This window comes from Geodermatophilus sp. CPCC 205506, assembly GCF_051383635.1.
Lineage (GTDB): Bacteria > Actinomycetota > Actinomycetes > Mycobacteriales > Geodermatophilaceae > Geodermatophilus.
Genome location: NZ_JALPKP010000018.1, coordinates 1 through 55299, shown reverse-complemented (window position 1 = coordinate 55299; position 55299 = coordinate 1). Strand labels below are relative to the sequence as shown.

Genomic DNA, 55299 nt, shown 5'->3' with positions numbered 1-55299 from the left:
CGGCCACGACGCCGATGCGGGCCTCTGGTGGTTAGCGTCTCGACCCCGGCCGGAGCGTCCGGTCTACATTGCGGAGAAGTTGTTTGACGCTTGATCGGTTTGCACTAGTCGCTCGGCAGCCTCGGAGCCTCGCCAAGTACCTTGGGTACGACAAAGTACCTCGATGCCAAGACTGGCAAGCAACTCCTCGAATGCGGCACCGACAGGTGTGTCGAAGAGCGCGAGCAGTCGAGGGTCGTCGCGCCTGGCTGAGCGATAGTAGAAGTGCCGATACGAGAACAGCTGGCCGATCGCGGCGCGCACTGCCTCCTCGGCATTTACGGCAACAGTCTTCGCCTCCACCAGCCAATGTGCGCCGTTCGCCTCGATGGTCAGGTCGCGCGGGTGCACGTTGTTGGCCGGGACGTGCCCCGAGGCGGTCAGATCATCAGCGAAAGCGTCGAGAAGCGACTCATGCTTCCGGGTGCGCCGCTGTGTCGACGCTTTGACAGTCGCGATGTACTCCGACGAGTTCTTAGGTCGAAACTCAGGCTTCAGTGGGTGATTCTCGACGCGTCGTCGAGCCGACCGCGCGCTGGTCTGTACCTGTCGATTCGCCGCAAGTTGATCTTTCACTTCGATACAAGCCGAATACAAAGCAAGGAAGTGGCTCAACTCGTCCGCCAGTGTTGGCGCTGGCGGCAAGGAGGACAGTGAGTACCGCACGCCGGCGATGTTTCCTGCCTCGTACCCCAGAGGCAGGAACGCCTTCGACCTCAGGTCGATCTGCGCCTCGCTGTCGGTCGGCAGCAAGTCGGTGACTAAGGACCTGAGAAGCCTAGTTTCCTCTCTGATCTTCTCGATAGCGGCCCGCTCGGCTGCCCGTCCACTGTGTCCGGCATCCGTCGCAACGCGGAGGTGCTGAGTGGCTCCCTGGTTCATCGACAGGTACACACCGTCGAGGTCTTCGGTGAAGAGGTAGCAGAGGTACAGCCCGTCTTGAGCGGTCTCCGTGACGTCCTTATCCAACAGGGCAATCCACGGCACTCGCGGAAGGCTCTGGCCGCTGCCGCTGACTAGAACCTTGAGTCCGAGAGGGAACTCGGGCGGCGGATTGCGCCGTACCTCCGCAAGGTGCTGCTGTGCCGCCTGATCACGGCCGGCTAGATGTGAGTACGAAGCGACACCAACCAACGCCTGACGAATGTCCACGCGCGAGACGCTACGGGCGCGGTCCGACGACCCGGTTGCGCCGCGCCCTGTTGCTGTGCGTGCCGTCGACAGTCGCAACGACTACCGTGCGTCACGGGCTGGCCGTGTGATCGCTGGCGAAGTACGTTACGGCCAGCGACCAACGAAGGGGGCCAGTTGCGACTCGACGAGCATGTTCTGCTGGCCTTGGAAGCAGGGCTGCTGTCCGTCCCCGAGGCCGTTGAGGCCTTGTCCACTCTGCTGGCGGGCTACGACGAGCAGTCGCGAGAGGAAATCGCGCTCCGGCTTTCACCCTGGCGTGACGCCGCTTACGCGAGTCAGGCGGAGCCTCGACACGACGTCATTCGCGACGCCACTGGCAAACCGGAGCCACAGGTGGCCACAAGGGAACGCCTGCTACGAAGCCTTTCAACCCGAGGCACATCGCTTCTCGACGTAGAAGATCGACGAATCTCCGACTCTATTTCGAGTTTGTCTTACCTGCGGTCCCGCAACGCCGTTATTGTGCTGGTGCAGCCGGGCAGAGTAGCTGTTCCAGAGTTCCAATTTCAGCTGCTAGACGACGTCGCCGTTCCCCGCCTAACCGTGCGGCGTTGCAATGCAAACCTGCTTGCGGGTGAAGATCCGTGGGGTGCCTTGTCCTGGTGGGTGTCCTCAAGCGGCTACCTCTCGGGCCGTGCTCCTGTGGACCTATTGGAGTCTCCCGAGGAGAACCTGCTGGTCGAGCTGGCGGCGTCCATGACGGAAATCGCAGGCTAGTGCCTTACCGCGAGCCGCCGAGTGATCTCCCTGGAAACCCGACTTACGTAACTATTCCGGCTGGCGAGTCGCTGTTCCGGATTCACCTAAACGCTTTCGCGCCCACCCAATTTAACCCCAATCCGGTGTCGAACCCCTTCAGGGCAGGCAGGTTCGACAGTACAGCCGGGGACTTCTCGTACCTTTATGCTGCGCAGACGATCGCCGGGGCGGTGGCGGAGGTCTTGTTGCGTGACATTCCGGAGTCGGAGATAGGTCAACCGCGCCTAGTGCCCTTGGCGCAAGTTAGGGGCAGGCGACTGTCCGAGATACGCGTGCAACGGCCACTCCGGCTCGTCGATTTGACCGGGCCTGGTGCGCACGCATTCTCACAGGACTCCTGGCTCACCAAGTGTGATGGCGTCTATTACCCTTACACGCAGCACTGGGCCAAGAGGATTCGCGAATGGTGCCCTGACGCAGTGGGCCTGCTCTGGCGGTCTCGTATCGACGACAATGAGACCGTTCTGGTCCTGTTTGGCGACCGTGTGACGGCGGATGCGCTGATCAAGTGGGGTGGCGCAACTAATTTGGCGCTGGGGAGGGGGCGGAAACTGCTCGACCCTGTCCTGGCGAAGTACAACGCTGAACTGTCCGCTTAGGCGTTCTGTGCACCGCTCTGGACGCCGCGAAGATCAAGAAGGCTCCCGACTGGTCACGTAGCCGTCGGCGCTCGTTGACGGCTACGTTCGAATCGGCAACCTCTCTTGCATTGCTGCATGTCGCTGCGCCGACGAATCGACCGCCTGCTTCGCGCTAACGAGGCTCACGCCAGTCGCGATCACACCACTCAGGTCATTGACGCGCACGAAGAAGACATGTGGTTCCGGCGCGTCTACTTGCTGCGGGTGCCGCTGCCCGACGTGGTGTCGATGCAGACGCGGCAGCCCAACCTCGAGGGCGCCGGGGAGATCCCGCTGCGCCGGCTGGTCAAGGAGGCGCTGCGGATGCGGCCCTCGCGGATCGTGGTCGGCGAGGTGCGGCAGGAGGAGTGCCTGGACCTGCTCATCGCGCTGAACAGCGGGCTCCCCGGCATGTGCACCCTGCACGCGAACTCCGCCCGCGAGGCGGTCGTGAAGATGTGCACGCTGCCTCTGCTGGCCGGCGAGAACATCGGCCACGCCTTCGTCGTCCCCACGGTGGCGGCCAGCGTCGACCTCGTCGTGCACGTCGGCAGCGAGCCCGACGGACGTCGTCGGGTGCGCGAGATCGTCGCCCTCCCCGGCCGCGCGGAGGACGGCGTCATCGAGCTCGCCGACGTCTTCACCACGCGCGAGGGACGGCTGGTCCGGGCCTCGGGCTACCCGCCGCACCCGGAGCGGTTCGCCGCCCACGGCCTGGACCTGGCGGCGCTGCTCGACGACGGCCGGTGGACGCCGTGAGTCTGTCCGGGGCGCTGCTGGGCCTGCTGCTCGGCGTCGGGCTGCTGCTGGTGTGGCGCAGCGGTCCGCGGGCGCCGCAGCGACGGATCGGTGCGCGCGGGCCGTCGCGGCGGCGCGAGCAGCTCGCCGCGGCCGGCCTGACGGGCATCAACCCCGCGCAGCTGACGGCGCTGCAGGTGGGCTTGGCACTGTTGACGACGGTCGTCGTCCTCCTGACCACGGGGACCGTGACGGTCAGCCTGCTGTTCGGCGTCTTCGGGTTCGCGCTGCCCGCCGTCCAGGTGCGGCGGCTGACCGGAAACCGGCGCGCGGACCTGCGCGAGGTGTGGCCGGAGGTGGTCGACAACCTGGCGTCGGCCGTCCGGGCCGGGCTGTCGCTGCCGGAGGCGCTGTCGGCGCTGGCGACCCGCGGGCCGGAGCCGCTGCGCGCGCCGTTCGCCCGGTTCGCCACGGAGTACCGCTCCAGCGGCCGGTTCGGTCCCTGCCTCGACCGGCTCAAGGACGACCTGGCCGACCCGGTCGGCGACCGCATCGTCGAGACGCTGCGGGTGGCTCGGGAGGTCGGTGGCAGCGACCTGGGCCGGGTGCTGCGGACGCTGGCCACCTTCCTGCGGGAGGACGCCCGCGCCCGCGCCGAGCTGGAGACCCGCCAGGGCCGGGTGGTCCAGGCGGCGCGGCTGGCGGTGGCCGCGCCGTGGGTGGTGCTGCTCCTCCTCGCGACCCAGTCGACGACGCTGGACGCCTACGACTCACCGATCGGGACCGCGTTGCTGCTCGGCGGGGCCGCGGTGTGCCTGGTCGCCTACCGGCTGATGCTGCGGATCGGCCGGCTGCCGCAGGACGTGCGGGTGCTCCAGTGAGTGAGCATCGCAGCGAGCGCCAGCGAGCGAGGAGCGGAGCGAACGGGCCGCGGAGCGGCCTGGTGACGCAGTGAGTGGGGCGCTGGCGGGGATGCTGCTCGGGCTGGCCGCGGCGGCGGGCGTGCTGCTGGTGGTCACGTTCGCGCCGCCGTTCCGCTCGGTCCGGCTGGTCGACCGGCTGGCACCGTACGTGCACGACACGCCGCCGCCGTCCCGGCTGCTGGGCACCGTCACCGAGCCGGGGCTGCTGACCGCGGTCCGGCGGGTATTCGGGCCGGTGGTGGCCGACGGCGCCCGGCTGGTGGACCGGGTCCTCGGTGGCCGGACCGCGGTGCGCCGGCGTCTGGACGCACTCGGCACGGACAGCACCGTCGAGGACTTCCGCATCGAGCAGGTGGTGTGGGGCGGCCTCGGGCTGCTCGGGTCGGCGCTGCTCGCCGCGGTCGGCTCGCTGCTGGCCGGCGACCTCAACGTGCTGTCGGCCGGGCTGCTCTGTGTGGCCGGGCTGGTGGGCGGTGTGCTGGGGCGCGACTGGTGGCTGACGCAGCAGGTGCGCCGCCGGGAGGAGCTGCTGCTCGCGGAGTTCCCGGTGGTGGCCGAGCTGCTGGCGCTGGCGGTGACGGCGGGGGAGAGCCCGACGGCGGCGATCGCGCGGGTGACGCGGTTGTCCGGCGGAGCACTGGCCGCCGAGCTGGGGTCCGCGCTCGGCCGGGCCCGCGCCGGGGTGCCGCTGGTCGAGGCGCTGCAGCAGGTCGCCGACCGCACGTCGCTGGACCCGCTGGCCCGCTTCATCGACGGCCTGCTCGTCGCCATCGAGCGCGGCACCCCGCTGGCCGAGGTGCTGCGCGCCCAGGCGGCCGACGTGCGGGAGGCCGGCAAGCGCCGGCTGCTGGAGGCCGGCGGCCGGAAGGAGATCGCGATGATGGTCCCGGTCGTCTTCCTGGTGCTGCCGGTGACCGTTCTCTTCGCCCTGTTCCCGGGGTTGATCAGCATCGTCTCGCTGGCGCGATGAGCGCGGCGGACCGACAGGAAGGACGCCGCATGCGCGGGTTCACGGTTGTTCTCGCGGCACTGGCCGCTCTGGCGGATCGGGTGCGAGGTGAGGATCCCGAGCGGGGCGACGTCCCGGGCTGGGTGATGATCACGGTGATGACGGCGGCGCTGGTACTGGCCATCCTCATCCCGTTCCGCGAGGCGATCGTCGCGGCGGTCCAGAACGCGCTGTCCTCCGTCACGAGCGGTGGCTGAGCCCTTTCCTGGCCTCTCGGCGCGGGAAGTCCGTTTCCGGCCTGGACTCTCCGCGCGGAGAGTCCGGGGCGGGGAGCGCGGCGGGGCGGTCGTGGAGTTCGTCTTCGTCTCGGTGCTGGTCGTGGTGCTGCTGCTGGCCGTGCTGCAGGTGGCGGTCTACGTGCACGTGCGGAACGTGGTGACCGCCAGCGCGCAGGAGGGGGCGCGCTACGCGGCCAACGCCGACGTGCCGTCGTCCGCCGGTGCCGATCACACGGTGGCGGTGGTGGCACGGGCGACGTCGCCGGGCACCGCCGACGGGCTGCGCTGCACCGCGGGCGAGGAGACCGACCCCAGCGGCCTGGCGCTGGTGGTGGTGCGCTGCTCGGGCTCGGTGCCGACGCTGCTCGCCGGGCTGGGCGACCTGCTGCCGCTGACGGTGACCGGCCGAGCGGTGAAGGAGGCCGCGGGGTGAGCTGGGTGCGGGCCCGGCTGGGTCAGGCGGCGGGCGAGCGCGGTTCGGCGCTGGTGGAGTTCGTGTTCATCGCGATCGTGGTGTTCGTGCCGCTGGTCTACATCGTGGCCGGGTTCTCGGCAGTGCAGCGTGGCGTGTTCGCCTCGACCGCGGCGGCGCGGGAGGACGGGCGAGCGATGGGGACGGCGCCGGATCCGGCGACCGGCGCGGCCCGGGCGGCGGTGGCGGCGCGGTTGGCCGTGGAGGACCAGTCGGTGGACGCGACCGACGTGCGACTGGCCTACGCGCCCGCCGGCGCCGGCTGCGACGCGGCGGGGAGCTACGCGCCGACGCTGACGCCGGGGGAGGAGTTCTCCGTCTGCGTCACCGTCACGGTTCGGATCCCGCTGCTGCCGGAGTTCATCGACGCCAACACCGCCACCGGCCAGTTCCTCGTCGAACGCGATCGCTACGTCGACGGCTGAGGCTCGACCACGACGCTGCCACTGCCGACCACGGGGATGCCGAGGCCCGCCGTCGTCCAGCCAGTCCTACCGTCCTCCGGTGTTGTGCGGGATCACGCCTGTGGCAGCGGGAGGCGCATGGGATCGACCTTCCAGGCGGCACGATCATCAGACGGCGCGCGGCACCCGATGGGTGACGCTCTGCCTGCCGGATTCGACGCTCTGTAGCCGCTACGCTCCGGGAGCAAGGCATCTCAGTTCGCTGACACGGCAGGGGGAGCCGACATCGTGGACGCGCCAGAACTGATTCTCGTGATAGCGGGCGTCGTGGTCGGAGCCGGCGCGTTGTTTCCGACGGCTTTCCGGATGTGGTTCGGAGTAGCGGGTCTCACCCTGCTCCTCGTCGGCGTCGTTGTCTGGACGTTGTCTCCCGTCCCTGCGGAATCCACCTCGTCGTCCGGCGCCTCGGCGTCAGCATCCTCTGCGCCTTCCACGACTTCCTCCAGTCCCGCCGGGGAGGCCGGGGTGCGGAACGTGAGCCTCGAACTGGATGGAGCGCAGCAGCAGCGCTTCCTGGGAGTCGATCTGGACACCGGCGAGATGTCCACGGAAGAGAGGGACTCCCTGGACATCGCCGTGGACGTCAACGGTCGTCTGACGGCGCTCCAGGGCAACTTCGGCCGTCCAGAGCCGAGCGAATACGACGGAGTGGATGCCGCGGCGGACCTCTCCGCCTGCACCGGCGGAGGCCTGACGTCGAACCTGACCGGGGCCATTGACGTCAACGACCTGCAACCGGGCCAGGTCTTGTGCGTCTCCACCGATCAGAGGAGCGCGGTGGCCCTGCTGGTCCGCCAACGTACGCATTCCGTCTACGATGCAGCGCTGATCTTGGATGCTGCGGTTTCCAGGCGATAGATGACGACAGTCATCTCCTCCTGCTCGCGCGAGTCTTCGACGTCGCGTCGAGCCCCACGGCATGCGCAGCGGGGACGTCACCGGCGCAACAGCGCGCCGGTCGCGACGGCCGTGGGGGTCGATGCGAGCGCCGGGGTCAGCCCATCGTCTTCTGACCGTCGATCGATTCCCGCAGGATGTCGGCGTGGCCGGCGTGCTGAGCGGTCTCGGCGATGATGTGGAGGAACACCCGCCGGGCCGACCAGCGGGCGCCCGGCTCGAACCACGGTGCCTCCGGCAGCGCATGCTCGGCGTCCAGGTCGGGCAGGGTGGCGACGAGGTCGTCGGTGTGCCGCGCGACCGCCTCGTAGTCGGCCAGCACGCCGGCCAGCGTCTCCCCGGGCGCGAGATGCCAGTGCCGGGTCGAGGCATCGGGACCCCAGTTGCGGTGCATCGCCTCGGCCCCGCCCTCGGCGAACTGCACCCATCCCGCCTCCGTGGCCGACACGTGCTTGATCAGCCCGGCCAGGTTGAGCGCGCTGACGGTCGGCCGCCGCATCGCCTGCTCGTCCGTCAGGTCGCGGACGGTGTAACGCAGGAAGGCCCGGTGTCGCCGCAGGGACTCGATCAGGTCCGCCCGCTCGCGGGTGAGGGTGGTCGAAGCGGTCATGGGATCGCCTTCCGTCGTCCTCCGGTGGGGTCGGTGCCGACGCTAGGGGCAGGGCGCGCCGGATGGGACCGATAGCGGTGTGAGCAGTCGAACCTCGGACCTGCGACGTCGTCACCGGGCCAGTGGGTCAGGGCGCGTCGGGAGGTCGGAAGGCGAAGAGGACCGAGGCCGTGAGGATCCACAGAGCTCCGAGAGCGCCCATGAGCCCAGCTGGTCCGAGCGGAGTGAAGGCGATGACGACCGGCACGCTCAGAGAGAGGCTGAACCAGCGGAACCAGCGAGGGAACAGGTCGTACCTGAAGCCGGCCACCACGGCGGTGGCGACCATGATGAGCGACGGAACCGCGAGGAGTCTCGCCACCTCATAGTCGGCAGTCATCAGGCTCCGCGCCGCAACGCCGTCACGGAGGTCCGCCGCGCTCGCCAAGCCGACACCTTCGGCGGCGAACTGGAGAGTCTGTGTGGCCCACAGGACCCCGCCGGCGACCCCGATGACGGCGAGCCCTTCCGACGCTCGCTTGAGCTGGTTCCACAGGGGCCCGAGGAAGACGACGGCGAGAACCGCGCCCAGTGCCGTGAACGACGCGCCTGTGCTGATCGCGGCCCCGTGCTCGCGAAGTCCGTCGACCAGCGCCTCGGGCGCCATCGTGGGGTCGAGGCCCTTGCCGCCCACGTCTCCGATGGAGCCGATGGTCAGCGTGATGACGACCGACGCCGCCCCCGACAGAGCTGCGATCCGGTCAGCAGCGCCGACGCGCCCCGTTCGCGGATGCCCTGTCCCACTGGTCATGGCGGATCCATCTCTGCAGGAGGGGCCGGCAAGCGGCCGGGCCACCGAACTCGGGGCGACGGACGCCCACGAACAAGGGTCCGAAGACGCCCGCTTCCTCAGCCAGCCGGCTCGGTGAGGAGTGCCGGGGCCGCAGGTCCGGGCCGGCGGCGCCCGGCGCGGGTGGGCCGGACCCGACGGGACGGCGGGGGTTGACCCCACGTCCGGAAGGGGGGGCTCTGCGGGCGGAATGCGGGGGTTTCCTCGATGGTTCGGCGACCGGCCGGCCGCCATTCTTTTCCCAGGCAAGAACACGGGAAACGAAGTTCCCGGGCCTGGAGCGAAGGAGAATCCCATGTTCGACCGCCACGGAAACCGCTGGGACAACGACCACGGCCACCACGGGCACGGCCACCACGACCACGGTCACCGCCACGACAACCACTGGGGCCACGACCGGCACGACAACCACTGGGGCCACGACCGGCACGACGGGCACCGCGAGTGCCACGACGACTACAACGACTACTCGGGTCACGACCACTACTGACCCCTGACCAGGCGTGGCCCGGGCCTCACGGCCCGGGCCACGCCCATGTCCGGCTCGACCTCGAGCGCCCGCGGCGGCTCCCCGCCGCGGGCGCTCAGTGCTGTCCGGGGCAGGCACCGGAACCGGTGGGGGGGCGGGCCCCACCCACGTCCGGGGAGTCCCCTCCGGGTGATCCGGGGGCTGGCTCGATGTCCCGACGGCTGCGGGAAAGCCATTCTCTTCTCAGGGCACGGAAACACCGGGAAATCCATTCCGGAGCCTGATCGGACCGGCGGAGACGGATCTCGGGTTCCGCACCCATCGACGACATCGTGGAGCGATCATGACCATGACCCTGCCCATGACCCTGCCCATGACCCCCTCCGGTCTGCGCGACGAGCTCGAGGTCGACTTCGCCCAGGCGGCCTGCGAGCTGGCCGAGGCCCGCGCCCTGCAGGCGGAGAAGGACACGCCGGACCACCGGGCGGCCGTCGCCGAGTGCAGCGCCCGGCTGGACGCCGTCCTGGACATGTACCTCGACGCCGGCTTCCCCCGCTGACCTCCCGACCGGGGGGTGCGGTCAGCCGCCGACGTTGAGCACGGCCAGCCGGCCCTCGTTGAGCAGGCTGACGTAGGCCCGGCTCCCGTCGGGCAGCACCGCGACCGACGTCGGCCCGTCCCCGAGGGGCAGCCGCGCGGTCACCTCGAAGGTCTCGCCGTCGATCACCGACACGCTGTCGTCCTCGACGCTGGCGACGTAGGCGAACCGGCCGTCGGCCGACCAGGTGATGTCCTGGGGGTTCCGCCCGACGTCCACGCGGTCGATGACCTCGTTGGTGTTGGTGTCGATCATCGTGACCGAGGCGGAGTCGTAGTTGACGTTGGCCACCAGCGGCCGGGTCGGGTGCACCGCCACGCTGTGCGGACTCGTCTCCACCGGCACCTGATCGATGACCTGGAGGCTGTTCGGGTCCAGGACCGTGACCAGGTTGGACTCGTGGTTGGCCACGTACGCCCGCGATCCGTCGGGGGTGAACTCGATCCAGTGCGGGTTCGGGGGGACGGTGACGTCCTCGAGCACCGTGTTGTTCACCGTGTCGATCACCGAGATGCTCCCCGAGTCGTGGTTCGGCACGAACAGCCGTGACCCGTCGAGGGTCACCGCCCCCAGGTAGGGCCGGGTGCGCACCGGGATGGTGGTGATCTCCTTGTTGTTCGAGGTGTCGATGACGGTCACCGCGGCGATCGTGCGGGCGTCGTTGAAGACGCTGACGTAGAGCCGGCTCCCGTCCCGGTTGAAGATGAGGAACTGCGGGGGGCCCGCCGGGATCGGGATGTTCGAGGTGACGGTGTTGAGCGCGGTGTCGACCACGGTGACGAAGCCGGCGGCCCGCCGGGCGACGTAGAGCTGCTGCCCGTTGGGCGCGACGGCGACGAAGCCCGAGAGCTCCCCGACCTCGATGGGCGTCCCGACGGGCGGGATGGGCACGGCGGCCCGCGGGGGAGCGCTCGGCGTCGGAGCGGGGGCGGCGGATGCGGACGCGGACGGCGACGCCGCGGGCGGACCGCCGTCCGCGCTGGGAGCGTCGTCGTCCCGCAGGAGGACGATCGCGAGCCACACCCCCAGCGCCACCACCAGCAACGCCGCGGCGCCGACGAGCAGGGGACGGCGCCGGTTCGGCTGCGTCGGCATGGGCGGCGGCGGTGGGGATCCCGGCGGCCGGCCGTGGCCGGCGTCCTCCGACCACGCCTCCCGCGTCCCCCCGTCCGCCCCGGGGGGCGGGCCCGTCCGCCGGGGATCCGCCCCGTTGCGGCCGGACCACCCGCCTCCCGTCGACCGGTCGCCGCCGTTACCGGCCCCCTGCTGGACGGGGATGGCGCCGACGCCGGCCGGTCGCTCCGGAGCGGTCGCGACGGCCGCCTCCGTCCGGGGTTCGGCCACCGACGTGCCCGCCCGAGCGGCGGGCTGGGCGACGGTGGCCGCGGCGGCCGCGGCAGCGGCGGCGCCACCGGCGGCAGTGCGCCGGTCGGCCGACGACGTGCTCGGGCTCTGCGCCCGGCCGAGCCGGCTGTGGGCCTGGGCCAGGGTGGCGGCGCCGAGGGCGACGGCGTGTTTGGGGTGGGTGTCGACGACGGTGGGCCGGCCGAGCTCGTCGGCGATCATCCGGCCGATGAGCGGGATCCGGGAGGAACCGCCCACGAGCAGGACGGCCGACAGCCGGTCCGGGGGCACCTCCGCCGTCCGCAGCGCCCGGCTCAGGGTGCCGATCGTCGACTCGACCGGCGCGCGGATCATGTCCTCGAACTCGGCCCGGGTGAGCGGGACGTCCAGGTGCCGGGTGGGCAGGAAGACCGGGATGGTCACCTCGGTGTCGAGGGAGAGCGCCTCCTTGGCCAGGACGCAGTCCTGCCGCAGCCGGGAGAGCGCGACGACGGTCTTCGGGTCGCCGAGGTCGAGCTCGTTGAGCGCCCCGCCCGACTTGTGGTTGACGAAGGACAGGATGGCCTCGTCGAAGTCGGTCCCGCCCAGCCGTTCGATGCCGTCCGGCGAGCCGAGGATCTCGATGCCGTCGGCGACGCGCTGGAGGACCGTCGCGTCGAAGGTGCCGCCGCCGAGGTCGTACACGGCGATGACCTCGCCCTCCTCGAGCTGGCGGGTCGCCGCGTAGTAGGCGGCCGCCGCCTCGGGCTCGGTGACGGTCAGCGCCGACGACAGCCCGGCGAACCGCGGCACCTCCTCGAACAGCTCCCGCCGGAAGGGGCCCCAGTTCGCCGGGTGGGTCAGCACCACGATCCCGGGCTCGCCGCGTTCCGCGCCGACCCGGGTGAGCACGTCCTGCAGGAGCGCGCCGAGCAGGTCGGTGACGGCGTACGACGAGCCGCCCAGCAGGACCGGCGTCGGGTCGCCCAGCCGGCGTTTGATCTCCGTCGCGACGCGGTCGGGGTTGCTCACGACCCGGCGGGCGGCGGCGTCGCCGGTGACGAGCGCGCCGTCGTCCCGGGCGAAGACCGCGGCGGGGATCACCGTCGAGCGGTCCCCGAGGGCGAACATCTCCGTGTTGCTGTCATGGCTGACCGCGGCCGCCACGAACGTGGTGCCGAGATCGACTCCGAGGTAGTACTCCACAGCGTCTCCCGGGCGAGCGGCATACGGAATGAGCCCGTGTCGCCGACACCAAACACTGCCCGCAGCGGCCTGGCAACGACCTGTGTCCCGGCCCCGTGCGGCGAACACCGGGCGGGGTGACAACCCCACCAGTGGGTAGGGAGAGCACCCCTACCGCCCGGGGGCGGGGGCCACGACGATCCAGGGATGACGTCGACGCCTGCCGCCTCCGCGGGCGACGCTCCGGGCGCGGCCGGGCAGCCGGACGCCGATCCCTCCCATCCGGTGCCGGGCTCCCTGCTGCCGCTGCCGTCCCGCGCCGAGCGGGAGCGGTGGCAGCGCCGGCTGCGCCTGCAGCGGCAGCTGCACGACGGCGCCTCGCTGCGGATCTCCGCTCTCGTCCCGCAGCTCGGCGTGGTCCGGAACAAGGTGCCCGAGGCGTTGCCCGACCTGCACGCCTCCATCGAGGGCCTGCAGGACCAGTTGCACACGGCGCTGCAGGAGCTGCGGGAGATCGCGCGGGCCATCTACCCGCCGCTGCTCGACGAGGCGGGGCTCGGGCCGGCGCTGCGCGAGTTCGCCGACCGCGCCGAGGTGCCCGTGCGCATCGACGTGAGCCCGGCGCGCTGCGGCCCCGCTGCCGAGGGGGCGGCCTACTTCGCGGTCACCGACTGCCTCGCCGCCGTCCGCGCGGGAGGGGCACCGATCGAGGTGGCCGGCGGGCGCGAGGGCGACGTCCTCGTCCTGGTGCTGTCCGGGGTGCCGCTGCGGCTGGCCGTGGGGGTCCTCGACCACGTGTGCGGGCTCGACGGGCAGGTCACGCCGTCCGGCCCGGAGGAGAAGGGGAGGATCGAGGTGAGGATCCCGTGCGCGTAGCCCTGGCCGAGGACGGCGCCCTGTTCCGCGAGGGCCTGCTCATGCTGTTGGAGGCCGCCGGCCACGAGGTCGTCGGCTGCACCGCCGACGGTGACGCGCTGGTCGACCTGCTGGCCGAGCAGGAGGCGGACGTGGCGATACTGGACATCCGCATGCCGCCGGAACCGGACGGCGGTCTGGTCACCGCGGAACGGCTGCGGGCCGCGCACCCCGGCATGGGGCTGCTGTTCCTGTCCCACTACGCCGAGACCCACTACCTGATGCGCATCCTCGAGATCGGCACCGAGGCGGTCGGCTACCGGCTGAAGGAGAAGGTGGGCAGCGTCGACGTCCTCACCGACACCCTCGACCGGATCGCCGACGGCGAGATCGTGATCGAGCCGGTGCTGGCCAAGCGGCTGGTCGAGCGCCCGCGCGGGGACCGCAAGGAGGTCGTCGACGCCCTGTCACCCCGGGAGCTCGACGTGCTGCGGCTGATGGCCGAGGGCCGGTCCAACAACGGCATCGCCGCGCAGTTGTTCGTCACCCCCAAGGCCGTCGAGAAGCACATCGCCAACATCTTCAGCAAGTTCGGCCTGCAGGACGACGGCAGCGAGCACCACCGCCGGGTCCTGGCCGTCCTCACCTACCTGCGCTCCCAGCGCGGCGAGCGGTAACGCGCGGGTTGGCCGGGGCGGGCGGTCCCCCTAGCGTGGCGGCACGGGACCTGCCGGTTCCGCATGCCGAGGGGTCGGTGGTGGGGATGGCCCGGGCGACCGTGGCCGGTGCCGTGCGTGGACTGCTGGTCGCAGTCGGGGTGGCCGCGGTGCTGGTCGCCGTCGTCCAGGGCCTCGGCCGGGTGGTCGGGTCCGCGGTGCCGGCCGTGCTGCTGCCGGTCGCCGGCGCCGCGCTCGCGGCCCTCGGCCTGCACCTGTTCCTGCCCCGTGGCCGCGGGTCGCGGGCCGGTTCCGAGGCGTCGGACCGGTTCCCCGCCCTGGCCGAGGCGGCCCGGCGGATGCAGTCGGGCTCCCTGGAGCGGGCGCTGCCGGGCCTGGCCCAGGTGGTGGCCGACGGCACCGGGGCCGCGCAGGCGACGGTGTGGCTGGCGATCGGGGAGCGCCTGGTGGAGGTCGCGCGGCACCCGCCGGAGCCGGACGCCGGGGAGGTGACCGTGCCCGATCTCGCCACGCTGCTCGCCCGCCCGGACACCGACCACGTCGTCCCGGTCCTCGACGGGACGGCGTTGCGCGCGGTGGTGGCGATCCACAAACCGGGTGCGGTCACCGCCGAGGACCGCCAGCTCATGCAGGACGTGGCCAACGGGGCGGGGTTGCTGCTGCGGGTGGTCGCGCTCAACGCCGAGCTCGCCGAGCGGGTGCGGCGGGCGGCCGACCTGGCCGAGGAGCTGCAGGCGTCGCGGCGCCGGCTCGCCTCCGCCCGTGACTCCGAGCGGCGGCGGCTGGTCGCCGAGCTCGCCTACGCGACGGGCGACCGGCTGGACGCGCTGCGGGCCGAGGTCGGTCTCGCCGCCGCCGGACTCGCCGACCCCGAACCCGACCCCGCGCCGGTGACGGAGGCCCTGGCCCGGGCGCGGGTCCAGCTCGACGACCTGCTCGAACGGTTCCGGGCCGTCGCCCGGGGCGTCTACCCGGCCGTCCTGCGCGACCACGGACCCACCGCGGCGCTCGACGAGGTGATCTCCGACCTGCCCCGGCCGGTCCGGCTCAGCGGCGGCCTGGGGGAGCGGCTGCCGTGGGAGCTGGAGTCGGGCATCTACTACGTCGCCGCCTCGGCGGTCCGGGCACTGGCCGGCCGGCCCGGCGACGGCGCGGTGCTGGTGCGGCTGGAGCACGCCGACGGCCGGATCGTCGTGCACGTCGAGGACCCTGCCCCGCCCGTGCCCCCCGAGCGGCTGGGCGCCCTGCTGGCCGACGACGCCGACCGGCTCGCGGCGCTGGGCGGGGGGATGGACGTCGGGACCGGTCCTCCGCCCGGTGGCGACCCGGACGCCGCGGTGCCCCTGGTCGTCCGCGCCTGGCTGCCCGACCGGGTGGAGCCGGTCGTGGTGGCCACCGCCGGGACGGAGGTCGCGGTCCGGTGAACCGGGGTCGCCCGGAGACGCCTGCGCTCCTGGCCGGTCTGCTCTCCTGGGCGCTGGTCACGGTCGCGATCGGCGGCGCCTACCTGCTGGTGGAGCTCGTGGCGGGCCGTGTCGCCGGGCCCGCGGGAACGGCGGCGACGGCCACCGCGGTGGCCGCGGTGATCGCCCTGCCCGCGTACGAGGGGGCCCGGCGGGTGACCGGCAGCCGGACCGACGACGACCGCCCGGCCGGCTACCAGGTGCTCGCCCAGCTGGCCGCGCTGCCCCGGCCGACCCGCGACGTCCCCGACCTGGCCCGCGTCGTCGAGGCGGTGGGGCTGGGGCTGGGCGCGGATGTGTGCTCGCTGACGGTCCGGCGGCCCGGGCTTCGCGACCGGGTGCACACCTGGACCCGCCCCGGTGTCGAACCCGGCGAGACGCGGTGGGAGGTCCTCGTCCGGCACGGCACGGAGGACGTCGGCACCCTCGCCGTCGACCGCGTGACCGTCGCCGGGACCAACGCCGAGCGCCGGCAGCTGCTCGAGGCGGTCGCGAGCAGCCTCGGGGTGGCGCTGCAGGCCACGCGGGCCGGCATCGAGCTGGAACGGCAGCTGCGGGCGGCCCTGGCGCACGCCACCGACATCGCGGCCGCCCGCCGCCGCGCCGTCGCCGAGTCCGACGGTGAGCGCCGCCGGATCGAGCGCGACCTGCACGACGGCGCCCAGCACCACCTGGTGTCCCTGAGCCTCGGGCTGGGGTTGGTGGAGCACGAGCTCGCCACCGGCCGGCTCGAGCAGGCGCGCACCGGTCTGGACCAGATCACCGCACGGATCGCGACGGTCGAGGAGCTGCTGACCCGGACCAGCACCGGCGTCACGTCACCGGTCCTCGCCGAGGCCGGTCTGGTCGCCGCCCTCGAGGAGGACCTCGGCCACGACGACCCACCCGTCGCCCTCGACGCCCCGCGGGGCCTGCGGTTCCCCCCGGAGGTCGACGCCGCCGTCTACTTCTGCTGCCTGGAGGCGGTGAACAACGCCCGCAAGCACGCCCCGGGTGCCGCCGTGTCGGTGCGGCTGTGGGTCGAGGGGGACCGGCTGCACTTCGCGGTGCGGGACGACGGCCCGGGCTGGGACCCCTCCGCCGGCGCGCCGTCCCAGGGGCGCGGCATGCGGAACCTGGCGGCCCGCGTCGCCGCCGTCGGCGGGCAGGTCGACGTCCGGTCCGCGCCCGGCGCCGGCACCACCGTCGAGGGCTCCGTGTCGCTGCCCGAACCCCCTGCGGGCCCCCCGCCGAGGGAGGAACCGGCGGTCCCCAGGCTGCTCGGCGACGTGCGGACCGCCGTGCGGACCGCCCGGGAGATCCACTCCGGCACCGGCGTGGCCAGGCAGCTGGAGTTCCTCGAACGAGCTTTGAGCGAACCGCTCCGGATCGTCGTGACCGGCCCGACCGGTGCGCCGGCGGCGGCGCTGGCCGAGGCGCTCGCCGCCACCGCGCCACCCGGTGTCCGGTACTCGCCCGCGGGGGTTCCCGGCGGTCCGCCCGACACCGCGGCCGACGCCCACGTCCTCGTCCTCGGCGACGCCGGGCCGGAGGACGACGACCGCCCGGCCTGGCTGCCCGCGACCGCCCGCCCCGCACAGACCATCGGCGTGCACCTCGGGGACGGACCTCCTCCGGCCGCGGCCCGCTCCTGCCAGACGGTGGTTACGGTCGGGCCCGGCGGGCCGGCCGGGGTCCTCCTGGACGACGACGCGCTGTCGCGGGTGCGGGAGGTGGTCGACAGCCGGCTCGTCGCCCGCGCCGCGGTGCTGAAGGCGCGGACCGTGCTGTCGGCTCTGGAGACCGTCCTGCACGGTGCGCCGTCCGGGCCGCTGGTCTACCAGCTGGAGGCGATCCGCTCCGGCGCGCACGAGCTGGTCGAGCTCGACCTCCTGGACGCCCTGTGCTCGGGGGAGATCCGCGTCCCCGACGACCAGCGCCGCGCCGCGGAACGACTGCTCGGGGTGGACGGCGTGCCCGCGTGGGCCCGCCTGGGCCGCGGCCCGGACGCGCTCCCGGCCGAGCTCGCCGACGCCGCGGCGGCGGACCTGGCCCGCTGGCAGCGCGCCGCCGCCCACCCGACGTCGACGGCGGCGTCCCGCCGCCTGGCCGAGTTCCTGGTGCGCACCTGCGAGCGGCTGCTGTCCGCGTCGGCGGCCTCGGGAGACCAGGGGACCGGGGGTTGTCCCCACCCGGGCGCGGGGGACGGTCCCGACCGGTCGTAGGGGCTCCCCGGTCGCCACGGACGGGCGCTCCGGACGACGCTTCGTGATGACGCCGCAACGGTGCTCACCGGAGACGACGAGGACGAGGCGCGAGATGACCCCCACGCGGCCGGACCGCACGGAGAACGGGATGCCCGAGGTCGACGTCCGGGAGCTCCTGGACCTGTGCACCAAGGGCGCCACCGTGCACGGCCGCCGGGACCTGGTCCAGCGGCTGACCGTCGCGCGACGGTCCCTGGGGACGGCGGGGCCGGGGCGGTTCTCCTTCGGCGCCGTCCGGGACGCCGCAGCCGTCGCCCTGCACGCGTGCGACGCGCTCGAGCACGACCTCCGCGCGCGGCGCGCGGAGCTGCTGGACCCGGCACTGCCCGCCCGGGCGCGCGCGGAGTACGGCGATGCCCGCGCGCGCTGGGAGGCCTTCGAGACGCCGGCCCAGGTGTGGCCCGCGGTCCTGGGGGAGGGCTTCGCCGCGCTGAGCTCCGACCTGGAGTTCGAGGCCCGCAGCGCGACCCGCGCCGTGCAGGCGGACGCCGACTCGAGCATCGAGGCGGGGGACCCCGGCCGGCACCGCGAGCAGCTCGAGGGCTGGCTGCGCGAGCGCCTGACCTTCGAGGCCGAGCGCATCCACCACCGGCTGCACGCGGGTGCCCGCACGATCGCGGCCCGGGTCGCCGGGGAGCTCGGGCTGGCCCCGCACCCGACGCCGGCCCTCCCGGTGCTCCCGGCCGCGGAACTCGTCGCCGGCCTGGACCCGCACACGCCACCCGTCGGGGGTGCCCAGCCGATGTCCACCCGGCTGCTCATGGTCGTGATGCCCGGATACGCCGGGATCATGATGGCCTTCGTGCTCTCCCGGTTCCTGGGGCTGCACCTGCCGATGTGGGTCATCGCCCTGTGCGCCGTCCTCGGTGCCCTGGCCACCGGGGGTGCCGCGCTCACCGGGGACCGCCGGCGCCAGCTGGAGCGGCGCCGCAGCGACGCCCGGGCCATGGTGCGCGCGTTCGTCGACGACTACCAGCTGGCCCTCGGCAAGCAGGTCCGCGACGGCATCCGGGTCCTGCAGAACGACCTGCGCACCAGCACGTCGGTCGCCGTCAACCAGCGGAGCCGCGAGCTGACCGACCGACTGGACGCGGCCGGCTCGGCCGCCAAGGCGGCCTCGCACAGCGCGGAGGAACTCGCCGACGTCGACGCGGACCTGGGCTCGGTGGCCGAGCTGCGCGACCGGGCCCGCCGTCTCCTGCACCCGCCGGCCGAGACGCCGCCGGGGCGCCGGCTCACCCCGGTCGCCTGAGGCCGCCCCCCTCCGCCCGAGGCCACCCCGGGGCGGCTGAGGCCGACCCCTGAGCCGTCCGCCCGCACGGCGGCTCCCGCTGCACACCTCGCCCGGCCCGTCGGACTCCCGCGTCCGACGGGCCGGGCCCGTGCCGTCGACAGCCGGGGACGTGGGGCGCTCCCGGCGTCGGCGGGGGTGTGGACCCCACCTCGGAAACGGGGGCTCCGGACGGCATTCCGGGGGGTCCGCTCGATGTTCCCGAGACCGCCCGGACGCCATTCTTCTCTCAGGAAGAAAACACGGGAATTGATTTCCCGGACCTCTTGAAGAGGAGAGAGAAATGTCCGCTCCCATTCCGTGCCTGCGTCACTCCGAGCGCAAGTGGCTGGCCTACTGCGACGACTGCAAGGCCTGGCACCTCGCCCGCCAGATCGCCGCCCGCGACGCCGCCGCCCGGAACACCGCCGCCCGCGACCTCGCCCCCCGCGTGACCGTGGCCCCCCGCCTGACCGTCGTCCCGGCCGTCGCCCGCGGTTCCGTTCCCGCCCTGACCGCCGTCGCCTGAGCGGCGAGGACGGCTCCCGCGCGCCGGCCACCGCCGCGCAGCGCAGGCCGCCGGTCAGCCCCGGCCCCACCCCGATTCCCGCCACCAGCCCGTCGACCACCGAGGAGGACCCCGTGCGCATCGTTCTCCCGCTGCCGACGCGAGCCCTGGACGTCGCACAGACGGTCCACGAGACGGCGGTCACCGGCCTGCTGACCCTGGTCAACTCCCGCCCCACCCGGAACGGCGCCGCAGCCCGGCAGCCGACCCCCGCCCCGCACGCTCCCGCCGCCGGTTCCCGGACGCCCGTCGTGCTCGTGCACGGCTTCGGCGGCAACGCCTCGACGTGGTCCCTGCTCGAGCGCTGGTTGAGCGCCGCAGGCTTCCCGGTCTCGCACGCCACGACCTACAGCCCCTTCGCCCGGTGCGTGACCGACGTCGCGCGGGCCCTCGTCGGCGACTGCCACGGCGCCATGGAGCGCGCCGGCACCGACCAGGTGCACCTCATCGGGTACAGCCTGGGCGGGGTCGTCGTCCGCTACGCCGTCCAGGAACTGGGCCTGGAGCCGCACGTCCGGACCGCCGTCACCGTCGCCGCGCCGCACCGCGGGACGCTCGCCGCCCGGCTCGGCCGGGGCACCGTGGCCGCCGCGCTGACGCCCGGGTCCGGGATCCTCGAGGACCTGCGCCGGGGCGCGCGGGCCAGCAGCGTCCGGTGGGTCTCCTACTACTCCGACCGCGACCTGGTCGTGCGGCCGCGCTCCTCGCGGCTCGACGAGCGCGCCCTGCGCGCGACCAACGTCCTGGTCCCGGGCGTCGGCCACCTCGGGATCATCCGGTCGCCGCTGTTCCTCACCTCGGTCGTCCACCTGCTGCGCCACGACGGCCACCCCGAGCGGACCCGTCCCGAGGTCGCCGCGTGAGGCCGGCACCCGCGGCCCGGCCCGGCCGCGCGCCATCCCGCGGTCCGCCCGCGCCGGCCACCCGTGCCCCGACCCCGGCGGGCAGAACCGCCGGCCCCGAACGCCGGGCTCCTCCGCCCGGACCCCACCCCACCCCCTGGAACACGAGGTCCCGCCATGCCCGCATACACGTCCAAGGCCCAGGCCGTCACCGTCTTCTCGCAGTTGTTCGAGATCATGCTGGAGGACGACGACTTCGCCCGGCTGGTGCGCGACCAGGCCCTGTCGGTGCGGTTCGTCCACACCAAGCCGGAGTTCGAGCTGCTGGTCGACGCCGACGGCGTGCGGGTCGACGCACCGCCCGCGCCGACGTCGTTGATGATCAAGATGTCCTGCGACACCGCCGACGCGCTCTGGGCCGGCCGCCTGCTCATGCCCATCGCGGTCGCCACCGGGAAGATCCGGATCAAGGGCAGCGTGTCCAAGGTCATCGAGTTCGTGCCGCTGCTGCGTCCGGCGTTCGACCGCTACCCGGCCCTCGCCGCGGCCGCCGGCGTCTCCTCCGCCGCCTGAGCGGCTCCCCGGACCGGCTCCCGCGCGCCGCCCGACGACTCCCTCCCGTTCGCCCTGCCCGAAGGAGCACTCCCGCCATGCTCGACCTGTCCCTCCCCGAGACCACCGGCCCGACCTTCACGTCCCTGCCCCCCGCCGTGGAGGCGTTGCGCGACCGCGTGCGGGAGTTCGCCCAGGAGCGGCTCCGCCCCGAGGTGGGGCGCCTCGACCAGTCCGACGCCGCCGACTTCGACTGGCAGCTGGTGACCGAGGGGCACCAGCTCGGCCTCACCCGGCTGGTCATCTCCCGGCAGCACGGCGGCCTCGGCTACGGGGAGCTCGGCGTCGCCGTCGCGCTCGAGGAGCTGGCCGCCGTCGACGCCGGGTTCGCGCTGATCTTCGGCGCGACGATGCTCGGGCAGGCACCGCTGCTGCTGTCCGGCGACCCCGCGCTCCAGGCCCGGTTCCTGCCGCTGTTCTCCGGGGACGAGCCGGTCCTGGCCTGCAACGCGATCACCGAGGAGATGGCCGGTTGCGACCTGCTCATCCCCGAGAACGCCCAGTTCGCCGTCGACGTCATGCAGGCCCGCCGCGACGGCGACCACTACGTCCTCAACGGCGCCAAGAAGTTCATCACCAACGGCAAGGTCGCCACCTACGCCACGGTCTTCGCCAACATCGAGGGCTTCCCCGGGGCCAGCGCCCTCACCTGCTTCGTCGTTCCGCTCGACCAGCCGGGGATCGCCCTCGGGGAGGTCGCGGACAAGATGGGCTACCGCGCCTGCCTGGGCACCGAGATGTCCTTCACCGACGTCCGGGTGCCCGCCGAGAACATGATCGGCGGCGAGGGCGGCGGCGTGTTCATCAACGTCCAGCAGATGAACATGGCCCGCGCCGCGGTGGCCGCCATCTCCACCGGCGTCGCCCGCGGGGCACTGGACCTCGCCCGGCAGTGGTGCGGCGAGCGGATCCAGGGCGGCGTCCCCCTGTACCGGCACCAGTTCACGGCCCGCAAGCTCGCCGAGATGTCGATGAAGGTCGACGCCGCCCGGCTGCTCTACCTGCGGGCGGCCCACCTGGCCGACACCGAGATCCCGGCCCCCACCTACGAGCCGGCCGTGGCGAAGCTGTTCGCCGACCGGATCGCCGTCGAGGTGGCCGAGGAGGCCATGTCCCTCATGGGCGCCCGCGGCTACGTCCGGGACTTCGGCATGGAGAAGTACCTCCGGGAGGCGCTCGGCGCCCGCATCTACGAGGGCACGCCCGAGGTGCTGGCCCTCGCGATCACCGAGTCCCTGTACGCCGAGGACGAGTTCTGACCGTGCCGAGCCGACCGCGGAAGGACAGCTGACATGTGCACCGACCCGACCAGCAGCACCACCCGCCGGTACGCCGCCGACATCGTGGCCATGCACGAGCGGATGAGCTACCGCCGATTGCTCGAGCACCTCCCGCAGGGCGAGCTCCCGCACCTCGCCGTGCGCGGCGACGGCCTGGTGACCGTCGCCGCGACAACCGAGCAGCTCCCGCACCGCTACGTCCTCGGCCTGCAGGGTTTCCGGCTGGCCCAGTACCTCCAGCTCGGCTGGGCGTGCGAGGAGACGCTGCACCGCAGTGCCGGGTTCTGCGAACCACCGCAGTCCCTGCACCCCGACGACGTGCACGTGCTGACGCTCAGTGGCCGGACCGGCCGGATCCTCGGCTACCTCAGCATCACGACGTCCGCGGACGGCGACCCGCGCGACCTGCTCGCGCCCGACCGGGCGCGCTTCCCGGTCGAGGAGGCGCACGGGATCAACGTCTTCACCCGCGTCCCCGCCCCGCCGGGGGTGCGCACCGACCAGGTGCGGGAGCTCAAGCGGTTCGTGCACGCCCGGACCCTCACCGACCGCGCTCAGCGGCTGCGCGTGACGCTCGAGCTGCTGCTCGGCGCGGGGCGGACGCTCGTCGCCGTCGAGCCGGTCGTCCGCGTCCTGGTCGGCGACGTCGAGGAGGACGTCGCGCTGCGGCACCTGCTGCTCGCCGGCCTGGACGTGCAGCTGATCGAGGACACGCAGCCCTGGCTGCCGGACGGCGACCTGCTGCACCTGGCCTACACCAACCGCGGCGAGGTCAAGCCCTTCGTCGCGGGCGTCCCCGACCGCGGGGAGCTGCTCGAGCGCATCGAGCTGCTCGAGACCGCGCTCGCCGCCGAGGACCTCTTCGAGGCCGCCGGCGCACTCTCCGGCGCCCTGCAGGGGACGACGGAGCGCGTGGTCGCCTGACCCCCCGGGCGCCGCCCCGGCCCGGCGCCCGCACCGACAACCCCGAGAGGAGCGACCACCGTGCCGATCGACCCCGCCGACATCAGGGCCCAGGAGTTCCGGGTCACCTTCCGCGGCTACGACATCGGAGAGGTCGACGCCTTCCTCGACTGGATCGAGGAGGAACTGAGCCGGCCGTCCGGCGTCCGGGTCCCGTCCGGCGAGGCGCCGGCCGGCCCGGGCGCGGACGCCGCCGGACTCCGTGCCCCGGCCCCCGCCGAGGAGCACGGCACCCCGTCCGCCGCGCTGCGCACCCTCCTGCACGCCGAGCGGATGGCCGAGCAGGTCCTGGCCGACGCCACCACCGACGCCGCCGCGATCGTGGCCCGGTCACGGGCCGAGGCGGACACGATCCTCGCCGACGCCCGCGACGAGGCGGCGCAGATCGTCGCCGCCGCACACCGGGCGCCCCGGTCGGACGTCGACGACCTGGTCGCCCGCGGCCGCCGGCTGCGCGCCGAGCTGGACCGCGTCGACGAGTCCGAGCGCCGGTGCCGCGAGGACCTGCGGGCCTGGCTCGACGAGCACGAACGGCTGCTCGACGCGCCCCCGTACCCCGTTCCGGGCGAGACCGGCGACCGGCCGGCCCGGGCCCGCGCGGACACCACCGTCCGCAGGGTGACCACGACCCTCCCGTTCACCGCCGTCCGATGACCTCCTCACCAGCACCCGGAAGGGCACCTGCGATGACTCCGCTCCCGATCGACGTCTACGACGAGTTCACCAGCCGCAACCGGGGCTTCGTCCCCCCGGAGTCGCAGCAGCGGCTGCGGGCCGCGACGGTGCTGGTCGCCGGCTGCGGGTCGACCGGCGGCGCCGTCGTCGAGCCGCTGACCCGGCTGGGCGTCGAGGACTTCGTCCTCGCCGACAACGGCACCTACGAGCTGAACAACCTCAACCGGCAGAGCGCGGGGCAGGAGGACATCGGCCGGAACAAGGCGGAGGTCTGCGCCCGCCGGGTGGCGGAGATCAACCCGCGGGCCCGCACCTGGGTCGACACCGACGGCATCCAGCCCGGCACCGTCTCGGCGATGGTCGGCTCCTGCGACCTGGTGATCGACGGTGTCGACGTGACCGAGCCGGCCGGGTGGCGGGCCAAGTTCGCGCTGCACGAGGCGGCCGCCCGCCAGGGCCGGCCGGTCATCTCCGGCTACGACATGGCCGGGACCCAGTACGTGCGCTTCTACGACTACCGGCGGCCCGGGGTCGCCTTCGACGGCGCCATCACCCGCGCCCAGGTCGAGGAGGGGCGGACGTGGAGCCTCCTGCGACGGGTCGTCCCCCTGCGCGTCGTGCCGGTCGAGATGCTGGAGAGCGCCCGCCGCTCGGTGGCGACCGGCGAGGAGAGCGTGTCCCAGCTGGTCTACACCTCGATGCTGTTCGGCGCCCTCACCGCCCGGATGGTGATCGACGTGCTCGACGGCCGGCCGGTCCGCCGCCACACGGTCGTCGACGCCCACCGTGCCGTGCGGCCGCCCGTGACCCACCTGGTCACCCGGCTGCGCAAGCCGTGGGTGCTCGCCCTCGCCCTGCGGGACCTCGCCGTCCTGGAGCACGGGTCGGAGCGGAGGAGGTGATCGAGCGCTTCGCCGCCGCCACCCGGCGGTGGCGCTGGCCGATCGCCGTCGTCTGGATCGTCGCCGTGGCCTGCGCGGGCGTCGTCGCCATGGGGCTGCCGGGCCGGCTCAGCGGCGGTGGGTGGGAGGTCGAGGGCTCGCAGTCCGCGGCCGTGGAGGAGGCCCTGCGCACGGGCTTCGTCGGCCGCGCGGCGAGCACCCTGACCGTCGTCGTCCGGGACACGTCGCACACGGCGGAGGAGGAGCCGTTCGAGGGGCGGGTCCGCGAGGTGATGGCCGCCGTGGCCGCGGACGAGACGCTCGACGTGCAGAGCAGCTACGGCTGGTCGACGTTGGGGCCGGAGGCCCGCGCGCCCTTCCTCGGCTCGGACCTGCGCACCGCGATCGACGTCGTCGGGCTCGGCATCCGGGAGGGATACGCCCGGCAGGAGCTGCCCGAGGTCCAGGCCGGGCTGCGCGAGCAGTTCGCCGACCGGGGGCTGCAGGTGTCCCTCGTCGGTGCGGCGTCCTTCTGGGGCGAGGTGAACGAGCTCAGCGAGAAGGGGCTCGCCCGGGCCGAGCTGATCACCCTGCCCCTCATCCTGCTCGTGCTGCTGGTGCTCTTCGGCGGCGTCGTCGCGGCGCTGGTCGCGCTGGTCGTCGGGGTGACCTCCATCGTGCTCACCCTCGCCGTGCTGACCGTGCTCGCCGGCCAGTACGAGCTGTCGCTGTTCGTGCAGAACACCGCGACCATGCTCGGCCTGGGCGTCGGGGTCGACTACTCGCTGTTCGTCATCGCCCGGTTCAAGGAGGAGCTCGCAGCGGGCAGGGACGTCGAGAGCGCCGTCGCTGCCACGCTGCGGACCTCCGGGGAGACCGTGCTCTTCTCCGGCGTCACCGTGATCGCCGCGATGTGCACGCTGTTCCTGGTCCCGCTCGGCGTGATCGGCTCGATCGCCCTGGGCGCGGTCGTCGTCGTCGCCTTCTCCGTGCTCACCAGCGTGGTCCTGCTGCCGGTGGTCCTGCAGCTGCTGGGCCGGCGCATCGAGCGCGGCGTCGTCTTCGTCCGCCGGGGGACGCACCGCCGGCCGGCCGCCGCACGCTGGGCCGCCTTCGCCGGCCGCGTCATGCGCCGCCCCGTGCTGTTCCTCGCCGTGAGCGTCGGCGGCCTGCTGCTGCTGGCGGCGCCGTCGCTGGGCCTGCAGACCTTCACCCCCGACTCGCGGATCATCCCCGCCGACGAGCCGGTGCGCGCCGGCTTCGCCCTCGTGGAGGAGCAGTTCGGGCCCGGCTCCACCGCGCCGCTGCAGGTGCTGGTGAGCTCGCCTGAACCCCTGGGCTCCGACGACGGCGCCGCCGTCCTCGGGCTGCGGGACCGGCTGAAGGCCCTGCCGTCGGTGGTCCGGGTGGACTCCGCCCTGGACGCGCTGGCCGCGGTGAACGCCGCCGACCCGCTGGCGGCCGCGGTGGGGCCCGCGCGGGAGGCCCTGCCCCCCGACGTCCGCCAGACGGTCGACCACCACCTCTCCGACGACGGCCGGCGGCTGCTGCTCAGCGTCGTCGCCGATGCCCCGGCGTCCGCGACGAGCACGCAGGACCTCCTGGCGGCCGTCCGGGCCGAGGCGGCGGACCTCGACGCTGCCGGTCTCTCGGTCGCCGTCGGCGGCGAGACGGCGCAGGGCGTGGACAGCAACGACGCCATCACCCGGACGATGCCGAAGGTCGTCCTGGCGATGCTGGGCGTCATCTACCTGTTCCTGCTGGTGAGCTTCCGGTCGGTGTTCCTGCCGCTCAAGGCGATCCTCATCAACCTGCTGTCGGTGGCGGCCACGTACGGGGTGCTGGTCCTGGTCTTCCAGCACGGCTACGGCGCCGACCTGCTCGGCTTCGAGCGCACGGGGTACATCCAGAACTTCATCCCGGTGCTGCTGCTGACCCTCCTGTTCAGCCTCAGCACCGACTACGAGGTGTTCCTCCTCAACCGGGTCCGCGAGTACCACCAGCAGACCGGCGACGACACCGGCAGCGTCGCGCGCGGCCTGGCCAGCACCGCACCGCTGATCTCCGGGGCGGCCCTGCTGATGGTCGTGGTCTTCGGGGCCTTCTCCTTCGCGGGGATCCTGCCCATGAAGCAGCTCGGGTTCGGCATGGCGGTCGCCATCGCCCTCGACGCCACGGTCATCCGCCTCGTGGTCGTGCCCGCCTCGATGCGCCTCATGGGCGCCTGGAACTGGTGGATGCCCGGCCGCCGCCGGGTGCCGGCCCGGCGGGCCGCCGGGCGGGGCCGGCAGCCGCACCGCCGCCCGGGCGGCGTCCCCGTCGGGGTGCGGGACGGCCAGCACCGCTGGGCGCCGGCGGCTCCCTGACGCGCGCCCCCGGCTCCGCTCCCGGACGCGAGCGCCCCACGTGCCGGGGGCGGGGGTGCACCCCACCTCCCGGCGGGGGGTTGGCGAGGGCTCCTCGTAGGGCCTGCTCGATCGTCCCGGGCGCCCGCCCGCAGCAGGCTCTTCCCCATCCGAACGGCCACCGCCGCACCAGCGGCCCCCACGAGACGAGGCACGAGATGGTCAGCAGCCAGCCGGAGTCCACCCGCCCCGGGGGACAGGTGACGTCCGTGTCGAGGGTGCCGGAGGGCGCCGGCCGGACCCCGGAGCCGGCGTCGCGCCCCCGGCAGCCGCGGCCGGCGTCCGGGCCGCCGAACCCGGGAGGACACCGGACGACACGGGGGACCGCGACGGGGCGCCCCGACCAGGCGGCGCGGGACGCCACCAGACACCTGGTCCGGCGAGCCGCGCAGGGTGACCAGCGGGCCTGGGACGCCGTCGTCGAGCGGTACGGCGGGTTGCTGCGGTCGGTCGTCGGTGAGTTCCGGCTGACCGACGCGCAGGCCGCGGACGCCGTCCAGACCACCTGGTTGCGCCTGCTGGAGGACCCCGGCGCTCTGCGGCGACCCGAGCGGCTGGCCGGCTGGTTGCGGGCGACCGCGCGCCGGACCTGCCGGGAGACGGTGCGCAGGGCGGGCCGGGAACGCCCGTGGGAGCAGCCCGACGGCGGCACCTCCGAGCGGGACACCGATCCCGAGGCGCACGTCCTCCGCCAGGAGCGGGTGGACCTGGTCCGCCGGGCCGTCCAGGAACTGCCCGAGCCGCACCAGCGGCTGGTCGAGCTGCTCGTCGCCTCCCCGCCGCTGAGCGACGCGGAGATCGGTGCCCGGCTCCGGATGCCGGTCGAGAGCGTCGAGCCGGCGCGGGCCCGCCTCCTGGACGGGCTGCGCACCGCCCTCGCGCCGGCCCACCTGTAGGACCCCCTGCCCCGACACGCCCCACCCCCTCGCGATCCCACTCGAGAGAGAGAAGGAGAAGCCCGTGCCTCGACCTGACGCCGCTCCCCGTGGCCGCGCCGCCGACCGGACCGGTTCGCCCGCGGACCGGTACGACGCCATCGTCACCGGCGCCGGTGCCGCTGGTCTCACCTGTGCCCTCACCCTGGCCCAGCAGGGAGCCCGGACGCTCCTGCTCGAGAAGAACCCGTTCGTCGGCGGGTACGCCCACGGCGACGGTGAGCAGGGCTTCTACTGGGACCACGGCGGGCACATCGTGCTGGCCTTCCGGCTGGGGATGCCGGCCCGCCAGGTGTTCGAACGGCTCGGCATCGACCAGCGGATCGACATGGTCCCGGACCTGCAGAGCTTCCAGGGCGTCTTCCCCGACGGTCGGATGGAGATCCCGGCCGACCTCACCATGACCGCCGAGCTGCTGACCAAGCGGTTCCCGGCCGAGCGCGCCGGGATCACCCGGGTGCTGCTCGACATGGAGCGCATGGTCGCCGAGCTCGACCTCGTCGTCCCGAGCTTCCGGATCGCCGACGTACCGGGGGAGCGACGCCCGCTCGACCGGCTGCTCGAGCAGTTCCAGCGACCGTGGCTCGGGGACGCCGTCGCGCCCGTGGCCGGCCGGCTGAACATGCCCGGTCACACCCTGCTGAAGTACCAGAACCGGACCCTGCAGCAGTTGCTCGACGAGCACCTGCGCGACCCCGACCTCAAGGCCTACCTGTCCATGCTGTGCGTCGGGATCGGCACGGCCCCCTCGGAGCTGTCGGCGGTCATCGCGTCGGTCTTCCTCGTCCACGCGCTCCGGCTCATGTGGATGCCGCGGGGCGGCTTCGGCCGGCTCGCCGAGGTGCTGCGCGAGATGTTCATCGAGGCGGGCGGCACGGTGGCCACCGGCGCGGAGGTCGACCGCATGCTGGTCACCGGTGGCCGGGTGCACGGGGTGCGGACCGTCGACGGCCGGGAGTTCACCGCGGGTTCGGTGGTCTGCGCGTCCGACGCCCGCCGGCTCTACACCGAGCAGCTGCCCGCCGACGTCGTCCCCCGCAAGCTGCGGACGGCGGTGCAGACCCACCCCACCACGCCGGCCTTCTTCCAGGTGCAGCTCGGGATCGACCTGGACCTGGCCCGGTACGGCGACGAGATCAAGCGGCTGAACTTCATCTACCCGCACCGCGACATCGACAAGGGGATGGCGAACTTCCCGCTGGGCAACGTCGAGGAGGCGGCCTACTACCTGTACGTCGCCACCCTCCACCAGCCGGAGCTCGCCCCGCCCGGGATGCACTCGATCAAGCTGGAGTGCCCGACCCGCCTCGACAGCGTCGGCATCGACTGGGACCGCGACAAGGACGCCATCGCCGACGTCTTCATCCGCCGGACCGAGGCGCTCATCCCGGACCTGCGCCGGCACATCGTGGCGCAGCGGGTCTACACGCCGCTGGACATGGTGCGGCGCACCCACAACAACCAGGGCGCGTTCGCCGGGTGGGGACTGGTGCCGCAGATGCTCAGCCGCTCCCGTCCGCAGCAACGCTCCCCGCTGCCGGGGCTGTACCTGGCCGGGCAGTGGACGACGCCGAACGCCGGCCTGCCCTGGGTCGTGCTGTCGGGCTACAACACCGCGGGCATGGTGCTCGCCGACGGCGGAGGGCACCCGCGGTGGAACCACTGACGATGTCGACGACCGAGCAGCGCAACCTCGACACCATGGCGGCGGTGGTCCCGTACTGGAACCGCCACGACGTCGCCGGGATCCTGTCGCACTACGACGACGAGATCACCTGGCACGACATGGCGATGGGCCGCACCCACCGCGGGAAGGCCGAGGTGGGGGCGGTCCTCCGGGCCCTCTTCGACGCCGTGCCCGACCTGCGGCTGGACCTCACCACGCGGCTGCCGCACGGGGACGGCGTCGCGGAGGAGTACACGCTGACCGGCACCCACCTGGGGACGCTGTTCGGCGTCCCGGCGACCGGTCGGCGCCTGCGGATCCAGGCGGTCAGCTTCGTCCGGATGCGGAACGGGCGGCTCGCCGAGGACAACTTCTACATCGACGTGGCCGGCGTCCTGGTCCAGATGGGCCTGCTCCCGCCGCTGACCCTCACCGAGACCCGGTGGGGGCGGGCGGGCCTGCGGATCGCGGTGTTCCTCCGGTTCCCGCGCCGCGCCCTGGCGACACGCCGGCCGTCCGGTGCAGGATCCCGCGGATCCAGCTCCGACCGCAGCCGGGCCGACGCCGGGCTGATCCTCAGGAGGTCCCGGTGAGGCGATCGTCTGCAATCCCGTTCCTGTCGTCGTGCGCGGTCCTGCTCGCCGTCACCGGCTGTGGGCGCTTCGAGGAGGCGCCGGCCGACGCCCGCGGCCAGGACGCCGCCGCGGCCGGGTCCGGGTCGGCCGCGGCCGGCGCGGGCGACCTGACCGCCGTCCTGCTGGACGCCGCGGGCGCGGAGGTCGGGACGGTGACCCTGTCGGAGGCCGGCTCGGGCACGCGGGTGTCGGTCGAGGCGACCGCACTCCCGCCGGGTTTCCACGGTTTCCACGTGCACGCCATCGGGGTGTGCGAACCCGGCAGCGTCAGCCCGACCGACCCGACGATGACGGGGGACTTCCTCTCGGCAGGGGGACACCTCGGCGCCGCGGACGCCGACCACGGGCAGCACGCCGGGGACCTCCCCAGCCTGTTCATCGGGCAGTCGGGGACCGGTGACCTCACGGCCGTCACCGACGCGTTCACCCTGGCCGAGCTCACCGACGACGATGGCAGCGCCGTCATGGTGCACGCGGGCCCGGACAACTTCGCGAACATCCCGGAGCGCTACGCCCCTGCCGGAGCCGACCAGACGACGCGGGGCACCGGCGACGCCGGCGGGCGCATCGCCTGCGGCCGGGTCGAGGGCTGACCCGGGGAGCCGGGCGGCGCGGCGACGACGCCGGCACGCGTGATCGCAGCCGGCACCGCTGACGGGCGCGCAGCGGAGCAGGCCTGTCGACTGCGGAGGGGAACGGGATGCGTCGTGACCGATGAGGTGGCCCAACTCGCCTATGGCGAGGCGCGTGCTGCGCTACGTGAACAGGACGCGACCCTGGCAAATCTCCGGAACAGAGCCACTGCTCTCCTCGCAGCGGCTGCCGTGGGAACGTCCTTCGCGGCCGCTGTCGGCCTGCTCAACACCGATCCTGACCGCGGGCGCGTCTTCCCCCTGTGGGCCGGCTGGACTCTGCTGGTGCTGGTGGTCCTCGTGGGAGCCGGGGTGATGGTCGTTCTGTGGCCGGCGCCGGGCTGGAAGTTCGGACCGAGTCCGGACAAGCTGCTCGGCAGCGTCGGAACCGATCTCGGTGGCGTTCTGCGGGCCGCTACGACGGCCATGATCGCGGCAGTGGGGTCGAACGACGGACTGCTCAAGCGGCGGATGGATGCGTATCGCGTCAGCGTGATCATGCTGATGGCGCAGGTGGCTCTGCTCGTGCTCATCATGATCGTGGCCGGGGGGTGACGGGTGTGACGAGCGCGGGCGGACTCGACGAGGGGGAGGGGTCGGGTCAAGGCGACTGGATGCGCAGCGGCCTGAACACTGCTGCGCCGCAGGCGTCGCGGTCGCGCGGCCTCCTGTACGGCGGGGTCGTCGTCGCCGGCGTCGCCGCAGCGGCCGTCGTCCTGGGGTCGACCGGAGGTGACGCCGATCCCAGCGCAACTGCTCAACCGCCACCGACGTCGACACTCCCGGATGCCTTCCCGATGCCGGCGGAGGCCGGCGCGGATGATCCAGCTCCGCAGCCTCTCCCACCTCCGTCCGGGCCGCACTGGTCGATCTCCCCCGACGCGGTACCGATCGGAGGGAGTTGGACCTTTCACGGCTCTGGATTCCGGCCAGGGGAGATCGTCGAACTGCAGGCGTCCGGTGCGGTGTTGGGCATCGACCAGGCCGACGGTCTCGGGGTCGTGCAGTACAGGTCCGATCCGGTGGATGCCGAGCAGTGCGACTGGTCGCCGCTGGTCGTCGATGTCGTGCGCAGCAGCCCTGATGCCGATGAGGGCGAGTCGTTGGGTACGGCATCGGTCCGCCTGTGCTCCCCGTGACGCGTCCGGGTCGTGCCCTCCCGGTGCTCCTCCCGCGGGAGCTCGCTCAGTGGCCGCCGCCGGGAAGGCTCGGGCGGCTGCGTGAGAGGTTGATGTTGCAGCCGATGTAACCGCCACCGCACAGCTTCAGGGTGTTCGCGGTGTACCCCAGGATGCCGGCTCGCGGATCGGCGGCCCGGCAGAGGCGCGTCGACAGGCTCAGGTCGAAACCGGCGCCGCACTCCACGCGCTGGCCGAACTTCTCGCCGAGCTTCTTCGCCGCCTCCTCGGCGGCCGCGGCTGCGACACCGAAGGGTCCCAGGTACTTCTTGACGTCGATGAGCCCGATGATCTCGAGGTCTGCGTAGCCCTCGGCCGGGTGCGGTGTGAACAGCAGTCCGATCTCCAACCCGCCCTTGGCGAAACGGACCCGCTCGCCGGGGACGATGACGACGGGGAACAGCGCGACCCCGCCGCCGACATCGGCCGACACCCGCCCATGGGGCTCCTGCGGGCTCGCGCACCGACCCGGGGTGAGCAGGGCGCCCACGTTGCCGACGTTGAGCCTCAGTTCGGCGAAGGTGTAGCCGCCGTACCAGCCGTACGGGGTCTTGTAGCCCGCGCCGGCCCAGGCCCATCCGGTGAGGTCGACGTTGCCCGTCATGAAGTCGTAGCAGAGCTGGACGGAGGCGACGAGGCCACCCTCCGGGTGGAAGGCGGAGGTCCCCGAGCCGTCTCGCTGCACCGTCACCGCACCCGTGCGCTGGAGCGGCGCTCGCACCGAGGCGGGGGCCCCGCCGCCGCTCACGGTCACCGGGTGAACGGTCTGCGCGGCCGGTCCCAGTTCCGCGATCAGGGAGTCGACCTGCGCCTTGAGCTGCGCCAGGTCGAGAGGGAGTTGCGTCGGCGCCCCGGCGACTCCTCCCGGCGTGGTCGGCGCCCCGCCGACGTCGCGCTGGACCGTTCCCGACGTCGCCTGCGCCGGCGGTCCCGCTGTCGGCCGGGCACCGGCGTCGACGTGGCACGGGCACTGCCCGGGAGGCGTGTCCTCGCGTCGTCGGACCGCGCGGTCCCGGGCGACAGCGGCATTGCCGAGGCTGCGGTGCAGTGCTGTCACCGCGTCCCGCCTGCCGACCGTCGGCACGCTCCCGGTCACACGTGCCCGCGGAACCCGCACCCCGTGGCCGGGCACCCGGCTGCGCCCGGACGGCGATCGGTGCACCACCGCTGGCGGCTGGTCGACCGAGACCACGTGCATCGCCACACCCACCCCCACGTCACGGTGCGCGGTCGACCCCCGGCTTCCCAGCGTCGCGCCTCGTGAGCAGGACGGCAATGGCCGTTCGGCATCGCAGGGAACCCCCGGCGTCACGGCCGCCGCCGCACACCGGCGCACCGCGGCCGGTGCTCGCGGGGCGGACCCGGTCGTGCGGGACGAGCGTCAGTGGCGGGGGCGGCCGGCGGCGAGGGCGTCGACCAGCGAGCCCTGCAGGCCGGTGAGCCAGTAGTAGACGGCGAGCTGCTGGCCCTCCTCGGAGGCGAGGTCCTCGGGCGGCTCGGTGTCCTCGGTGATGTCCAGCCTGGTGCCGAGGGCCAGCCGCAGGTCGTTGCTGGTGCGCAGCCAGGCGCCGGCCTGGTCGGGGTCCAGCCGCACCTGTCCGCCGTCGGGCGGCAGGGTGGCCCGCACGATGGCGAGGTCGTCGGCCTTGCCCGACCGCAGCGCCGACTCGGTCATCTCCCGGAAGTCCGCCGCCAGCTCCGGGTCGCCGCGGTGGCCGTCGGGCAGCAGCCGGGTGACGACGGGGTCGCCCCGGACGTCGTCGGCGTCGGCGGCCAGCAACTGCTCGAGCTGGTCGAGCAGGAGGGCGACGATCCGGGCCTCGGCCGACTCCAGCCGCGCCACCACGTCCGCGCCCTTGCGCTTGAACGGTCTCACGAGTCGCGCTGGAAGCTGGCCCACAGCCCGTAGGCGTGCAGCCGGCTCGTGTCGTGCTCCATGCGCTCCCGCGGACCGGAGCTGACGATCGCCTTGCCCTCGTGGTGCACCTGCAGCATCAGCGTCGTCGCCGTCGGCTCGTCGTAGCCGAACAGCTCCTGCAGCACGAAGGTCACGTACGTCATGAGGTTGACCGGGTCGTTCCAGACGATGGTCACCCACGGGCGGTCGAGGTCGCTCCGCTCCTCGACGGTGGTCTCCGGAGTCGCGAGAGGTCCGGCCACCCCTCCACTTTACGGCGCGCCACCAGCGGCGGGGACCACTGCGGGACAGTGACGGGCTGGTGACGGCGCGGTCCCTAGCCTGCGACGCCGGAACCGGCGGGAGGGGACCCATGCCAGGCTTCGAGGTGCGCCAGAAGAAGGTCCGGCGCGTGTGGGTCCCGCAGGTGGCAGTCGACGTCGAGGCGCTCCGGATCCGGGTGAACGTCCACGGGACCCGGGACCTGACCCCGGCCCAGCGAGAGCTGCTCGCGGGCGTGCGCATGCACCTCGACAAGGCCTGGAACGCCGCGTTCCGCATCGACCCGCTGCCGCGACGGCTGGCGAACTGGTGGCGCGGGACGCTGGTGGAGACCGCCTACCGGCACATGCACGCCGCTGAGGTGCTGCTGCTGGACCTGGCCGGCGAGGACGAACTGCACGCGGAGATCCGCCCCGCCGTCGCCCGGGCCAACGCCGCCCTGAACCGGGAGGACCCGCGGCAGCGCACGGTCGAGGAGTTCCGGAAGTACCAGTCCGCCGACAAGCTGCGGCCCCGGCTGCGCAGCGTCGTGCGGGACAGCTACGCGGCCCTCGACGCCCGGCACACCCAACTGCGCAGCTTCCGCAACATCCTGCTGATGTCGGCGGTGTCGATCACGGTGCTCATGGTCGTGGCCATGGTGGCCATCTCGAGGGCCCCGGAGGTGCTGCCGCTCTGCTTCCCGCGCGAGTTGGTGGACACCAGTTCCGGGGCCGTGGTCACCACCCAGGCCGGCGTCAACTGCCCCACGCGGTCGGCGACCGACGACCCCAGTGGCGGGGACGTCCTCGTCGTCGCCCTCCTGGGACTGCTGGGCGGCGCGCTCGCCGCGGCCATGTCGATCCGCAACCTGAAGGGGACGACGTCGCCGTACGACGTGCCGGTGGCCCTGGCCATGCTGAAGGTCCCGCTGGGGTCCTTCACCGCACTCCTGGGCCTGGTGGCCATCCGCGGGGACTTCGTCCCGGGCCTGTCCGCGCTCGACTCCCAGGTCCAGATCCTCGCCTACGCGCTGGTGTTCGGGTTCGCCCAGCAGGTGCTCACCCGGCTGCTCGACCAGCGGGCGCAGACACTGCTCGAGGGACTGCCCAGCAAGGACCTGACGGAGCGGGTGCCGCTGCCACCCCCGGCGCGACCGGAGGTGTCCACGGCCTGAGACCAGGAGGAGACCGTGCCGAGGATGATCAGCGCCCGCGCCACGTGGCGGCTCGTGCGCGCCGGGAACCTGCCCGCACGGCTCCGCGCGACCCGGGACGGGCAGACCGCCGTCCGGCTGCAGATCGTCGGCGCCGCCCTGGACACCGGCGTCCTCGACGCCCTCGCCGAGCGGCCGGCGACGACCGCGGACCTCGCCGCCCGGACCGGCGCCACCGACACCGCCCTGCTGGCCGCCTTCCTCCGCGTCCTCGAGGCGGCGGGCCTGGCCGAAGGGCGGGCGGGCACCTGGCGCCTGGGCAAGCAGGGCCGCGTCGTCCTCGACGACGACGTCGTGCGCGCCTCGTACGAGGCGTTCGCCGGCTTCCACACCGATCTCTACCGCGACCTGCGGCCCCAGCTGGCCGGCGGCCCGGCGCGTCGCGACGTCACCGAGCGGGGCGGGGTCATCGCGCGCATCTCCGCGGCCCTCGAGCCGTTCATCGAGGAGGTGCTCACCCGCACGGTCGCCGAGCTCCGGCCGGAGCGGGTCCTCGACGTCGGGTGCGGCGCGGGACTGCAGCTGGCCGCCGTGCTCGACGCCGCTCCGGGCGCCCGGGGCATCGGTGTCGACACCGACGAGCCGGCCGTCGCGATCGCCCGGCAGACCCTCGAGCGGCGCGGCCTCGCCGGCCGGGCGACGGTCCTGCACGGCGACGTCCGGGAGCAGCAGCTCGACCCCGTCGACCTCGCCCTGCTGGCCAACGTCGTCTACTACCTCCCCCTCGGCGAGCGCGTCGCGTTCCTCCGCGACATCGGCCGGCTGCTGGCCCCCGGCGGCGCGCTGGTGGTGGTCACCACCGCGGCCACGCCGCACCTGATCAGCCGGCACTTCGACCTGCTCCTGCGCGCCCAGGAGGGGGCGATGGAGCTGCCGGACACCGCCGAGCTGGTCACCCAGCTGACCGCGGCCGGCCTGCGCCCGGGGGAGCCCGAGCGCATCCCCCCCGGCGCCCCGATCGTCGCGGTGGTGGCGACGCGGCCGGCCGGTCAGACGGAGGAGGGGTCCAGCTCCACGGTGTAGGACGTGATGGCCGCGACGACGCCGTCCCGGAACTCGTAGACGTCGCAGGAGGACACCACGCTCACCCCGCCCTCGGCGTCCACGTACCGGCCCACGGCGTCGACCGCGGCGGCGTCCCCGTCCGCGACGACGACGAAGCGGAGGAACTCCGTCCGCGTCGTCGCCAGCTCGGCCAGCGTGGCCTCGCACGCGTCGACGACGGCCTGGCGACCGGTGAGCACCCCCGCGCCGACCGAGGTCCACCGGACGTCGGCGTCCAGTGCGTCGTAGGCGTCGCGGAAGCGGTGCCCGGAGAAGGCCTCGACGGTCTGCCGGGGAGCGGCCACGGGAGCGGTCCTCTCGGTCGGACGGACAGGAACGGGAGAGCGCAGTCAACCGCAACCCGTGGCTCACCCGCAGGGGTGAGCAGCCGTACAGCGCGTCCGCCGTGCCGTCGATGCCGTTCGCGACAGATCCGGACAGAGGCGGTGTCGCGTGGACCCAGGAGTGCCCCAGCGGTGGAGTCGGCTCAGGCCGGTCGCCACGGGCTGGCTGGTGCTGGTGGCCGCCGCCCTCGCCGTCCACGCCGCCGTGCACGGCACGCCGACCGCGGACCGGGTCTACCTCGCCGTGATGTGGGCGGCCGCGGCCGGCGCCTGGTGGGGGGCGTTCCGGCAGGGCCTCCGCGCCCCGGCCGTGCTCGTCGCCCTCGGCGTCACCCTGACCGCCGTCGGCGACGTGTTCTGGTTCCTGCAGACGTGGGCCGGTCAGGCCCCCGACGTCTCGATCGCCGACGCCATCTACATCGGCGGCTACGTCGCCCTCGGCCTGGGGCTCTGGCGCATGGCCGACACCCGCGGCCGCACCCGCGGCCAGCAGCTGGACGGCTGGCTCGACGGCGCCGGCGTCTTCGTCGCGGTGCTCATCCTCGTCTGGCAACTCTCGGTGGCCGGCACGGTCACCGACACCACCCTGCCGGTCCTCACCCGCTCGGTCTGGGCGCTCTACCCGGCCCTCGACGCCGCCGTCATCGGGCTGGTGTTCCGGCTGGTGGCCACCCGGACCCGCGGCGAGCGCGCACCCCTCGCCGTCGCCGTGGGCGCGGGCTGCTGGCTCGCCTCCGACCTGGGCTTCCTGCTCCTCGCCGACCCCGATCCGGTCAGCGTGTGGTTCGACACCGGCTGGCTGGCCGGGGCCGTCCTGCTCGCGGTGGCCGCCGGCTCCGGCGGCTCCGCGACGCGCAGCGACGCCGGCGAGGCGGTGCCGGGCCTGGCCCGGCTGGCCGTCAGCCTCGGCGCGCTGCTGGTCCCCGCCGGGCTCGAGGTGCTGCGGGGGGTCACCGGCGCGGCGGGCGCCCCCCTCACCGTCTTCGGCGGGACCCTCGTGCTCGCCGGGCTCGTCTTCCTCCGCACCGCCCGCGTGCTGCGTGCCGAAGCCGCCGCCCGCGCCCTCGTCGGCACCCAGCAGCGGCACAGCGCGGCCCTGGCCCGGCACTCCTCCGACGCGATCGCCGTCCTCGACGAGGACGGCCGGCTGCTCAGCGACCCCGCCTGGCTGGCCGCGCTGCTCGGGGGCACGGCGCCGAGGAACAGCCGTGAGCTGGTCGACCTCTGCGGCATCGACCGGGAGCAGGCGCAGGCCGTGCTGGCCCGCTGCCACCAGGCCGGCGGCACCGTCGTGGAGGCCGAGCTGACCGCCGTCCGTGACGACGAGCTGCGCTGGATCGGCGTCCGGCTGGTCGACCTGCGCACCGACCCCGACGTCGGCGGCACCGTCGCCCACCTCACCGACATCACCGACCGCAAGCGCGCCGAGCAGGCGCTGGCCCACCAGGCCACCCACGACACCCTCACCGGGCTGGCCAACCGCGCCCTCTTCGCCGACCGCGTCGACCAGGCGCTGCGGCGCCGGGCCCGCGGCGGCCCGTCGGGTGCGGTCGTCTTCATCGACCTCGACGGGTTCAAGGCGGTCAACGACAGCCTCGGCCACCAGGCCGGCGACGCGCTGCTGATCACGGTCGCCGACCGGCTGCGGTCGGCGGTGCGCGCCGGCGACACGGTCGCGCGGCTCGGCGGCGACGAGTTCGCCGTCCTGGTCGAGCAGGCCGACGACGGGACCGACGAGGTCGGCGCCACCGCCGCCCGCGTCCTCGACGTCCTCGGCCGGCCGATGCACCTGGCCGGCCAGCGCGTGGCGATCAGCGGCAGCGTCGGCATCGCCGTCGCCCACGACGGGGCGACCGCCGAGTCCCTCGTGCGGGACGCCGACATCGCGATGTACGCGGCCAAGGTCGCCGGCCGCGGCCGCTCGGTGGTCTTCGACCCGGCGATGCGCGCCGCCGCCCTCGAGCGCCGCCGGCTGGAGCAGGAGCTGACCGGCGCCCTGGCCGCCGACCAGTTCCGGCTGGTCTACCAGCCCGTCGTCGACCTGGCCGACGAGCGCGTGGTGGGCTTCGAGGCCCTGCTGCGCTGGGAGTCGCCCACGCTGGGCGCCGTCGCGCACAACGACTTCGTGCCGGTCGCCGAGGAGCTCGGCCTGATCGGGGACATCGGTGCCTGGGTGCTGCGCGAGGCCTGCCGGACGGCGGCCGCCTGGCGCCGTGAGCACGCCGGTGCCGCGGACACCACGATGGCGGTCAACGTCTCCGCGGTGCAGCTGGCGTCGGCCGACCTGCTCGACCACGTGCGCGCGGCGCTGGCGGCGAGCGGGCTGCCGGCCGAGGCGCTGGTGCTCGAGGTGACCGAGACGGCGCTGGTCGACGACCCCGAGCGGGCCGCGGAGTCCCTCGTCGCGCTCCGCGAGCTCGGTGTCCGGATGGCGCTCGACGACTTCGGCACCGGCTACTCGTCGCTGGGCTACCTCCGGCAGTTCACCGTCGACGTGCTCAAGGTCGACCGGTCCTTCGTCGCCACCATCGCCGACGACGGCGAGGTGCCGGCGATCGTGCGCGGGCTCATCGACCTCGGCCGGGCCCTCGACCTGGAGGTCGTCGCCGAGGGCGTGGAGACCGCCGCCCAGCGGGACCTGCTCGCCGCGGGCCGCTGCGACCGCGCCCAGGGCTACCTGTTCGCCCGGCCGCTGGAGGCCACGGACGCCGAGCTGCTGCTGCTCGGCCAGCGGCCCGGCACCCCCGCCACCGGGCGCGCGCGCTCCTGACGCCGCTCAGCCGCCCGGCTGCTGCTGCCACTCCCGCGGCGTCACGCCGTAGGCCGCGCGGAACCGCCGGGTGAAGTGGCTCGGGTCGGCGAACCCGCAGGCCCGCGCCGTCGCCGCGATCGGCCGCCGGCGGCCCACCGGTGAGAGCAGCTCGGTCCGCGCCAGCTCCAGCCGCTGCCCGATCAGCTCCTGCTCGAGGCTCACGCCGGCGCGGGCGAGGGCCTTGTACAGCTGCCGGACCGAGACGTTGTGCGCCGCGGCGACGCGCTCCGGCGTGAGCGCCGGCTCGGCCAGGTGCGCCCGGACGTAGGCCCGCACCCGGGTCACCAGCGTCTCGGCCCGCACCGTGGCGACCAACCCGTCCGGCGCCCCCGCCGACACCAGCAGCGCCCGCACCAGCTCGGTCGTCGCCGTGCCCAGGGCGGCGGCGCCGGGGTCGCCGGCGACCCGGTCGGCGTCGCGGGCCATCCGCAGCAGGTGGTCGCGGACCAGGTCGTGCAGCGGGCTGGCGGCCAGCCGGGGCGCGGCCCCCCGGACGACGCCGGCCGGCAGCCCCAGCTGGTCGTGGGACACCTGGAACGCCCGCGAGCCGCCGCTGCCCGACCAGGCGAACGCGTACGGCGCGGCCAGGTCGTTGACCATCAGCTCGCCGGGCCGCACCAGCCGGTCGGCGCCGAACTGGCTGAACCGGCCCACCCCGCTGGACTGCACGGCCAGCGCCACGACCGGGGGGCTCTCCATCCGCACGTGCCGCGGGGTGCGGAGCAGCCGGAAGCCCGAGGAGTCGGTGGTGAACAGGTTCGCCCGCCCGTAGTGCCACAGGTGCATGCGGGTGCGGACCGCCCCGGCCGGGCCCAGGTGCTCGATCCGGCACGGCACCGACGCCTGGCCGAACGCGGCCCGGAAGGCGTCCACCCGGTGCTCGGGCGGCAGGGCGGCGGTGTCCAGGAGCAACATCGCGGACCCCCTCGGAGCGCGAGGACGGAGCCGACGGACCTCGTCGTGCGTCGTGCCCGGAGACGTGCGGGGCCGAGTCTTGCAGCCCGGGGCCCCGGCGCAGAAGGGCCGCGGGCCGGACGCGGCGTGCAGACAGGGACCAGAGGTGTGCAGCGAGGGGCCAGCACCCACCGCACCCCGCTGCCAGGCTCCGCGGAGAACGGAGCCGACACCATCCGACGGGAGTTCCGATGCGCACGTCCACCGCCGACCCGCTCGCGCGCGGCTGAGGGGACCGAGATGACCGACATCCCGAGCCAGCGCGGCGCCGCGACCCCCGCCCCCGGGGCGCCCGACACGATCGTCCTCGTCCACGGCTTCTGGGTGACCCCGCGCAGCTGGGAGAACTGGAAGGCCCACTACGAGGCCCGCGGCTACCGGGTGCTCGCTCCCGCCTACCCCGGCTTCGAGGTCGAGGTGGAGGCCCTCAACGCCGATCCCACCCCGATCGCCGACATCACCCTGCCGCAGATCATCGCGCACCTGGAGTCGGTGGTCCGGGAGCTGGACCGGCCGCCGATCCTCATCGGGCACTCCGCCGGCGGCACGCTGGTGCAGATCCTGCTCGACCGCGGGCTGGGAGCGGTCGGCGTCGTCCTCAACTCCGCGCCGACCGAGGGCGTCAAGGTGCTGCCGCTGTCGCAGCTGCGGGCGACGTTCGTCGCGTTCAAGAACCCGGCCAACCGGCACCGCGCCGTGCCGCTCACCTGGCCGCAGTGGCACTACGCGTTCACGAACACCTTCAGCGAGGAGGAGTCGCGGGCGCTGTACGAGCGGTACGCCATCCCGGCGTCCGGCCGGATCCTCTGGAACACGGTGCTGGCCAACGTCATGCCCGGCCCGCAGGACGCCGCGGTCGACTACGCCAACGAGGCCCGGCCGCCGCTGCTGTTCGTCTCCGGCGGCGAGGACCACATCATGCCGCCGAGCGTGCAGCGGTCGAACGTGAAGCACTACGAGGCCGGCATCGTCGAGCACCGGGACTACCCGGGCTACGCGCACCTGCTGCCCGCGCAGGAGGGCTGGGAGGAGATCGCCGACGTCGTGCTGGACTGGGCGGTCGGCCACGCCCGGGGGAGCCGGCCCGAGGTCGCGGGCGCCCAGTGACCGCCGGGCCGGCGGACACCGTCCGGCTCACCCACGTCGGCGGGCCGACGGTGCTCGTCGAGGTGGGTGGCTGGCGGCTGCTCACCGACCCGACGTTCGACCCGCCGGGCCGGCGGTACACCTTCGGCTGGGGCAGCTCCAGCCGCAAGGTGGGCGGCCCGGCGGTCACCGTCGCCGACCTACCCCCGGTGGACGCCGTCCTGCTCAGCCACGACCACCACGGCGACAACCTCGACGACGCCGGCCGTGCGCTGCTGCCCGCGGCCGGCACCGTGGTGACCACCGCCTCCGGCGCCCGCCGGCTGGGCGACGGGGCGGTGGGGCTGCGGCCGTGGGGGACGACGGAGCTGCGCGCGCCCGGCCGCCCGACGATCGAGGTGACAGCGACTCCGGCGCGGCACGGCCCGCCGCTGAGCCGGCCGATCGGCGGGGAGGTCACCGGCTTCGCGCTGCGCTGGGCCGGTCAGGCCGACGGCGTGCTGTGGATCTCCGGCGACACCGTGCTCTTCGACGGCGTCCGCCGGGTCGGGGAGCGGTTCGCCGTCGGCACCGCCCTCCTGCACCTCGGCGGGGTGCGCTTCCCCGTCACCGGGCCGGTGCGGTGGTCGATGACCGCCCGCGCAGCCGCCCGGCTGTGCCGGGTGCTCCGCCCGCGCACCGCCGTCCCGGTGCACTACGAGGGCTGGTCGCACTTCCGGCAGGACCGGGCGGCGGCCGAGCGGCAGCTGGCCGCCGAGCCGCCGGAGGTCCGGGACCGCTTCCGCTGGCTGACGATCGGCGAGCCGGTGGAGCTGCCGGCCTGAGCCGGCCGGTCAGGCGCCGCGCTGCGACTCCGCCTGCACCACCCCGCGCAGGGCCGTGACCAGCTCCGCGTCCGCGGTGTCCCCGCGCTCGAGCGCCTCCCGCGCCGGGGCCGAGAACAGCCCGGTGTCCACCGTGTCCAGCCAGGTGACCCCGCCGTCCACCCGGCGGCCCACCCGCAGGTCGCCGCCCTCCCGGCGCAGCACGTACTCCTCGCTGTCGAGCCGGATCGTCACGTCGTCGCCCATGCCGGTTCCCTACCCAGCGCGGCACCCGGTCCACCCCTGCCCGGCGGGGAGAGGATGGGCGCGTGGAGGAGTGCTGCGAGGTGGTGGTCACCGGCGCCGACGCCGAGTGGCTGGGCGGGTACACCCGCACCCTCGTGGAGGAGCGGCTGGCCGCCTGCGGTCACCAGCTCGCCGCCGTCCGGTCGGTGTACCGGTGGGAGGGCGCGGTGCACGACGTGCCGGAGGTGCGGGTCGCGCTGCACACCCGCCGGTCGCTGGTGCCGGCGATCGTCGCCCGCACGGCCGAGCTGCACCCCTACGACGTGCCCTGCGTGATCGCCCTCCCGGTGCTGGACGGCAACCCCGACTATCTGAGGTGGATCGTCGGGGAGACGAGGGATCCGGAGCGCTGACGGCGGGGGGCGGCGCGGACCGGCCGCGACCGGGCAGGGACGATGGGGTCCACGACCGGGCCGCCAACGGGGGGCGGCCCGACGAGGGCGGGAGCGTGCATGGCCGGAGTGCAGGGGCGGGTCGACCTGCCACTGGACGTCCGCCGCCGCGTGGCAGGGGCGGAGGGTTCCGCCGTCGCCGTCGAGGCGGTGCTCGACGCGCTGCCCTCGCCGACCCTGCTCATCGACGCCCAGGGCCGGGTGCTGCTCGCGAACACCGCGTGGCAGGCCGCGGCCACCGTGCTCGACGACGACCGCGTGCGGGTCGGCGTCGGCGGCGACTACTTCGCGATGGCCCGGCGGCTGAGCAGCGACGGCAGCACGATGACCCTCGTCGAGCGGCTGCGGGCGCTCTCCCGCGGCGAGTGCTCCTCGGTGCAGGCCGACTACGCCCTCGAGCACACCGGCGGCACGCGCTGGTTCCACCTGCAGGCCTCCCGCGTCGACCAGGCCGGTCAGGTGGTGGTCACCCACACCGACGTCACCTCGCGGGTGCACGCCGAGCGGGCCTCGGACTGGCGGGCCCGCCACGACACCCTCACCGAGCTGCCCAACCGCGCGCACCTGCACGAGCTCATCGACGCCGAGCTGCAGCGGGCCGAGCGCGGCCCGGTCTCGGTGCTCTTCCTCGACGTCGACGGGTTCAAGGACGTCAACGACTCCCTCGGCCACGACGCCGGCGACGACCTGCTGCGCCAGATCGCCGGGCGGCTCACCGGCTCCACCCGCGGCGGCGACACCGTCGGCCGGCTGGGCGGCGACGAGTTCGTCGTCCTCTGCCGGGACTGCGACACCGACGGCGCGGAGGTGCTGGCCGACCGCTGCCGCGCCAGCATCGACCGGCCCTTCGACCTCGGCGGCCGGATGGTGCGGCTCGGGGCCAGCATCGGGATCGCCACCGCCCGGGACGCGCAGGCGCCGCCGGTGCGCTCCACCGACCTGGTCCGGGACGCCGACCTGGCGATGTACGCGGCGAAGGCGGCCGGCCGCAACCGGGTCCGGCTGTTCACCGCCGACCTCCGCGCCGCGGCCCAGCGCAAGGCCACCTTCGCCGCGGAGCTGCGCGAGGCCGTCCTCGACGACCAGCTGGTGCTGCACTACCAGCCGGTCCTGCAGCTGCCCTCGCTGCGGTGCAGCGGGGTGGAGGCGCTGGTCCGCTGGCAGCACCCCAAGCGCGGGCTGCTGGCCCCGGCCGAGTTCCTGCCCACCGCTGCGCAGCACGACCTCATGACGCCGATCGCCCGCTGGGTGCTGCGGGAGGCCACGGCCCGGACCGCGGCCTGGGCGCGCGCGGGGCTGCACCTGATCACCTCGGTGAACATCAGCGCCAGCCACTTCTCCACCGGCACCCTCGTCCGCGACGTGCACGACGCGCTGACCCAGGCGGGACTGCCGCCCGAGCAGCTGGTCATCGAGCTGACCGAGACCTCCGTCGCCGAGGACGCCAAGCGCGCCGCCGCCCAGTTCGCCCAGCTGCGCCGCTCCGGGGTCGAGGTCTCCATCGACGACTTCGGCAGCGGCTTCTCCTCGCTCGGCCAGCTGGTCTCCCTGCCGACCGGGATCCTGAAGATCGACCGCAGCCTCGTCGCGTTCCCGGAGGGGCGCCGCAGCCAGGCGGCCGCGGCGATCGCCGCCGTCGTCGCGCTCGGCCGGGCCTGCGGGGTGCGCAGCCTCGCCGAGGGCGTGGAGACCGCCGAGCAGCTCGCGCTGGCCACCGAGCTCGGCTGCACCTTCGCGCAGGGCTTCCACATCGCCCGGCCGATGCCGGCCGACGAGGTCGCGGGCTGGCTGGCCGACCACCCCGAGCACCGGCCGGCGCCCGCGCCGTGACTCAGCCGGGCTCGCCGCGGGCCTTGCGGCGGGCCACCACCCCGAGGTCGACGAGCGCGACCGCGGCGAGCACGAACAGCACGACGGCCGCCCACACCGGCAGGCCGGCGGCCAGCCACAGGATCCCGCCGCCGACGCAGACGACGAGCCCGAAGGCGGCCAGGACCAGCCGCAGGGTGAGCGCCGACTGCGCCGGCGCCGCGCCACCGATGCCGGCCGTCGGGTCGTGGTGGTCGGGCAGGCCGCGCTCGTAGTCCTCCCGCGACCGGGGTCGACGGGGTTCCTCCATGCCGGGACACCTACCCCTGCCCGGAGCGCACTACCCTGGGTCGACGTGGCCGCTGACTTCTCCGTCGTCCTGGACGAACTCGACACGACCCTCACGTCGATCGAGGCTGTCCTCGACGTCGACCGGCTGCGCCGGGAGGTCGCCGAACTCGAGCAGCAGGCCGCCGCGCCCGACCTGTGGAACGACGTCGAGGCCGCGCAGGCGGTGACCTCCAAGCTCTCCTACCTGCAGGGCGACCTGCGCCGGGTCGAGGAGCTGCGCAGCCGGCTCGACGACGTCGGGCTGCTGCACGAGATGGCCGCCGAGGAGGGCGACGACGCCACGACCGCCGAGACCGAGCGGGAGCTGGAGACCCTGCGCAAGGCGATCGACGAGCTCGAGGTCCGCACGCTGCTGTCGGGCGAGTACGACTCCCGCGAGGCGCTGGTGACCATCCGCTCCGAGGCCGGCGGTGTCGACGCCGCGGACTTCGCCGAGATGCTCATGCGCATGTACCTGCGCTGGGCCGAGCGGCACAAGTACACCGTCGAGCTGTACGACGTCAGCTACGCGGAGGAGGCGGGCATCAAGTCGGCCACCTTCGCGGTCAAGCAGCCCTACGCCTACGGCACCCTGTCGGTCGAGCAGGGCACCCACCGGCTGGTCCGGATCTCGCCGTTCGACAACCAGGGCCGCCGACAGACGTCGTTCGCCGGGGTCGAGGTGCTCCCGGTCGTCGAGCAGACCGACCACGTGGAGATCCCGGAGAACGAGATGCGGATCGACGTCTTCCGCTCGTCCGGCCCGGGTGGGCAGAGCGTCAACACCACCGACTCCGCCGTCCGGATCACCCACCTGCCCACCGGCATCGTCGTCTCCTGCCAGAACGAGAAGAGCCAGATCCAGAACCGCGCGGCGGCGCTCCGCGTCCTCCAGGCGCGGCTGCTGGCGGTGCGCCAGGCCGAGCAGCGCGCCGAGATGGACGCGCTGAAGGGCGAGGGCGGCAGCAGTTGGGGCAACCAGATGCGCTCCTACGTGCTGCACCCGTACCAGATGGTCAAGGACCTGCGGACCGAGCAGGAGACCGGGAACACGACCGCCGTCCTGGACGGCGACATCGACGCCTTCATCGAGGCGGGCATCCGGTGGCGGCGTCAGCAGGAGACCGTCGCCGCCGGCTGAGAGAGGCCCCCCTGGCGGGGAGTTCGCGGCACTCCGTCGCACCGGGCGTCCCGTTCGTCACACCCGACTCCCGGCGAGTCGGGGAATACGCCACGCTGGGTGAGCGGGGACCTGCGACGTCCGGGGACCCGTCACGCAGCGCGAGAACGGTACCGGGGCGTCTCGTGGCGAACGACCGATGATGCGCCTCGGGGAAGGTACCGTGGCCCCTCGTGATCGAATTGCAACACGTCACCAAGCTCTACCCGGCCAGCGGCCGGCCGGCCCTCGATGACGTGTCGACGGAGATCGACAAGGGGGAGTTCGTCTTCCTCATCGGCTCGTCCGGTTCGGGCAAGTCGACCTTCCTGCGGCTGCTGCTGAAGGAGGACGACCCCACCTCGGGCACCGTCACGGTCAACGGCAAGACGCTCAACGGCATGAGCAAGTGGCAGGTGCCGAAGCTGCGCCGCACGATGGGCTGCGTCTTCCAGGACTTCCGCCTCCTGCGCAACCGCACGGTGGCCCAGAACGTGGCCTTCGCGCTGGAGGTCATCAACAAGCCGCAGCGCACCATCAAGCGCGTCGTCCCCGAGGTGCTGGAGATGGTGGGCCTCGAGGGCAAGGCCAACCGGCTGCCCGGCGAGCTCTCCGGCGGCGAGCAGCAGCGCGTCGCCATCGCCCGCGCGTTCGTCAACCGGCCGCTGGTGCTGCTGGCCGACGAGCCCACCGGCAACCTCGACCCCGAGACCAGCGAGGGGATCATGCTCCTGCTGGAGCGGATCAACCGCACCGGCACCACGGTGATCATGGCGACGCACGACTACCACATCGTCGACTCCATGCGCCGTCGCGTCATCGAGCTCAACGGGGGAGTCATCACCCGCGACCAGTCGCGCGGTGTGTACGGCGTCGGCCGCTAGCCCGCCCGCCGGCCCGCACCGGGTCCGGCCGCCGTCCGCGGGTCGCTGACCCCCGCCAGCTGACATCCAGACAGGGAATCCATGCGCGTCAACTTCGTGCTCTCCGAGGTGGCCACCGGGCTGCGTCGCAACCTCACCATGACGGTCGCGATGATCCTGACCACGGCCATCTCGCTCGGCCTCATGGGCACCGGCCTGCTCATCGCCGGGATGATCTCCGACATGAAGGAGATCTACTACGACAAGGTGCAGGTCTCCATCTTCCTGGCCGACGACGTCACCGACGAGCAGCGCAGCGACATCGAGAGCCGGCTGTCCTCCTCCGACGAGGTGGCCAACTTCATCTACGAGTCCAAGGACGAGGCCTACCAGCGCTTCCAGCAGCAGTTCAGCCAGCAGCCGGAGCTCGTGCAGAACACCCCGCCGGACGCCCTGCCGGAGAGCTTCCGCGTGGAGCTGGTCAACCCGGAGCGCTACGAGGTCATCGCCGCGGAGTTCCCGAACGCGCAGAACGGCGTGGACCAGGTCCGCGACGAGGGCGACTTCCTCGACCGGCTGTTCAGCCTGCTCAACGGTGCGCGCAACGCGACGATCGCGGTCGCCGTCGTGCAGGCCCTGGCCGCGTTGCTGCTGATCTCCAACACGATCCAGCTGGCGGCGTTCAACCGGCGCAACGAGACCAACATCATGCGGCTGGTCGGCGCCTCCCGCTGGTACACCCAGCTGCCGTTCATCCTCGAGGCCGCGCTGGCCGGGCTGATCGGTGCGCTGCTCGCCGTCGGCGGCCTGGTGCTCACGAAGGTGCTCTTCGTCGACAAGACGCTGGCCGGGCCGATCAAGGCCGGCATCATCCCGCCGGTCGACTGGGGGGCGATCGCCTTCATCAGCCCGATCATCGCCGCCGCCGGTGTGGGCCTGGCCGCGATCGCCGCCTACGTGACGCTGCGCCTGTACGTGCGCCTGTAGCCGCACCTCTCCTCCCTCCCCGAGACCTGCGATCTCGTGGCCATCAGCGCGCGATGGCCACGAGATCGCAGGTCTCGGCGCAAGTGGGGGAGGCCAGTAACCTGGGGGGATGCCGCGAGAACAGGGGCGGAAGCTCATCGCCCAGAACAAGAAGGCGCGGCACGACTACTCGATCCTCGACACGTACGAGGTGGGCCTCGTGCTCACCGGCACCGAGGTGAAGAGCCTGCGTGCCGGCCGTGCCTCCCTCGTCGACGGGTTCGCCACGGTGGACGGCGGCGAGGTGTGGCTGCAGCACGTCCACATCCCCGAGTACACCCAGGGCACGTGGACCAACCACGCCCCGCGCCGCAAGCGCAAGGTGCTCATGCACCGCGCCGAGATCGACAAGCTGATCGGCAAGACCAAGGAGGGCGGCCTGACCCTCGTCCCGCTCGACCTGTACTTCAAGGACGGCAAGGTCAAGGCCACCCTCGCGCTCGCCAAGGGCAAGAAGTCCTACGACAAGCGGCAGGACCTGGCCGAGCGGGACTCCCGCCGCGAGATCCAGAAGGCGTTCGGCCGGTACGTCAAGGGCCGCCGCTGATGCGGGGTGCCGCCTACGACCGGTTCGGTGACGTCGACGTCCTGACCGTGCGGGACGACCTGCCCGAGCCGCCGGTCGGGCCGGACACCGTGCTGGTGCGGGTGCACGCGGCCGGGGTGAACCCGGTCGACCTGGCGATCCGGCGGGGCCTCCTGGCCGGCGCCTACCCGCACCACTTCCCGATCGTGCCGGGCTGGGAGCTGTCCGGGGTGGTGGAGGCCGTCGGCCCCGCGGTGGTGGACCTCGGCCCCGGTGACGAGGTCTTCGGCTACGTCCGGCGGGACGACGTCCAGTGGGGCGCCATGGCCGAGCTCGTGCCCGCCCCGCAGCGCTGCCTGGCGCACAAGCCGGCGTCGCTGTCCTTCGCCGAGGCCGGGGCGCTGCCGCTGGCCGGGCTGACCGCCTACCAGGCGCTCACCGAGGTGCTCGACGTGCACGAGGGCGAGCGGGTGCTGGTGCACCGCGCCGCGGGCGGGGTCGGCTTCAACGCCGTGCAGATCGCCGTCGCCCTCGGGGCGCACGTGGTCGGCACCGCGAGCCCGCGCAACCACGGCTTCCTGCGCGACGCCGGGGCGGCCGAGGTGCTCGACTACTCGGCCGGGCCGATCAGCGCGCAGCTGTCCGAGCCGGTGGACGCCGTCCTCGACCTCGTCGGGGGCGACACCCTGGCCGACACCCCGAAGCAGGTGCGCGACGTGGGCCGCGTCGTCAGCGTCGTCGACCCGGCGGTCAACGGGATGGGCGGCCGATACGTCTTCGTCCGGCCCGACGCCCACGACCTGGAGGAGCTGGGCCGCATGGCCGACGCCGGCCAGCTGCGGGTGCCGATCGCCCGGGCGTTCCCGCTGGAGCAGGTGGCCGAGGCGCAGGCCCTGGTCGGCGAGGGGCACGTGCGCGGCAAGGTCGTCGTCACGCTGCGATGACGACGCCCGAGCGAGCATCGCAGGGAGCGCCAGCGACCGAGGAGCGGAACGAGGGCGGAGTCGAGCCGAGGGTGCTCCGATGACGGTCGCGCCGCCGTCCGACGACGAGGACGTCCCGCGCTACTGGCGCGAGCTCGGGCTGCCCGGGCTGGTCGACGTGCACGTGCACTTCCTGCCGGAGCGGGTGCAGGCCAAGGTGTGGGCCTACTTCGAGGCGGCCGAGACGCACTACGGCTCGGCCTGGCCGATCCGGTACCCGCTGCCCGACGACGAGCGGCTCGCCCTCCTCGAGCGGCTCGGCGTCCGGGCCTTCCCGACGCTGCCCTACCCGCACAAGGCCGGCATGGCCGCCTGGCTCAACGACTGGTCGGCGGAGTTCGCGGCGGCGCACCCGCGGGTGCTGCGGTCGGCGACGTTCTTCCCCGAGCCCGAGGCTCCGCACTACGTGGCCGAGGCGCTGGACCGCGGCGCCCGGGTCTTCAAGGTGCACGTGCAGGTCGGCGGGTTCGACCCGCGGCACCCGCTGCTGGACCCGGTCTGGGGCCGGCTCGAGGAGACCGGCACGCCGGTGGTCATCCACTGCGGTTCGGGTCCGCTGGCCGGCGCGCACACCGGGCCGGAGCCCATGACGGGGCTGCTCGAGCGGTACCCGCGGCTGCAGCTGGTGATCGCCCACCTCGGCATGCCCGAGTACCGGGAGTTCCTCGACCTCGCCGAGCGGTACGAGCGGGTGCACCTGGACACCACGATGTTCGCCACCGACTTCACCGAGCGGCTGATGCCCTTCGACCCCGCCGACCGGCCGCGCCTGGCCGCGCTGCGGGACAAGGTGCTGCTCGGCAGCGACTTCCCGTCGATCCCGTACCCCTACGCCCACCAGCTCGCGGCGCTGCACCGGCTGGAGCTGGGGGAGGAGTGGCTGCGCGCGGTCCTCTGGGGCAACGGGGCCCGCCTGTTCGGGGTGGAGGGCTGATGCCCGGCTTCCGGCTCACCGCCACGGTGCTCGACACCCCCGACCCGCAGGGCCTGGCCCGCTTCTACCAGCGGCTGCTCGGCTGGGCGATCGTCGACGACGACCCGGAGTGGGTCACCCTCCGCCCGGCGGACGGCGGCCCGGGGCTGTCCTTCCAGCGGGAGGAGGCGCACGTCCCGCCGGTCTGGCCGGCCGGCGCCGGCGACCCGCGGATGCAGCTGCACCTCGACATCGCCGTCGACGACCTGGCCGCCGCGGTGGGGGACGCGGTCGCCGCGGGGGCCAGGCTCGCGGAGTTCCAGCCGCAGGACCACGTCCGGGTGTGCCTCGACCCGGCCGGCCACCCGTTCTGCCTCTACCTGCCCTGAGGGCTCACCGCGGCCCCGCGTTGTAGTGCGGGTGCAGCGTCGCGGCGCGGTCCAGTTCCGCCGGGCTCAGCAGGACGACGGTGCGCACCGAGGCCACCCCGCCGCCGCTGATGGTGAGCGAGAGCGCGGCGGCCGAGGCGGCGTCGGGCAGCTCGACGATCGAGTAGACGTCGTCGACGCCGAGGGCGAAGTCGAAGGTCTCCAGCCGCCCGTGCAGGTCGAGGACGGCGTGCTCGAACACGCTCCGGCGCGCCGTTCCGCCGCCGGCCATCACCGCCCGCGCGCCCTGCTGGGAGTACGTGGCGATGACGAGGAACCGGGGCACGGGGCCCTCCTCTCGGCCGGCTCCTGCGATGCTGGCGGCGCGCGGCACCCGGCCGCAACCCCCGGCGCCGGAACCCGGTCGCCCGCGACCCCCCGCCGTCCCTACGCTGCGCCCCGTGCCGCTGCTGCCCGACGGGTTGACCGCCCGCCCCCTGACCCTCGACGACGCCGCGGCGGCGGCCGAGCTGCTCGCCGCCGCGGAGCCGGTCGACGACACCGGGGAGCACGAGGACGCCGACGACCTCGTCGAGTGGTGGAGCGGCGGGCTCGTGGACCTGCCGCGGGACGGGCGGGCGGTCTGCGCCGAGGACGGCCGGCTGGTCGGCTGGGCGACCGCGATCGCCAGCCGCGGCGCCCGCGACGCGTTCCGGGTCTGGCTGGAGGGTCGGGTGCACCCGGACCGGCGGGGGCGGGGGGTCGGCGCGTGGCTGCTGGACTGGCAGGCCGAGCGGGGCGCGGAGCACCACGCGCGGCTGGAGCCGGCCTCCCCGGCGGAGCTCGACGTCACCGTGCACCCGTCGATGAGCTCGCTCGAGCGACTCGTGCGGGCGCGGGGCTACCGGCCCGAGCGGTACTACGCGGTCATGCGCCGTCCGCTCACCGAGGTGCCCGAACCGCGGCCCGGCGAGGGCGTGCGGCTGGTCCCGTTCACCTGGGACCGCGACGACGAGGTGCGCCGGGCCCACAACGCGTCGTTCACCGAGCACCACGGCTCGGCCGAGCGCGACGAGGTCGCCTGGCGGGCCTGGTTCACCGGGCAGAAGGCGTTCCGGCCGGACCTCTCCGTCCTGGCCCTGGTCGACGGCGCGGTCGCCGGCTACGCGCTGGCCTACGTGTACGAGGCCGACACCCGGGCCACCGGCGTGCAGGAGAGCCGGCTGGGCCAGGTCGGTGTCCTGCCCGGCGCCCGCGGTCGGGGGACCGCGACCGCGACGATCGCCGCGGCGCTGCGCGCGGCGGCCGCCGCAGGCTGCACGCGGGCCTCGCTCGACGTCGACACGGAGAACACCACCGGCGCGTTCGGGCTCTACGAGCGGGTCGGCTTCCGCACCGACCGCTCCTGGACCTCCTGGGCGCTGACCCTCCCGCCGGTGGCGTGACCGACGGCGGCGTGACCCTGCCCTCGGGCGTCCGCGTGCGGGGGCGGCGGTTGAGCGCTCCCGCGACGCCGGTCGACTTCGCCCTCGTGCTCGGCACCGGACCGCTGCCGGCCTGGCCCGCGCGGCGGGTGCGGTGGCCGGACTTCTGGGTGCCGCTGGACAGCGCCGACACGCTCGACGCGCTGGGCGAGGCGCTGCGACGGGCGCGCGGCGGGGAGCGGGTCGAGGTGACCTGCCGGGGCGGGGTCGGGCGCACCGGCACCGCGCTGGCCGCGCTCGCCGTGCTCGACGGGCTGCCGGCCGAGGACGCCGTCGGGTGGGTGCGCGCGGCGTACCACCCCCGCGCGGTCGAGACGCCGTGGCAGCGCCGCTGGCTCCGCACGCTGCCAACCCCCTGAGGGCCATTGTGGCCACTTCGGTCCCTCGGGGCCTCGCTACTGTGCGGCGCATGGTCAGCGCCGATCCGAGGGACGTCGCCCGCGCGCACCGCGCCGTCGAGCCACTGCACAGCCACGCCTACTTCGCACCCGAGCAGGAGGAGCACCTCACCGCCGTGGGCCTGCGACCCGGGCGGATGTGCTACTTCGCCGGCCGGGCGGCGCCGATGGGGGCGGTCGGCCCGGGCCTGGTGACGGCGACCTTCTACAACTTCTCCCCGGCGATCGTGGCCCGGCACCTCCCGCGGGCCTGGACCCTCGCGAGCCCCGGGCAGGTCGTCGAGGCCCGTCGCGAGGCCGCGCGGACCTCGCTCACCCGGCTGCTCGGCGGGGCCGAGGCGGCAACCGCGCCGGAGGTGGCCGAGCTGGCCGGACTGCTGCGCGAGGCGTGCGGCGTCCTGACCCCCGAGGGCCGGCCCATCTACGCCGGACACGCGGAGCTGCCGTGGCCCGAGGACCCGGTGCTGTCGCTGTGGCACGGCGCCACGCTGCTGCGCGAGCACCGCGGCGACGGGCACGTCGCCTGCCTGCTCCGGCACGGGCTCTCCGGCCTCGAGGCGCTGGTCAGCCACACGGTGACCGGGCGCGGGTTCACCGAGCCGGCGGCCAAGGCGACCCGCGGCTGGAGCGACGAGGAGTGGGCCGCGGCCCGCGCCGGGCTCGCCGACCGCGGGCTGCTCGGCGAGGACGGGCTCACCGACGCCGGCCGGGAGCTGCGGGCGGCGGTCGAGACCGGGACCGACGAGCTGGCGGCCGCGCCGTGGCAGCACCTCGGCGCCGAGCGGACCGCGCGGGTCATCGAGCTGGGCCGCCAGCTCTCCGGCCGGCTGGTGGCCGACGGCGCCTTCCCGCCCGGCCTCTTCGCCGCCGCGTGACCGGCACGCCGCGGCTGCCCGAGGCCGCCGACGAGGGGCCGACCGCCGATCTGCTGCGGATCCGCCGCGGCGGCCGGCTGTCGCCCCTGGACCGGCTGCTGCTGCACAGCCCACCGGTGGCCGAGGGGTGGAACGCGATGCTCGGCGCGCTGCGCACCGGCACCACGCTGCCCGGGGACGTGCGCGAGCTGGTCGTCCTGCGGGTCGCCGTCCTCAACGACGCCGCCTTCGAGTGGGCCGCCCACGAACCGATCGGCCGCCGCGAGGGGCTCGCCGAGCTGCAGCTGCACGTGCTGCGCCGGCCCGATCCCCGCAGCGAGCGGGTGTGGACGCCGCTGCAGGCCGCCGTCCTCGCCTTCACCGACGCCGCCACCCGGGACGTCGCCGTCCCGGACGCGGTGTTCGACGCCGTCCGGGCGCACCTCGACGACCGGCAGGTGGTCGAGCTGACGGCGCTGGTCGCCGGCTACGCGATGGTGTCCCGGTTCCTCGTCGCGCTGCAGGTCCCGCCGCCGGACGGAGAGGTCGCCGGATAGCGCTCGCGTTCCACGTGGTCGGCCGCGGTGGTGGTGCCGATCATCATCCCGGTGGCGATGGCCGCGGGGATCAACCCGTTCGTGCCCGCGCTGGCGGCGACGTTCGCCGCCTCGTTCGGGTTCATGCTGCCGGTGTCGCCCGGCAAGAACCCCATGATCAACGGGGTGGGGGACGACGGCGCGCGGCGGGGAACAACCGGCTTGCCGGTGCCGTTAGGCTGTCTGCACAACTACACAGGGGGTGAATGGTCTCGACTTCGGTCGTGTGGCCAGGGGAAGCGAGCCGAGGAAGGCAACGATGATCTCGTTAACCATCCGTTGCACACCAACAAGTGCCGCTCCTAAGCAGCACGAGCTCGCCCTCGCTGCCTGACAGCAGCTAGGCGACTCTGTCAGCCCGGGTTCGTCATCGGCCCGGATCCTGGCATCAGCTAGATGACTCACTGCGCGCACCGGTCGCGGGTACGCGTAGGACACCCAACAGCGACTGGGCCCGTCACACCGACTTGTCTGCATGATCGGTGGGGCCGAGCAGAGGCGAGGCAGACTGCGCTCGGAGAAGCCCTGGACGTACGTCGGAGGACGCGGGTTCGATTCCCGCCACCTCCACCCCGGGGTGCTGGCGAAATGCCGGCCCCCTAGTTGGCGAAAAGCCGGGGCCACCGCGAACAGCGGTGGCCCCGGCTTCGTCGTCTGCGGCTCACTTGGGCGCGAGCGCCTTAAAGATCGTTTCTGAATGACCTCGGCGCGCCTGCTTCGAGCTTCGGCGGGTGGTGGCGACCCT

General features: G+C 73.8%; 61 protein-coding genes and 1 other RNA gene (1 of these 62 only partly in view). 50 read left to right on the top strand and 12 right to left on the bottom strand.

Going from position 1 to position 55299, the window contains the following annotated elements:
• Window positions 1-94, top strand: partial view of a hypothetical protein gene (locus MY520_RS12325; RefSeq protein ID WP_436692393.1) — the 3' end only. Its footprint begins 239 nt before the window's first position; only the last 94 of its 333 coding nucleotides appear in the window; its start codon lies beyond the left edge, outside the window; the stop codon is at window positions 92-94.
• Here MY520_RS12325 and MY520_RS12320 read toward each other — a convergent pair.
• Entirely contained in the window at window positions 64-1191 is a 1128-nt protein-coding gene (locus tag MY520_RS12320; RefSeq protein ID WP_436692392.1) for an MrcB family domain-containing protein, read from the bottom strand. The two genes, MY520_RS12325 and MY520_RS12320, sit on opposite strands and share 31 nt — an antisense overlap.
• A 156-nt stretch (window positions 1192-1347) precedes the next feature.
• Between MY520_RS12320 and MY520_RS12315 the strand changes: the two genes are divergently transcribed.
• The 9 genes from MY520_RS12315 to MY520_RS12275 all read left to right on the top strand — a co-directional run bounded on the left by MY520_RS12315 (window position 1348) and on the right by MY520_RS12275 (window position 7294).
• Window positions 1348-1950, top strand: a complete 603-nt coding sequence (locus MY520_RS12315) for a hypothetical protein (RefSeq protein ID WP_436692440.1) — start codon at window positions 1348-1350, stop codon at window positions 1948-1950.
• A complete protein-coding gene (locus MY520_RS12310) occupies window positions 1836-2591 on the top strand; it encodes an RES family NAD+ phosphorylase (protein ID WP_436692391.1) in 756 nt (251 codons plus the stop codon). Before MY520_RS12315 ends, MY520_RS12310 begins: the two co-directional genes overlap by 115 nt.
• A 216-nt stretch (window positions 2592-2807) precedes the next feature.
• Complete coding sequence (locus tag MY520_RS12305; protein ID WP_436692390.1) at window positions 2808-3371, top strand: ATPase, T2SS/T4P/T4SS family; 564 nt, start codon at window positions 2808-2810, stop codon at window positions 3369-3371.
• Entirely contained in the window at window positions 3359-4231 is an 873-nt protein-coding gene (locus tag MY520_RS12300; protein WP_436692389.1) for a type II secretion system F family protein, read from the top strand. Before MY520_RS12305 ends, MY520_RS12300 begins: the two co-directional genes overlap by 13 nt.
• Window positions 4232-4301: 70 nt before the next feature.
• Window positions 4302-5243 (top strand): type II secretion system F family protein, encoded by a 942-nt coding sequence (locus MY520_RS12295; protein ID WP_436692388.1) that lies wholly within the window; start codon window positions 4302-4304, stop codon window positions 5241-5243.
• 29 nt (window positions 5244-5272) lie between these two features.
• Complete coding sequence (locus tag MY520_RS12290; RefSeq protein WP_436692387.1) at window positions 5273-5479, top strand: hypothetical protein; 207 nt, start codon at window positions 5273-5275, stop codon at window positions 5477-5479.
• Between the two features lie 91 nt (window positions 5480-5570).
• Complete coding sequence (locus tag MY520_RS12285) at window positions 5571-5933, top strand: TadE/TadG family type IV pilus assembly protein (RefSeq protein ID WP_436692386.1); 363 nt, start codon at window positions 5571-5573, stop codon at window positions 5931-5933.
• A complete protein-coding gene (locus MY520_RS12280) occupies window positions 5930-6397 on the top strand; it encodes a hypothetical protein (RefSeq protein WP_436692385.1) in 468 nt (155 codons plus the stop codon). The genes MY520_RS12285 and MY520_RS12280 overlap by 4 nt, the downstream gene beginning before the upstream one ends.
• Before the next feature lie 513 nt (window positions 6398-6910).
• Window positions 6911-7294 (top strand): hypothetical protein, encoded by a 384-nt coding sequence (locus tag MY520_RS12275; protein WP_436692384.1) that lies wholly within the window; start codon window positions 6911-6913, stop codon window positions 7292-7294.
• 136 nt (window positions 7295-7430) lie between these two features.
• Here MY520_RS12275 and MY520_RS12270 read toward each other — a convergent pair whose 3' ends face one another.
• Window positions 7431-7943 (bottom strand): DinB family protein, encoded by a 513-nt coding sequence (locus tag MY520_RS12270; protein ID WP_436692383.1) that lies wholly within the window; start codon window positions 7941-7943, stop codon window positions 7431-7433.
• Between the two features lie 127 nt (window positions 7944-8070).
• Window positions 8071-8733, bottom strand: a complete 663-nt coding sequence (locus tag MY520_RS12265) for a hypothetical protein (RefSeq protein ID WP_436692382.1) — start codon at window positions 8731-8733, stop codon at window positions 8071-8073.
• Between the two features lie 334 nt (window positions 8734-9067).
• Between MY520_RS12265 and MY520_RS12260 the strand changes: the two genes are divergently transcribed.
• Together MY520_RS12260 and MY520_RS12255 are read left to right on the top strand one after the other, a co-directional pair.
• A complete protein-coding gene (locus MY520_RS12260; protein WP_436692381.1) occupies window positions 9068-9262 on the top strand; it encodes a hypothetical protein in 195 nt (64 codons plus the stop codon).
• Window positions 9263-9584: 322 nt separating this feature from the next.
• On the top strand, window positions 9585-9800 hold the full coding sequence (locus tag MY520_RS12255) for a hypothetical protein (protein WP_436692380.1): 216 nt from the start codon (window positions 9585-9587) through the stop codon (window positions 9798-9800).
• Between the two features lie 21 nt (window positions 9801-9821).
• Here the strand turns inward: MY520_RS12255 and MY520_RS12250 are convergent, their stop codons facing one another.
• Entirely contained in the window at window positions 9822-12368 is a 2547-nt protein-coding gene (locus MY520_RS12250; protein ID WP_436692379.1) for an Hsp70 family protein, read from the bottom strand.
• A gap of 186 nt (window positions 12369-12554) precedes the next feature.
• On the opposite strand from MY520_RS12250, the gene MY520_RS12245 reads away from it, so the two are divergent.
• From MY520_RS12245 to MY520_RS12155, 19 genes are all read left to right on the top strand, one after another.
• Window positions 12555-13223, top strand: coding sequence for a histidine kinase (locus MY520_RS12245; protein WP_436692378.1), 669 nt, complete (start codon window positions 12555-12557; stop codon window positions 13221-13223).
• A complete protein-coding gene (locus MY520_RS12240; RefSeq protein WP_436692377.1) occupies window positions 13214-13879 on the top strand; it encodes a response regulator transcription factor in 666 nt (221 codons plus the stop codon). The genes MY520_RS12245 and MY520_RS12240 overlap by 10 nt, the downstream gene beginning before the upstream one ends.
• A gap of 86 nt (window positions 13880-13965) precedes the next feature.
• Window positions 13966-15303 carry a hypothetical protein gene (locus MY520_RS12235; protein ID WP_436692376.1) on the top strand — a complete coding sequence of 446 codons (1338 nt, stop codon included), beginning with the start codon at window positions 13966-13968 and terminating at the stop codon, window positions 15301-15303.
• Window positions 15300-17546, top strand: a complete 2247-nt coding sequence (locus tag MY520_RS12230; RefSeq protein WP_436692375.1) for a sensor histidine kinase — start codon at window positions 15300-15302, stop codon at window positions 17544-17546. Before MY520_RS12235 ends, MY520_RS12230 begins: the two co-directional genes overlap by 4 nt.
• 94 nt (window positions 17547-17640) lie before the next feature.
• Entirely contained in the window at window positions 17641-18840 is a 1200-nt protein-coding gene (locus MY520_RS12225) for a hypothetical protein (RefSeq protein WP_436692374.1), read from the top strand.
• Window positions 18841-19162: 322 nt separating this feature from the next.
• Complete coding sequence (locus MY520_RS12220) at window positions 19163-19387, top strand: hypothetical protein (protein WP_436692373.1); 225 nt, start codon at window positions 19163-19165, stop codon at window positions 19385-19387.
• Between the two features lie 113 nt (window positions 19388-19500).
• Complete coding sequence (locus MY520_RS12215) at window positions 19501-20289, top strand: esterase/lipase family protein (protein WP_436692372.1); 789 nt, start codon at window positions 19501-19503, stop codon at window positions 20287-20289.
• Window positions 20290-20445: 156 nt separating this feature from the next.
• On the top strand, window positions 20446-20841 hold the full coding sequence (locus tag MY520_RS12210; protein WP_436692371.1) for a hypothetical protein: 396 nt from the start codon (window positions 20446-20448) through the stop codon (window positions 20839-20841).
• Between the two features lie 77 nt (window positions 20842-20918).
• Window positions 20919-22139, top strand: a complete 1221-nt coding sequence (locus tag MY520_RS12205; RefSeq protein WP_436692370.1) for an acyl-CoA dehydrogenase family protein — start codon at window positions 20919-20921, stop codon at window positions 22137-22139.
• A 33-nt stretch (window positions 22140-22172) separates the two neighbouring features.
• The gene (locus tag MY520_RS12200; RefSeq protein ID WP_436692369.1) at window positions 22173-23084 is read left to right on the top strand and encodes a hypothetical protein; all 912 of its coding nucleotides are present in this window, start codon (window positions 22173-22175) and stop codon (window positions 23082-23084) included.
• A 60-nt stretch (window positions 23085-23144) separates the two neighbouring features.
• The gene (locus tag MY520_RS12195) at window positions 23145-23777 is read left to right on the top strand and encodes a DivIVA domain-containing protein (RefSeq protein WP_436692368.1); all 633 of its coding nucleotides are present in this window, start codon (window positions 23145-23147) and stop codon (window positions 23775-23777) included.
• Window positions 23778-23809: 32 nt separating this feature from the next.
• Window positions 23810-24700, top strand: coding sequence for a HesA/MoeB/ThiF family protein (locus MY520_RS12190; RefSeq protein WP_436692367.1), 891 nt, complete (start codon window positions 23810-23812; stop codon window positions 24698-24700).
• Window positions 24697-27045 (top strand): MMPL family transporter, encoded by a 2349-nt coding sequence (locus MY520_RS12185; RefSeq protein WP_436692366.1) that lies wholly within the window; start codon window positions 24697-24699, stop codon window positions 27043-27045. The genes MY520_RS12190 and MY520_RS12185 overlap by 4 nt, the downstream gene beginning before the upstream one ends.
• A gap of 248 nt (window positions 27046-27293) precedes the next feature.
• A complete protein-coding gene (locus MY520_RS12180) occupies window positions 27294-27980 on the top strand; it encodes an RNA polymerase sigma factor (RefSeq protein ID WP_436692365.1) in 687 nt (228 codons plus the stop codon).
• A 64-nt stretch (window positions 27981-28044) separates the two neighbouring features.
• Window positions 28045-29685: a phytoene desaturase family protein gene (locus tag MY520_RS12175; RefSeq protein ID WP_436692364.1), complete on the top strand. Its 1641-nt coding sequence runs from the start codon at window positions 28045-28047 to the stop codon at window positions 29683-29685.
• 2 nt (window positions 29686-29687) lie between these two features.
• Window positions 29688-30278: an ester cyclase gene (locus MY520_RS12170; protein ID WP_436692363.1), complete on the top strand. Its 591-nt coding sequence runs from the start codon at window positions 29688-29690 to the stop codon at window positions 30276-30278.
• Window positions 30275-30913 (top strand): superoxide dismutase family protein, encoded by a 639-nt coding sequence (locus tag MY520_RS12165; protein WP_436692362.1) that lies wholly within the window; start codon window positions 30275-30277, stop codon window positions 30911-30913. The genes MY520_RS12170 and MY520_RS12165 overlap by 4 nt, the downstream gene beginning before the upstream one ends.
• A gap of 114 nt (window positions 30914-31027) precedes the next feature.
• Complete coding sequence (locus MY520_RS12160) at window positions 31028-31507, top strand: hypothetical protein (RefSeq protein ID WP_436692361.1); 480 nt, start codon at window positions 31028-31030, stop codon at window positions 31505-31507.
• A gap of 59 nt (window positions 31508-31566) precedes the next feature.
• Window positions 31567-32091 (top strand): hypothetical protein, encoded by a 525-nt coding sequence (locus MY520_RS12155; RefSeq protein WP_436692360.1) that lies wholly within the window; start codon window positions 31567-31569, stop codon window positions 32089-32091.
• Window positions 32092-32137: 46 nt separating this feature from the next.
• On the opposite strand, the gene MY520_RS12150 is transcribed toward MY520_RS12155, so the two are convergent.
• From MY520_RS12150 to clpS, 3 genes are all read right to left on the bottom strand, one after another.
• Window positions 32138-33187, bottom strand: coding sequence for a hypothetical protein (locus tag MY520_RS12150; protein WP_436692359.1), 1050 nt, complete (start codon window positions 33185-33187; stop codon window positions 32138-32140).
• A gap of 324 nt (window positions 33188-33511) precedes the next feature.
• Window positions 33512-34006, bottom strand: coding sequence for a DUF2017 family protein (locus tag MY520_RS12145; protein ID WP_436692358.1), 495 nt, complete (start codon window positions 34004-34006; stop codon window positions 33512-33514).
• Window positions 34003-34290, bottom strand: a complete 288-nt coding sequence (clpS, locus tag MY520_RS12140) for an ATP-dependent Clp protease adapter ClpS (RefSeq protein ID WP_436692357.1) — start codon at window positions 34288-34290, stop codon at window positions 34003-34005. The genes MY520_RS12145 and clpS overlap by 4 nt, the downstream gene beginning before the upstream one ends.
• Before the next feature lie 110 nt (window positions 34291-34400).
• Between clpS and MY520_RS12135 the strand changes: the two genes are divergently transcribed.
• Together MY520_RS12135 and MY520_RS12130 are read left to right on the top strand one after the other, a co-directional pair.
• Window positions 34401-35465, top strand: a complete 1065-nt coding sequence (locus MY520_RS12135) for a hypothetical protein (RefSeq protein ID WP_436692356.1) — start codon at window positions 34401-34403, stop codon at window positions 35463-35465.
• A gap of 24 nt (window positions 35466-35489) precedes the next feature.
• Window positions 35490-36527, top strand: a complete 1038-nt coding sequence (locus MY520_RS12130; protein WP_436692437.1) for a methyltransferase domain-containing protein — start codon at window positions 35490-35492, stop codon at window positions 36525-36527.
• Here MY520_RS12130 and MY520_RS12125 read toward each other — a convergent pair.
• A complete protein-coding gene (locus MY520_RS12125; RefSeq protein WP_436692355.1) occupies window positions 36494-36853 on the bottom strand; it encodes a nuclear transport factor 2 family protein in 360 nt (119 codons plus the stop codon). The genes MY520_RS12130 and MY520_RS12125 overlap by 34 nt on opposite strands.
• Window positions 36854-37001: 148 nt before the next feature.
• On the opposite strand from MY520_RS12125, the gene MY520_RS12120 reads away from it, so the two are divergent.
• A complete protein-coding gene (locus MY520_RS12120; RefSeq protein WP_436692354.1) occupies window positions 37002-39662 on the top strand; it encodes a putative bifunctional diguanylate cyclase/phosphodiesterase in 2661 nt (886 codons plus the stop codon).
• 6 nt (window positions 39663-39668) lie between these two features.
• On the opposite strand, the gene MY520_RS12115 is transcribed toward MY520_RS12120, so the two are convergent.
• Window positions 39669-40619 carry a helix-turn-helix domain-containing protein gene (locus tag MY520_RS12115; RefSeq protein ID WP_436692353.1) on the bottom strand — a complete coding sequence of 317 codons (951 nt, stop codon included), beginning with the start codon at window positions 40617-40619 and terminating at the stop codon, window positions 39669-39671.
• Between the two features lie 279 nt (window positions 40620-40898).
• Between MY520_RS12115 and MY520_RS12110 the strand changes: the two genes are divergently transcribed.
• Both MY520_RS12110 and MY520_RS12105 read left to right on the top strand, forming a co-directional pair.
• Window positions 40899-41765, top strand: coding sequence for an alpha/beta hydrolase (locus tag MY520_RS12110; protein ID WP_436692352.1), 867 nt, complete (start codon window positions 40899-40901; stop codon window positions 41763-41765).
• Window positions 41762-42568 (top strand): MBL fold metallo-hydrolase, encoded by an 807-nt coding sequence (locus tag MY520_RS12105; protein ID WP_436692351.1) that lies wholly within the window; start codon window positions 41762-41764, stop codon window positions 42566-42568. Before MY520_RS12110 ends, MY520_RS12105 begins: the two co-directional genes overlap by 4 nt.
• 9 nt (window positions 42569-42577) lie before the next feature.
• Here MY520_RS12105 and MY520_RS12100 read toward each other — a convergent pair whose 3' ends face one another.
• Window positions 42578-42814, bottom strand: coding sequence for a hypothetical protein (locus MY520_RS12100; protein ID WP_436692350.1), 237 nt, complete (start codon window positions 42812-42814; stop codon window positions 42578-42580).
• A 62-nt stretch (window positions 42815-42876) separates the two neighbouring features.
• Here MY520_RS12100 and cutA point away from each other — a divergent pair, with 62 nt between their 5' ends.
• Both cutA and MY520_RS12090 read left to right on the top strand, forming a co-directional pair.
• Window positions 42877-43206 carry a divalent-cation tolerance protein CutA gene (gene cutA, locus MY520_RS12095; RefSeq protein ID WP_436692349.1) on the top strand — a complete coding sequence of 110 codons (330 nt, stop codon included), beginning with the start codon at window positions 42877-42879 and terminating at the stop codon, window positions 43204-43206.
• A 99-nt stretch (window positions 43207-43305) separates the two neighbouring features.
• Entirely contained in the window at window positions 43306-45075 is a 1770-nt protein-coding gene (locus MY520_RS12090) for a putative bifunctional diguanylate cyclase/phosphodiesterase (protein ID WP_436692348.1), read from the top strand.
• Between the two features lies 1 nt (window position 45076).
• On the opposite strand, the gene MY520_RS12085 is transcribed toward MY520_RS12090, so the two are convergent.
• Window positions 45077-45364: a DUF6343 family protein gene (locus MY520_RS12085; RefSeq protein ID WP_436692347.1), complete on the bottom strand. Its 288-nt coding sequence runs from the start codon at window positions 45362-45364 to the stop codon at window positions 45077-45079.
• 45 nt (window positions 45365-45409) lie between these two features.
• Here MY520_RS12085 and prfB point away from each other — a divergent pair, with 45 nt between their 5' ends.
• The 7 genes from prfB (at window position 45410) to MY520_RS12050 (ending at window position 51243) form a co-directional block, all read left to right on the top strand.
• Window positions 45410-46525, top strand: a complete 1116-nt coding sequence (gene prfB / locus MY520_RS12080) for a peptide chain release factor 2 (protein WP_436692346.1) — start codon at window positions 45410-45412, stop codon at window positions 46523-46525.
• 212 nt (window positions 46526-46737) lie between these two features.
• Complete coding sequence (ftsE, locus tag MY520_RS12075) at window positions 46738-47427, top strand: cell division ATP-binding protein FtsE (protein ID WP_436692345.1); 690 nt, start codon at window positions 46738-46740, stop codon at window positions 47425-47427.
• A gap of 81 nt (window positions 47428-47508) precedes the next feature.
• Window positions 47509-48393, top strand: coding sequence for a permease-like cell division protein FtsX (gene ftsX / locus MY520_RS12070; protein ID WP_436692344.1), 885 nt, complete (start codon window positions 47509-47511; stop codon window positions 48391-48393).
• 109 nt (window positions 48394-48502) lie between these two features.
• Entirely contained in the window at window positions 48503-48979 is a 477-nt protein-coding gene (gene smpB / locus MY520_RS12065; protein ID WP_436692343.1) for an SsrA-binding protein SmpB, read from the top strand.
• Entirely contained in the window at window positions 48979-49902 is a 924-nt protein-coding gene (locus MY520_RS12060; protein WP_436692342.1) for an NADP-dependent oxidoreductase, read from the top strand. Before smpB ends, MY520_RS12060 begins: the two co-directional genes overlap by 1 nt.
• A 79-nt stretch (window positions 49903-49981) precedes the next feature.
• On the top strand, window positions 49982-50875 hold the full coding sequence (locus MY520_RS12055; RefSeq protein ID WP_436692341.1) for an amidohydrolase family protein: 894 nt from the start codon (window positions 49982-49984) through the stop codon (window positions 50873-50875).
• Window positions 50875-51243: a VOC family protein gene (locus MY520_RS12050; protein WP_436692340.1), complete on the top strand. Its 369-nt coding sequence runs from the start codon at window positions 50875-50877 to the stop codon at window positions 51241-51243. Before MY520_RS12055 ends, MY520_RS12050 begins: the two co-directional genes overlap by 1 nt.
• A 4-nt stretch (window positions 51244-51247) precedes the next feature.
• Here the strand turns inward: MY520_RS12050 and MY520_RS12045 are convergent, their stop codons facing one another.
• Window positions 51248-51568 carry a GYD domain-containing protein gene (locus MY520_RS12045; RefSeq protein ID WP_436692339.1) on the bottom strand — a complete coding sequence of 107 codons (321 nt, stop codon included), beginning with the start codon at window positions 51566-51568 and terminating at the stop codon, window positions 51248-51250.
• A gap of 115 nt (window positions 51569-51683) precedes the next feature.
• Between MY520_RS12045 and MY520_RS12040 the strand changes: the two genes are divergently transcribed.
• The 5 genes from MY520_RS12040 (at window position 51684) to ssrA (ending at window position 55127) form a co-directional block, all read left to right on the top strand.
• Entirely contained in the window at window positions 51684-52667 is a 984-nt protein-coding gene (locus MY520_RS12040) for a GNAT family N-acetyltransferase (RefSeq protein WP_436692338.1), read from the top strand.
• A gap of 11 nt (window positions 52668-52678) precedes the next feature.
• Window positions 52679-53065 (top strand): protein-tyrosine phosphatase family protein, encoded by a 387-nt coding sequence (locus MY520_RS12035; protein WP_436692337.1) that lies wholly within the window; start codon window positions 52679-52681, stop codon window positions 53063-53065.
• A gap of 50 nt (window positions 53066-53115) precedes the next feature.
• A complete protein-coding gene (locus tag MY520_RS12030; protein WP_436692336.1) occupies window positions 53116-53979 on the top strand; it encodes an SCO6745 family protein in 864 nt (287 codons plus the stop codon).
• The gene (locus tag MY520_RS12025; protein ID WP_436692335.1) at window positions 53976-54515 is read left to right on the top strand and encodes a carboxymuconolactone decarboxylase family protein; all 540 of its coding nucleotides are present in this window, start codon (window positions 53976-53978) and stop codon (window positions 54513-54515) included. The genes MY520_RS12030 and MY520_RS12025 overlap by 4 nt, the downstream gene beginning before the upstream one ends.
• Before the next feature lie 237 nt (window positions 54516-54752).
• Window positions 54753-55127: a transfer-messenger RNA gene (gene ssrA / locus MY520_RS12020) on the top strand.
• Window positions 55128-55299 lie beyond the last annotated feature (172 nt).

What these genes read in the sequence shown, in the direction of transcription:
- MY520_RS12170 (WP_436692363.1), top strand. Translation starts at nt 29,688, where the DNA reads ATGTCGACGACCGAGCAGCGCAACCTCGACACCATGGCGGCGGTGGTC.
- MY520_RS12290 (WP_436692387.1), top strand. Translation starts at nt 5,273, where the DNA reads ATGCGCGGGTTCACGGTTGTTCTCGCGGCACTGGCCGCTCTGGCGGAT.
- ftsX (WP_436692344.1), top strand. Translation starts at nt 47,509, where the DNA reads ATGCGCGTCAACTTCGTGCTCTCCGAGGTGGCCACCGGGCTGCGTCGC.
- MY520_RS12050 (WP_436692340.1), top strand. Translation starts at nt 50,875, where the DNA reads ATGCCCGGCTTCCGGCTCACCGCCACGGTGCTCGACACCCCCGACCCG.
- MY520_RS12110 (WP_436692352.1), top strand. Translation starts at nt 40,899, where the DNA reads ATGACCGACATCCCGAGCCAGCGCGGCGCCGCGACCCCCGCCCCCGGG.
- MY520_RS12220 (WP_436692373.1), top strand. Translation starts at nt 19,163, where the DNA reads ATGTCCGCTCCCATTCCGTGCCTGCGTCACTCCGAGCGCAAGTGGCTG.
- MY520_RS12210 (WP_436692371.1), top strand. Translation starts at nt 20,446, where the DNA reads ATGCCCGCATACACGTCCAAGGCCCAGGCCGTCACCGTCTTCTCGCAG.
- MY520_RS12190 (WP_436692367.1), top strand. Translation starts at nt 23,810, where the DNA reads ATGACTCCGCTCCCGATCGACGTCTACGACGAGTTCACCAGCCGCAAC.
- MY520_RS12115 (WP_436692353.1), bottom strand. Translation starts at nt 40,619, where the DNA reads ATGTTGCTCCTGGACACCGCCGCCCTGCCGCCCGAGCACCGGGTGGAC.
- MY520_RS12100 (WP_436692350.1), bottom strand. Translation starts at nt 42,814, where the DNA reads ATGGGCGACGACGTGACGATCCGGCTCGACAGCGAGGAGTACGTGCTG.
- MY520_RS12090 (WP_436692348.1), top strand. Translation starts at nt 43,306, where the DNA reads ATGGCCGGAGTGCAGGGGCGGGTCGACCTGCCACTGGACGTCCGCCGC.
- MY520_RS12265 (WP_436692382.1), bottom strand. Translation starts at nt 8,733, where the DNA reads ATGACCAGTGGGACAGGGCATCCGCGAACGGGGCGCGTCGGCGCTGCT.
- MY520_RS12235 (WP_436692376.1), top strand. Translation starts at nt 13,966, where the DNA reads ATGGCCCGGGCGACCGTGGCCGGTGCCGTGCGTGGACTGCTGGTCGCA.
- MY520_RS12205 (WP_436692370.1), top strand. Translation starts at nt 20,919, where the DNA reads ATGCTCGACCTGTCCCTCCCCGAGACCACCGGCCCGACCTTCACGTCC.
- MY520_RS12225 (WP_436692374.1), top strand. Translation starts at nt 17,641, where the DNA reads ATGACCCCCACGCGGCCGGACCGCACGGAGAACGGGATGCCCGAGGTC.
- MY520_RS12270 (WP_436692383.1), bottom strand. Translation starts at nt 7,943, where the DNA reads ATGACCGCTTCGACCACCCTCACCCGCGAGCGGGCGGACCTGATCGAG.
- MY520_RS12060 (WP_436692342.1), top strand. Translation starts at nt 48,979, where the DNA reads ATGCGGGGTGCCGCCTACGACCGGTTCGGTGACGTCGACGTCCTGACC.
- MY520_RS12030 (WP_436692336.1), top strand. Translation starts at nt 53,116, where the DNA reads ATGGTCAGCGCCGATCCGAGGGACGTCGCCCGCGCGCACCGCGCCGTC.
- smpB (WP_436692343.1), top strand. Translation starts at nt 48,503, where the DNA reads ATGCCGCGAGAACAGGGGCGGAAGCTCATCGCCCAGAACAAGAAGGCG.
- MY520_RS12200 (WP_436692369.1), top strand. Translation starts at nt 22,173, where the DNA reads ATGTGCACCGACCCGACCAGCAGCACCACCCGCCGGTACGCCGCCGAC.
- MY520_RS12055 (WP_436692341.1), top strand. Translation starts at nt 49,982, where the DNA reads ATGACGGTCGCGCCGCCGTCCGACGACGAGGACGTCCCGCGCTACTGG.
- MY520_RS12260 (WP_436692381.1), top strand. Translation starts at nt 9,068, where the DNA reads ATGTTCGACCGCCACGGAAACCGCTGGGACAACGACCACGGCCACCAC.
- MY520_RS12245 (WP_436692378.1), top strand. Translation starts at nt 12,555, where the DNA reads ATGACGTCGACGCCTGCCGCCTCCGCGGGCGACGCTCCGGGCGCGGCC.
- MY520_RS12135 (WP_436692356.1), top strand. Translation starts at nt 34,401, where the DNA reads ATGCCAGGCTTCGAGGTGCGCCAGAAGAAGGTCCGGCGCGTGTGGGTC.
- MY520_RS12085 (WP_436692347.1), bottom strand. Translation starts at nt 45,364, where the DNA reads ATGGAGGAACCCCGTCGACCCCGGTCGCGGGAGGACTACGAGCGCGGC.
- MY520_RS12155 (WP_436692360.1), top strand. Translation starts at nt 31,567, where the DNA reads ATGCGCAGCGGCCTGAACACTGCTGCGCCGCAGGCGTCGCGGTCGCGC.
- MY520_RS12130 (WP_436692437.1), top strand. Translation starts at nt 35,490, where the DNA reads ATGATCAGCGCCCGCGCCACGTGGCGGCTCGTGCGCGCCGGGAACCTG.
- MY520_RS12305 (WP_436692390.1), top strand. Translation starts at nt 2,808, where the DNA reads ATGTGGTTCCGGCGCGTCTACTTGCTGCGGGTGCCGCTGCCCGACGTG.
- MY520_RS12255 (WP_436692380.1), top strand. Translation starts at nt 9,585, where the DNA reads ATGACCATGACCCTGCCCATGACCCTGCCCATGACCCCCTCCGGTCTG.